Source organism: Clostridia bacterium, from assembly GCA_014360065.1.
Taxonomy (GTDB): domain Bacteria; phylum Bacillota; class DSM-521; order Neomoorellales; family JACIYF01; genus JACIYF01.
On the sequence record JACIYF010000012.1, the window covers coordinates 1 to 41,873 of the forward strand.

At 50.9% G+C, this 41,873-nt stretch carries 38 protein-coding genes and 1 other RNA gene; 11 read left to right on the forward strand and 28 right to left on the reverse strand.

The window, feature by feature from the left end; all coding sequences use genetic code 11:
• Positions 1–180 precede the first annotated feature (180 nt).
• The 3 genes from H5U02_03520 to H5U02_03530 form a co-directional block, all read right to left on the reverse strand.
• Positions 181–1,047: a GerMN domain-containing protein gene (locus H5U02_03520; protein ID MBC7341507.1), complete on the reverse strand. Its 867-nt coding sequence runs from the start codon at positions 1,045–1,047 to the stop codon at positions 181–183.
• Positions 1,048–1,182: 135 nt separating this feature from the next.
• A complete protein-coding gene (locus H5U02_03525; GenBank protein MBC7341508.1) occupies positions 1,183–2,631 on the reverse strand; it encodes a HAMP domain-containing protein in 1,449 nt (482 codons plus the stop codon).
• A gap of 29 nt (positions 2,632–2,660) precedes the next feature.
• Positions 2,661–3,344: a response regulator transcription factor gene (locus H5U02_03530; protein ID MBC7341509.1), complete on the reverse strand. Its 684-nt coding sequence runs from the start codon at positions 3,342–3,344 to the stop codon at positions 2,661–2,663.
• A 196-nt stretch (positions 3,345–3,540) separates the two neighbouring features.
• On the opposite strand from H5U02_03530, the gene H5U02_03535 reads away from it, so the two are divergent.
• Positions 3,541–4,575, forward strand: a complete 1,035-nt coding sequence (locus H5U02_03535) for a rod shape-determining protein (protein ID MBC7341510.1) — start codon at positions 3,541–3,543, stop codon at positions 4,573–4,575.
• Positions 4,576–4,643: 68 nt separating this feature from the next.
• Here the strand turns inward: H5U02_03535 and groL are convergent, their stop codons facing one another.
• The 3 genes from groL to H5U02_03550 form a co-directional block, all read right to left on the reverse strand.
• Entirely contained in the window at positions 4,644–6,263 is a 1,620-nt protein-coding gene (groL, locus tag H5U02_03540) for a chaperonin GroEL (protein ID MBC7341511.1), read from the reverse strand.
• Positions 6,264–6,312: 49 nt separating this feature from the next.
• Positions 6,313–6,606, reverse strand: coding sequence for a co-chaperone GroES (gene groES / locus H5U02_03545; protein MBC7341512.1), 294 nt, complete (start codon positions 6,604–6,606; stop codon positions 6,313–6,315).
• 134 nt (positions 6,607–6,740) lie between these two features.
• A complete protein-coding gene (locus H5U02_03550; GenBank protein MBC7341513.1) occupies positions 6,741–8,654 on the reverse strand; it encodes an MBL fold metallo-hydrolase in 1,914 nt (637 codons plus the stop codon).
• A 187-nt stretch (positions 8,655–8,841) separates the two neighbouring features.
• Between H5U02_03550 and H5U02_03555 the strand changes: the two genes are divergently transcribed.
• Positions 8,842–9,738, forward strand: coding sequence for a LysM peptidoglycan-binding domain-containing protein (locus tag H5U02_03555; protein ID MBC7341514.1), 897 nt, complete (start codon positions 8,842–8,844; stop codon positions 9,736–9,738).
• Between the two features lie 75 nt (positions 9,739–9,813).
• Here the strand turns inward: H5U02_03555 and H5U02_03560 are convergent, their stop codons facing one another.
• The 14 genes from H5U02_03560 to H5U02_03625 all read right to left on the reverse strand — a co-directional run bounded on the left by H5U02_03560 (position 9,814) and on the right by H5U02_03625 (position 27,591).
• Positions 9,814–11,274, reverse strand: coding sequence for a Ni/Fe hydrogenase subunit alpha (locus H5U02_03560; GenBank protein ID MBC7341515.1), 1,461 nt, complete (start codon positions 11,272–11,274; stop codon positions 9,814–9,816).
• On the reverse strand, positions 11,274–12,230 hold the full coding sequence (locus H5U02_03565) for an oxidoreductase (GenBank protein MBC7341516.1): 957 nt from the start codon (positions 12,228–12,230) through the stop codon (positions 11,274–11,276). The genes H5U02_03560 and H5U02_03565 overlap by 1 nt, the downstream gene beginning before the upstream one ends.
• Positions 12,217–12,660: a hydrogenase iron-sulfur subunit gene (locus H5U02_03570; protein ID MBC7341517.1), complete on the reverse strand. Its 444-nt coding sequence runs from the start codon at positions 12,658–12,660 to the stop codon at positions 12,217–12,219. Before H5U02_03570 ends, H5U02_03565 begins: the two co-directional genes overlap by 14 nt.
• A 34-nt stretch (positions 12,661–12,694) precedes the next feature.
• Entirely contained in the window at positions 12,695–17,140 is a 4,446-nt protein-coding gene (locus H5U02_03575) for an FAD-dependent oxidoreductase (GenBank protein MBC7341518.1), read from the reverse strand.
• A 57-nt stretch (positions 17,141–17,197) separates the two neighbouring features.
• The gene (locus tag H5U02_03580; GenBank protein MBC7341519.1) at positions 17,198–17,662 is read right to left on the reverse strand and encodes a 4Fe-4S dicluster domain-containing protein; all 465 of its coding nucleotides are present in this window, start codon (positions 17,660–17,662) and stop codon (positions 17,198–17,200) included.
• A 16-nt stretch (positions 17,663–17,678) separates the two neighbouring features.
• Entirely contained in the window at positions 17,679–18,602 is a 924-nt protein-coding gene (locus H5U02_03585) for a methylenetetrahydrofolate reductase (protein ID MBC7341520.1), read from the reverse strand.
• On the reverse strand, positions 18,599–19,267 hold the full coding sequence (locus H5U02_03590; protein MBC7341521.1) for a methylenetetrahydrofolate reductase C-terminal domain-containing protein: 669 nt from the start codon (positions 19,265–19,267) through the stop codon (positions 18,599–18,601). The genes H5U02_03585 and H5U02_03590 overlap by 4 nt, the downstream gene beginning before the upstream one ends.
• Complete coding sequence (locus H5U02_03595; GenBank protein MBC7341522.1) at positions 19,264–19,680, reverse strand: hydrogenase iron-sulfur subunit; 417 nt, start codon at positions 19,678–19,680, stop codon at positions 19,264–19,266. The genes H5U02_03590 and H5U02_03595 overlap by 4 nt, the downstream gene beginning before the upstream one ends.
• Entirely contained in the window at positions 19,677–21,275 is a 1,599-nt protein-coding gene (locus H5U02_03600) for a CoB--CoM heterodisulfide reductase iron-sulfur subunit A family protein (protein MBC7341523.1), read from the reverse strand. The genes H5U02_03595 and H5U02_03600 overlap by 4 nt, the downstream gene beginning before the upstream one ends.
• A gap of 51 nt (positions 21,276–21,326) precedes the next feature.
• Entirely contained in the window at positions 21,327–22,562 is a 1,236-nt protein-coding gene (locus H5U02_03605; GenBank protein MBC7341524.1) for a CoB--CoM heterodisulfide reductase iron-sulfur subunit A family protein, read from the reverse strand.
• Between the two features lie 258 nt (positions 22,563–22,820).
• The gene (locus tag H5U02_03610; GenBank protein ID MBC7341525.1) at positions 22,821–24,632 is read right to left on the reverse strand and encodes a diguanylate cyclase; all 1,812 of its coding nucleotides are present in this window, start codon (positions 24,630–24,632) and stop codon (positions 22,821–22,823) included.
• A 102-nt stretch (positions 24,633–24,734) separates the two neighbouring features.
• Complete coding sequence (locus H5U02_03615; protein ID MBC7341526.1) at positions 24,735–25,253, reverse strand: phosphatidylglycerophosphatase A; 519 nt, start codon at positions 25,251–25,253, stop codon at positions 24,735–24,737.
• Between the two features lie 79 nt (positions 25,254–25,332).
• A complete protein-coding gene (locus H5U02_03620; GenBank protein MBC7341527.1) occupies positions 25,333–26,874 on the reverse strand; it encodes a HAMP domain-containing protein in 1,542 nt (513 codons plus the stop codon).
• A gap of 21 nt (positions 26,875–26,895) precedes the next feature.
• A complete protein-coding gene (locus tag H5U02_03625; GenBank protein MBC7341528.1) occupies positions 26,896–27,591 on the reverse strand; it encodes a response regulator transcription factor in 696 nt (231 codons plus the stop codon).
• A gap of 261 nt (positions 27,592–27,852) precedes the next feature.
• On the opposite strand from H5U02_03625, the gene H5U02_03630 reads away from it, so the two are divergent.
• The 6 genes from H5U02_03630 to H5U02_03655 all read left to right on the forward strand — a co-directional run bounded on the left by H5U02_03630 (position 27,853) and on the right by H5U02_03655 (position 32,806).
• Positions 27,853–28,275, forward strand: a complete 423-nt coding sequence (locus H5U02_03630) for a DUF2680 domain-containing protein (protein ID MBC7341529.1) — start codon at positions 27,853–27,855, stop codon at positions 28,273–28,275.
• A 99-nt stretch (positions 28,276–28,374) separates the two neighbouring features.
• Positions 28,375–28,527 (forward strand): DUF1540 domain-containing protein, encoded by a 153-nt coding sequence (locus H5U02_03635; GenBank protein MBC7341530.1) that lies wholly within the window; start codon positions 28,375–28,377, stop codon positions 28,525–28,527.
• A gap of 153 nt (positions 28,528–28,680) precedes the next feature.
• Positions 28,681–30,003 (forward strand): M20/M25/M40 family metallo-hydrolase, encoded by a 1,323-nt coding sequence (locus tag H5U02_03640; GenBank protein ID MBC7341531.1) that lies wholly within the window; start codon positions 28,681–28,683, stop codon positions 30,001–30,003.
• A 66-nt stretch (positions 30,004–30,069) separates the two neighbouring features.
• Positions 30,070–30,882: a Ku protein gene (locus H5U02_03645; protein MBC7341532.1), complete on the forward strand. Its 813-nt coding sequence runs from the start codon at positions 30,070–30,072 to the stop codon at positions 30,880–30,882.
• Between the two features lie 6 nt (positions 30,883–30,888).
• Positions 30,889–31,860 carry a hypothetical protein gene (locus tag H5U02_03650; GenBank protein ID MBC7341533.1) on the forward strand — a complete coding sequence of 324 codons (972 nt, stop codon included), beginning with the start codon at positions 30,889–30,891 and terminating at the stop codon, positions 31,858–31,860.
• 16 nt (positions 31,861–31,876) lie between these two features.
• Entirely contained in the window at positions 31,877–32,806 is a 930-nt protein-coding gene (locus H5U02_03655) for a DNA polymerase domain-containing protein (GenBank protein ID MBC7341534.1), read from the forward strand.
• Between the two features lie 2 nt (positions 32,807–32,808).
• Here the strand turns inward: H5U02_03655 and H5U02_03660 are convergent, their stop codons facing one another.
• Complete coding sequence (locus tag H5U02_03660) at positions 32,809–34,044, reverse strand: SufD family Fe-S cluster assembly protein (GenBank protein MBC7341535.1); 1,236 nt, start codon at positions 34,042–34,044, stop codon at positions 32,809–32,811.
• 32 nt (positions 34,045–34,076) lie between these two features.
• Positions 34,077–34,832 carry an ABC transporter ATP-binding protein gene (locus H5U02_03665; protein ID MBC7341536.1) on the reverse strand — a complete coding sequence of 252 codons (756 nt, stop codon included), beginning with the start codon at positions 34,830–34,832 and terminating at the stop codon, positions 34,077–34,079.
• A 169-nt stretch (positions 34,833–35,001) separates the two neighbouring features.
• Between H5U02_03665 and H5U02_03670 the strand changes: the two genes are divergently transcribed.
• Positions 35,002–35,679 carry a DUF554 domain-containing protein gene (locus H5U02_03670; protein MBC7341537.1) on the forward strand — a complete coding sequence of 226 codons (678 nt, stop codon included), beginning with the start codon at positions 35,002–35,004 and terminating at the stop codon, positions 35,677–35,679.
• An 8-nt stretch (positions 35,680–35,687) separates the two neighbouring features.
• Here the strand turns inward: H5U02_03670 and H5U02_03675 are convergent, their stop codons facing one another.
• From H5U02_03675 to H5U02_03700, 6 genes are all read right to left on the reverse strand, one after another.
• Positions 35,688–36,479, reverse strand: a complete 792-nt coding sequence (locus H5U02_03675; GenBank protein ID MBC7341538.1) for a prolipoprotein diacylglyceryl transferase — start codon at positions 36,477–36,479, stop codon at positions 35,688–35,690.
• Between the two features lie 211 nt (positions 36,480–36,690).
• Positions 36,691–37,740, reverse strand: coding sequence for an alpha/beta fold hydrolase (locus H5U02_03680; GenBank protein MBC7341539.1), 1,050 nt, complete (start codon positions 37,738–37,740; stop codon positions 36,691–36,693).
• A 156-nt stretch (positions 37,741–37,896) separates the two neighbouring features.
• An RNA gene (gene rnpB / locus H5U02_03685) (RNase P RNA component class A) lies at positions 37,897–38,283 on the reverse strand.
• Between the two features lie 111 nt (positions 38,284–38,394).
• Positions 38,395–38,814, reverse strand: a complete 420-nt coding sequence (locus H5U02_03690) for a ribonuclease HI family protein (GenBank protein MBC7341540.1) — start codon at positions 38,812–38,814, stop codon at positions 38,395–38,397.
• A 6-nt stretch (positions 38,815–38,820) separates the two neighbouring features.
• Positions 38,821–39,903, reverse strand: coding sequence for a Nif3-like dinuclear metal center hexameric protein (locus H5U02_03695; protein ID MBC7341541.1), 1,083 nt, complete (start codon positions 39,901–39,903; stop codon positions 38,821–38,823).
• A 515-nt stretch (positions 39,904–40,418) separates the two neighbouring features.
• A complete protein-coding gene (locus H5U02_03700; protein MBC7341542.1) occupies positions 40,419–41,138 on the reverse strand; it encodes a hypothetical protein in 720 nt (239 codons plus the stop codon).
• Positions 41,139–41,359: 221 nt separating this feature from the next.
• Here H5U02_03700 and H5U02_03705 point away from each other — a divergent pair, with 221 nt between their 5' ends.
• Both H5U02_03705 and H5U02_03710 read left to right on the forward strand, forming a co-directional pair.
• Positions 41,360–41,554, forward strand: coding sequence for a helix-turn-helix domain-containing protein (locus tag H5U02_03705; protein MBC7341543.1), 195 nt, complete (start codon positions 41,360–41,362; stop codon positions 41,552–41,554).
• Between the two features lie 78 nt (positions 41,555–41,632).
• On the forward strand, positions 41,633–41,873 hold a 241-nt coding region (locus H5U02_03710; protein MBC7341544.1), incomplete at its 3' end, for a bifunctional DNA primase/polymerase.

A 41,873-nucleotide genomic window follows, 5' to 3' on the forward strand; every position in this document is an offset into this window, starting at 1 on the left:
ACATTCACCCAATATGATTATTCGGCATGTATTGCTTAAAGATATAGACCCTCAACATAATTTACTGAAAACTATAAACTATTTTATGTCAGGATTATAAATGGCCGGTTAGCTGAAGGAACCGGCCATTTATATTCTTTCCAGGCAACTTACTGCTGGTTAATGGAAGCAACTCTCCGCCTACGCCTTTTCCACCGCGTCGATAACCCAGATGTGATTGGGATCGGGCCCGCCGAACTGGGTGAGGGTAATCCTATACTCGGCACCCTCGTGGGTAACCTCTACTGCGGCTTGGCCAGTAACCTCTTTGCCGCTGGCACCGGTGGTAATGAGCTTCATTACATCCGTCTTTAGGAAGCCGGCGATCCCACCTTCCCGCTTGGCCACCTGCAAGGGATCTATCCGCCACTTATCGAGCCCCTTGTTTACCCGATCCTCCTGAAGCCACTTCAGTCGTTCCGGACTGTTATATATTGACCCGGTAGTAATATGTCGTTCAATCGGTTCCGAGGTAATTCCATGGCCCCAGATGGACTCCTCTTTCTTGCCTTCCAGGAGGAACTGAACTGCTTTCACATTGGGGAGCTCGGTTAGAGAATTGACCACTGACTGTATGGTCATGGACTCACCAGCTGACCCGCCCCAATGTTTAGTCTGCACCTCTTTGGAGAAATTTACGTAGCAAATTCCATCCCGCGTCTCCACCGATAGCAAACGCGTGCCTTGGGGCAAGGTAGCACGCAAGGTGGGATCCAACTGTGGTCCCCGCAAAAGCTCGGTTACAATCAGCTGTTCCAGGTTTCCATTGCCTTTATCCACTGTCCGCTCTTCCGGCACTACATTCATGGCCTGATCATCAGCAAAATACAGGGTGAGAGTTACTTTATCCTGTTTGGGTTCAGGGCTTATGGGAGGTTGGCTCTCGGCTTTTGAAGCCTCTTGGTTTTCAGCTACCTGTTGACCGCCGGAGGCAGTCGGCTTGCCCTCCTGGCTGCATCCTCCCAGCGTAACCGCCAAAACCAAAACCAATGCCAGCCACCACGTCATTCTTCGGAGCATCAACAATCCTCCTTTCGACATGTTGAGCCCTATTAGCTCTAGATTTAGGATATACCGATAATATTGCTCACCTGTTAACAGTTGTTACAAAAGTATTATGATTGTATTAAGTTTCTCTTACAACTATCCAGTTTGTTCGATCTGCCGATCTGGGAGTCCCAACCTAGCCGACAATTGAACCGTAAAAATGCTCCCCCGCCCCGGCTGGCTATCAACCTCGATGCGACCACCGTGGAGACGGATGATCTCTTGGCTCAACGCCAGCCCTAAGCCGAATCCTCCTCTGCTTCGCGGGAGCTCGCTGGAGCTCCTATCTCGGGTTCGAGCCAAATCACCCCGATAGAACGGCTCAAACAGGTGCGGCAACGCCTCTGGCGCGATGCCTACCCCAGTATCTTGCACCCGGATCTCAATCCATTGCTCACTGGGCCGTACGGATACCTCCACTCGCCCTCCACTAGGCGTGTACTTAATGCCGTTGTCAATAAGATTTAGGATTACTTCTAGCAGCCTCTCGCCGTCTCCCATCGCGTATACAAGTGGCGAGTCAAGTACCTTTAGGCTTACGCCCTTGATCTCGGCTAGAGGACGAAGCAACCGCGCTGCTTCCTCAACTAATTCTTGGACGTTGACTACGCTCAAATCCAACCCCTTTACTTTGCTGAGGCGAGTCATCTCCAATAGATTGTTAACCAGCCGAGCCAGTCGGTCCACCTCCGCCTCGATGTCCCTCAAAAACTCCCGGTACAGCTCGGCATCAGCGTTGGGATCATCTAAGGCCGATTGAGTCAAAGCTTTGATAGATCCGAGCGGGGTTCTGAGCTCATGGGAAGCATTGGCTAGAAAGTTCCGCCTGGCTGTTTCCCAGTCTTCTAAGGCATCAGCCATGGTGTTAAAGGCAGCACCAAGCTCTGCAATTTCGTCTTTCCCCCACCTGGATCCGACTCGGCAGGACAAGTTGCCTCGGCTGAGTTCCCTCGCTGCCGCGGTAAGCTCCTTGATTGGACGGGTGATAAAGTTGGCTACCAGCCAGCTTATACCTGCTATCACCATTCCTGAGAGAGCCAGAATAGTCAAGAGGCCTTGCCTAAATGAAGCAATTTGCTCCATTACCCATTCAACTGAAGCGGAAATGAGCACTGCTCCCACCGTTTTTCGGCCCTGGCTAATCGGGGAAGTAGCGTACATGGCCCACCCTTCCCCCGGTAAGAAATGCATTTCCGCCATACCTTGGCCTCGCAAGGCGCTTCTCAATTCGGCATGGCCAAGGACTTCGCCTATCAGTCCATTGGGACCAGCCGAATCGCTGATTACCTTACCTTGGGAATCAACTACCAGTAAGCGGTGCCCGATCTGCCGGGAGAAGCTGTCTACCACCGTATCAAGCGACTTGCCCTGCTCCAATTCCTGCCCCACCACGGTGGCAGCGATGCTGGCCTGGGTAAGAAGAGACATTTTAGCTCCTTGCACATATTGGTTTGATACCGATCGCTCTAGGAAGAATCCTGCCGTTCCCACCACCAGTATGATAACCAAGCAATAAGTCAAAGCTAGTTTCGTGCGCCAACTCAAACCCGGCTACCTCTTTTCCTAAAATAAGGTTAAAGGCGATCATTAAAGTAGTACCCTACGCCCCATTTGGTCAAAATGTACTTGGGCCGCGAAGGATCAAGCTCTAGTTTTTCCCGGAGCCGGCGGATGTGGACATCGATAGTACGGTCATCACTAGTCTGCTCATATCCCCAAACTAGCTTTAATAGGTCGCTCCGGTGGTAAACGCGACCAGGGTGCCGAACTAGAACCTGCAATATGGAAAATTCTCGAGCAGTAAGTTCCACCTCCCGCCCCCGTACCAGTACCCGCTGGCGAGCCAAATCTACCTGAAGATCGCCGATGGATATTGTCGCCTGGTTACTAAAGGGGACTGCGCGGGAACGGCGCAATAAGGCTCTTATCCTAGCCAGGAGTTCACGCATGTTGAAAGGTTTGGTGACATAATCATCAGCTCCCATTTCCAGGCCGATGATTTTATCGAGGTCTTCGCTGCGGGCAGTAAGCATAATAATGGGAAGATTCGAACGCAAACGTACTTGGCGGCAGACGGCCAACCCATCTACCTCAGGCAACATAAGATCTAAGACCAGGAGGTCAAAATCCTGGTCGTTAATTAACTGCAGAGCTTTTGCCCCAGTTTGGGCGGTGACTACTTGGTATCCTTCTCGCTCCAGTGAATGCTTTAAAGCTTTTAGCAGCGACGGTTCGTCATCTACCACCAGAATCCTCACGGGAGGCTCCACCGGTTGCTCCCACCTTTCTCTATTGCCATTCAGTATAACACGCAAAACCCATCTTGAAAAACTACTGTTACTACCTACATTACTTCGGACCGCCAGTGCAAACTATATAAGGACTTAGCAAAGGGGTGAAATCACCGCCGTGGCCGATGAAAAACCGGGTTCTGCTAGCGAGCCTAGGCAACCTATAGGTATCTTCCGGAAGAGTATACCCGGCCAGGGTCGAGACGTGGCTATCGACATGGGCAGCTCTACTACCCTGGTCTATGTTCGTGGCAAGGGCATAGTCCTTCAGGAACCTTCGGTTATTGCCATCGATAAGGCCAGTGGTGATGTGGTTGCCTTTGGCAAGGAAGCGGCGCAGATGCTGGAAAGGGTGCCTGATACAATTGAGGTTATCCGGCCGCTACGCCGGGGTACCGTAGCTGATTTTGACACCACTGAAAGGATGCTAAAGCATTTCCTTTTTAAAGCCATAGGGAAGCGGCCTTTAGCCAAACCACGAGTAATCACCACTGTCAGTTACGGTTCCAGTCAGGTCGAAAAAAGAGCAGTCCTGCAGGCGGTGCAACAAGCAGGCACCCGCGAAGCCTATCTAATCGAGGAGCCGCTGGCAGCTGCCATGGGAGCTCACCTTCCAGTCGACGAAGCCACAGGCAGCATGGTAATCAATATTGGCGGAGGCCGAGCCGAGATAGCGGTATTGGCTTTAGGTGGGGTGGTGAATGCTACTTCTACCAGCGAAGCTGGGGACGCATGGGACGAGGCTATTAAAGACTACCTGCGCCGGGAGTACTTGTTGGAAGTTGGTGGACCCACTGCCGAAAAACTTAAAAAGCAATGGGGTTTTGCGTGCGACCCACCGCCAGGGGCCAAGACTGAGATTACCGGGATCCATACGGTTACCGGTCTCCCTAAAAAGGTCGAAATTACCGCTCAAGACATCACCAAGGCATTGTCTCACCCGCTTTGGACTCTAATACACATGGCTAGCCGCGTTTTCGAGCGCACTTCTCCCCAGCTAGCTTCAGACATAATTGAAAATGGGATCGTTATGACCGGTGGAGGAGCAATGCTGAAAAATTTAGATAAACTGCTGAGCCAGGAATTGGCACTCCCAGTTAGGGTAGCTGACCGCCCAATCGAATGTGCAGCGCGGGGAGCAGGCAAAGCCCTAACCCAGACAGCTAGCCTGTCGCAATTGGCCCTTTACCGGGCTTAGGCCCGATCGGAGTCCCATAGTTTAGGGCCCCGGAGCGCATGCGCTCCGGGGCCCTAAAGTTCCAAGCCCTAATAATCCATATCTGGGGAAGGAGGATAAGGCGGCGTCTTCTCCTTCTCGGGGATCTCGGTAATCAAAGCTTCCGTGGTCAATAGCATAGAGGCAATGCTGCCGGCATTTTGTAAGGCGCTACGAGTGACCTTAGCTGGATCAACAATACCGGCTTTCACCATATCCACATATTCTTCGCTCACGGCATCAAAGCCAATTCCCTTCTCCAGGGTCTTCACTTTCTCAACCACCACTGAACCTTCTAGACCAGCGTTAACAGCGATCTGGCGTAAAGGCTCCTCCAAGGCGCGGCGGACTATCTGGACCCCTATTGATTCATCACCCTCGGCCTTGACATCATCCAAGACCGGAATAATGTTGATGAGCGTAGTGCCGCCACCCGGCACAATGCCCTCTTCGACTGCGGCTCTAGTAGCTGACAGAGCATCCTCTACCCGGTGCTTCTTTTCCTTGAGCTCGGTCTCGGTAGCAGCTCCTACTTTTATCACAGCCACGCCGCCAGCCAGTTTGGCCAAGCGCTCCTGCAACTTTTCACGATCGTAGTCAGAATCGGTCTCATCGATCTGCTTGCGAATCTGGTTGACCCGGGCGTTAATGGCATCCCGCGATCCGGCACCTTCTACGATGGTAGTCTTTTCTTTGGTCACCTTGACCGTCTTAGCCCGACCAAGCATGTTCAGGTCAACATTTTCAAGCTTAATGCCCAGGTCTTCAGAGATGAACTTGCCATCAGTTAGAATGGCAATATCCTCCATCATGGCTTTGCGTCGGTCACCAAACCCAGGCGCCTTGACCGCGCAGGCATTAAGCGTACCGCGGATCTTGTTGACTACCAGGGTAGCCAGGGCCTCGCCCTCGATATCCTCAGCTATGATGAGCAACGGCTTGCCAGTACGAACTACCTTCTCGAGAACTGGCAAGAGCTCAGTTACTGCCGAGATCTTCTTTTCGTGGATGAGAATGTAGGGCTCCTCCAGGACGGCTTCCATGGTGTCAGCGTTGGTAACAAAATAAGGCGATACATATCCCTTGTCGAACTCCATGCCTTCAACGACTTCTACGCTGGTGGTTATGCCTTTGGATTCCTCGACAGTAATTACCCCGTCCTTGCCTACCTTCTCCATGGCCTCGGCAATAAGCTCACCAATCTCCGGGTCATTGGCAGCTATGGCGGCTACGTGGGCAATGCTGTCACGCGTCTCAACGGTGATGCTGGCCTTCTTAATCGCTTCGACTGCGGCCTCGATCGCCTTATCGATACCTTTCTTCACAAAAATAGGATTGGCTCCAGCTGCAACGTTTTTTAAGCCTTCCAAGACTATCCTTTGGGCTAGCACAGTAGCAGTGGTAGTTCCATCCCCAGCTACGTCATTGGTCTTGGAAGCTACCTCTCGGCACAGCTGAGCCCCTAAGTTCTCATATGGGTCTTTGAGTTCGATTTCTTTGGCTACCGTAACCCCGTCTTTAGTGATAACGGGGGATCCGAACTTACGTTCCAATACAACGTTGCGGCCCTTAGGTCCTAAAGTTACCTTTACCGCGTTGGCTACGGCGTTAACACCCCGCTCCAGAGCGCGGCGGGCCTCAGCGTCGTAAATCAACTGTTTAGCAGCCATTACCTCAACCTCCCTCTTACCGAATCTATATTTCCAAACCTAGTAGCTATTATCCTTCACGAATAGCTAGTATGTCACTGTCCCTGATAATGAGGTACTCTTCGCCCTCGACCTTGACCTCCGTCCCACTGTACTTGGCGAAGATGACCCGGTCACCAACCTTGACCTCCGGGGTGAGGCGCTCTCCATTGTCCAAAACTCGCCCAGGGCCAACCGCTATCACTTCTCCTTCCTGCGGCTTTTCCTTGGCGGTGTCCGGAAGAACAATCCCCCCCTTGGTTACCTCCTCGCTAGTGGAGACTTTTACAATAACCCGGTCAGCCAACGGTTTAAGTTGAGGCACTCAAAAACCCTCCTTTCTATGTATTAACTTAGCAAAGATTGGTTGTTAGCACTTACCTCAGGTGAGTGCTAACAACCAAGTAATATAATAGCCACCCTTTATTGCCTTGTCAACGGCTTAACATCAAAAATTTGCTAGATGTCGTGCCATTCGCCGTTAGTTGGGGCATAGACGTTCCGGTCCTTGCCAAGGGTATGCGCCAGGCGATCAATTTCCTTCTCTTCTCCATGTACCAAAACTATGCTATCAGGGTCGTAATAAGCTGCCAAACGTTTTAGCTCCTCTTCGCTGGGATGGGTAGAAAAGGCATACCTGTAGACCTGGCAGCGAACCGGCTGAGTTATGGCTGACATAGCTAGCTTGCCCTCAGTGCCGGTAAAAATGATAGCAGAATCCTTTCGCCCCACAATCTTGTCCTTGTAGTTAGCCGCAGGACCACCTAGTAAGGTACCCGAGCTAGCCAGAATAATGCAGGGTTGCTGCCAAACCCGCTTTTCCCGGATGATGGAGTTGCGAACTTCCACCACCGGATAATGGAAAAACCCTTTTTCCTTGTTGGATCCTTGCAGATCTTGATGCAGACTTTTCCAGAAAGTTCGATAGATGTTGCATACCTCGCGCACCATTCCATCTACGTAGATTTTCGTTTCAGGTATTCTTCCTTTTCGCATGGCTTCCTTTAGTAAGAGAATTAAATCCTGGGCGCGACCCACTGCAAATGCAGGCAACAACACAAAGCCTCCTTGCGCGAGCACGCCCTTGATTTTATCCAGAAAGTCCGCTTCCTCTTCTGCCCAGCTCCTTACTCCCCGCATCCCGCTCTGAGCGGTGCCTTCCATAATCAATACATCAGGAAAACTTTCCTGGGGCACGGCCCCATCCACCGTAGGTAAAGCCCGCAGGTTAAAATCGCCGGTATACAGTACCTCTCCATCTGTAAATTGAATGGAAATCATGGCCGCCCCCAAAAGGTGACCTGCCGGAAACATAGTAACTCGAACACCCTCGATACCAGTATATGGAAGCCCGTAATCCAGTGCCGTCAACCCCAAATGCTCAATTAGGTTGCGATCGGCTAGGGGCGTGTATTCATTCTCTCCTTCCCAAAAACCGGCTTGATCGGTCAATGCCAAGCGAATTAAAGGCTTGCTTTGACGAGTACATAAGATAGGTACGTCTGGCCATTTAGACCTTACTAGCGGCAGAGCCCCGCAATGATCGAGGTGGGCATGACTTACCAAGACTGCATCCAAGCGATCAATAAAATCCAAGTCTGGCAAATAATTATTGGAAGTCAACCGTAGGCCGGCATCCAAGAGTATGGTGGTAGAGCTATGACGCAGGAATATGCAACTAGCTCCAACCTCTCGTCCTCCTCCCAACACTACCAAACCGATCCGGCTACCGGTTCGCGGCCGCTGCCTTTGCCGAGCCGGCCAACGCGACAGCTCTTCTTCCTCTATGCTTGGTTCACCTGGTTCCTTGAAACCAGGTTCTGATGCCTCGGAGTTAGAAATCTCAAATGGCTCACTTACAGCTTCAGCTACCAGGGCAGCTGCTGCTTGGGCTTCTGCCGTCTCAGCCATAGGAGGTTCAGACGCCGACTCTATGCTGGCCCCACCGGCAGGTACGCCCTCATCTTTAGGCCGAGCCGTGCCCTCTACCCCACTAATGGTGCCCAAGTCATCCGCAGGTATGCCATCGCCCACAGGCTGGCAAGCCTCTTCAGCCAACCATGGGCGTTCCGCCAGGTACTTGCGAAGTCGCTCCTCTAACCTTTCTATCGCCACCTTAACCTGCCCGATCTTCTCGTCAATCGCCATTTGGGCCTTAACTTCCGGGTAGGCCCTCCCGTTCCATTCTATCAATGCCTGCAAGATTGTCCGGTGTTCGTTAAGCTCGCCCACTAGATCAGCATATTTTCTTCGCTGAGCTTCTCGCGCCTGCTCCACTTTGGCCTGGGCCTCCTCGATTTGCTGCACCCATTTCCTAAACTCCACTAAGTCAGGAAGGGTAGCAGAGGACTTGGCACCTTTCTTGTTTGACACTATTATACCTCCTTGCTTGCCAGATATTTCCAAACAGTTCTTTTCGCTAAGAAATATGCTTCTCCTCCTGCCAAAAGCCGACCATCAATTACCAAATCCAGCACAATATACCATAAAGCGTATAAATCCCTGTTTTAACGGCAATAATGGTTAGCGAACCGTGTCTAAAGGAGGTTCAAACTACAGATTGTCAAGAAAAGTGTCTTGTTTAGCCAAAATCTTGTTGGTATTAACCTTGTTGGCAGCGCCAGCGCGGTCAGCGTTAGCTTACGTGGTCTGCCCCATACCTGAGCGCTTAACTGAGGTAAGCCAACAAGCCATATACTTGGTGCAGCCAGGGGATACCTTATGGAGCATTGCTCGTGACTATGGTATACGAGTTGACTCCTTGATGGAAGCCAACCAGCTGCAGTCAAGTCTAATTACCGAAGGACAGGCTTTGACCATCCCGGACAGTGAACAGGAACAGGTAAACCAAAACTGCGCCGACAACAGCAATAACCACCCGGCAGAAGGTTACGTAGTTAAAGCCGGTGATACTTTGTGGGGAATCGCCCAACGGTTTGGGACTAGCGTAGGCCAGCTGAAAGATATAAACGGCCTTCGAGGAGATTTAATTCGCCCCGGAAGGCGCTTGATCCTTCCCCAGGGAGCCTCTCAACCTGTTATGGTTCAGCAAGCTGCCCTGGGATCGCGCTCTCAGGCTCATTCTTACAGCCAAGAAGACTTGATGTGGCTGGCTCGCGCCATTTCGGCTGAAGCCCGGGGCGAGCCGTTCCTGGGTCAAGTGGCGGTAGGAGCCGTTATCCTCAACCGGGTTGAAAGCCCTAGGTTCCCTAATACCATTAAGGGTGTAATCTTTGAAGCCCACGGAGGAGTATACCAGTTTTCTTGTGTGCAAGATGGGAGTATCTACCAGGAACCTAGTGAAAGTGCCATCCGGGCAGCCAAGGAAGCTCTTCGCGGAGTGGATCCAACCAACGGGTCCCTATACTTCTATAATCCTGAGCTGACTTCGGGCTCCAATTGGATACGCACCCGCCCGGTGGTTAAGACCATTGCCAACCACGTGTTTACCATCTAACCATTGCCTCCACACAAAAAAATACCCCGAGCGCCACGCTCGGGGCTCCAACTGGAGGCGGGGGATAGAGATTGTCTAATGGAAAGCTTGGATTAGATTACCCTGGGAATCGTACACCCGGATTTGCCAGGGCAATTCACCCGTAATGGCATGGGTAGCACAGCTGAAACAAGGATCGTAGGCCCGAAAAGCCATCTCCACCATATTAAGGATGCCCTGGGTAATTTGGATGCCAGGTTTGATGAGGCTCTGGGCCGCTTTCTTAATAGCCATGTAAATGGGGGCGTGGTTGTTAGTAGTCCCCACGATCAAGTTGACCTTAGTCACTATGCCCCGGTCATCGGTCTGATAGTGATGAGTAAGCGTACCCCGCGGAGCTTCAACAATGCCTACGCCTTCGGTGGGAGCAGCGCTAGGTATGATCCTGATCTCAGGAGAAGTAATCTCCGGATCTCTGGCCAACTCCAGCATCCGCTCGGCAGCATAGAGCAGCTCCACCAGGCGCGCCCAATGGGTAGCTAGGACTGCGTGGGCAGGCTTGCCTCCCAAAGTATAATACATTTTTTCGTAAGCCTCTTGAGCAAGGGGAGTAGCCATGCCTTCGGCCGCGTTTAAACGCGATAGAGGAGTAGCTTGATACACGCCGGTACCGGGGCCTTCCACAAACCCCTTCCAGCCCAGCTTCTTCAAAAAAGGAAACTTCAAATATGACCATGGCTCCACATGTTCGCTTACGAATTCTAAGTATTGATTGGGTTCGTACTTGAACAACTCCTTGCCCTCACAATCCACTACCCGTACCCGGCCGTCATAAAAGTTGACGCGGTTGTTGTCATCGACCAGACCCATGTAGTTGCTTACCAGCCGATAACCATCGCTTAGAATTAAATCTAAATAAGCCTTATTAGCCAAAACCACATCTTCAAACAGTTTAAGCGAAAACTGAGCAAACTGTACGCAGGATTTGGCCATGGCCTCAATCTCCTGCCGCTCTTCTTCCTTAATGCCTTTGCTGACACCACCGGGCAGGTTCCATACTGGGTGGGTAGAGCGGCCGCTCAGGATAATCTGCGTCTTTTGGGCATAAGCCCGGTGCTTAATGACCTCTCCGCCGATGTCTAGCCCGACTTTGTTAATCACGCCCAAGACGTTCCGGTCACCTGGAGGGGCGTCAGGCCCTAGGACAAAGTCAGCGCTCGCCAACGCATAAAAATGAGCAATGTGGCTGTGTACGAAGTGAGCCGAATAAAATAGCTCGCGCAGCTTCTTGGCTGCTGGAGGTGGATCGGCATGGAAAACAGCATCAACGGCCTTACCCGAGGCCATGTGATGGGCACCGGGTCAGACGCCGCAGATGCGGGTTACAATCCGAGGGAGCTCCTCCACCGGTCTGCCCTCGCAAAACTTTTCAAACCCCCGTAGCTCGGGAATTTGAAAATATACATTTTCCACCCCACCCTCTGAGTCGAGGAAGATTTCTATCTTTCCGTGCCCCTCCAGACGGGTAATGGGGTCAATGGTCACCCGCTTGCTCATCAGACTCGCGCCCTCCTTAATAGCGATGTGGGAAGACCAAAACGGTAGAAAGTTCCAGCTGGGTCGACGATGCCATCGATGATCCTTGCCACTTCCTCGGGATCGTTGCTATCAATGATCGAGCCGAGGGCACTAATGATCTTAGCCCCTTGCTCCACAATATTTGGTGCTGGTCCATAACAGCCCCGGCACGGCATATTGGTGTTAGGACACCTTACCCCGCAACCACCACGCGTGACCGAGCCCAAGCAAATGATCCCTTGTTCCAATAAACAACGGTCGGGATCGGGGATGATCTGGTAGGGCCGGTAGAACTGCTTAATCTTCTTTTCCTCCTTGCGACGCTTACATTCATCGCAAACCGTCTTCTCTGAGGCTCCAACTACCGACCCAGCAGGAGGTAGATTGCCAGAAGCAATAGCTTCAACCACATTCCAAATTTGTTCCGGTGCGGGAGGACAGCCAGGCACATAGTATTCCACTTTTACTACGTCACCCAACGCGCGTACCCTATCGTAGAACTCGGGTAGGGTTAGCACGCCCTCGGGGACAGAAACCTGGGTCTGAGGCAATATGCAGTCAGGGTTATCGGTAGAAGGAGTCTCGATAAAAACTCGCTCCAAAATTGATTCTCGAGTAGTAAAGTTGGCCAGCCCGGGTATGCCCCCCATCATTGCACAAGAACCAAATGCTACCATAATCTTGCTCTTCTGTCTTAGAAGTTTAGCTATATGCTCATTTTCCGAGTTGCGGATGGCGCCATTGAAAAGGCATACATCAATGGATCCATCCTCCACAGCCTCAACGTCACTGTACTTGAAGTCCATAGCTATTGGCCACAATACAATATCGGCTATGGCAGCAATATCAAGTATTTTCTCGTTGACATCCAAAACCGCTACGTCGCACCCGCCACAGGCTGCTGCCCAGTACAGGGCTAGCTTAAGCTTCGCCACCGGCGCTCACCTCCTTGCCGGCAGCGCGAAATGGACCGAGGGCTCTTACCTTCTCGGTCATGTCTGTAACTACCTGAGCAAAGATATTGCCCTCAGCTGCCGACACCCACTCTAACCGTACCCGATCTCTTTCTACACCCAGCTGCTCAAGCACTCTCATCATTAAGGGAAAGCGCCTGAGGGTATTGTAGTTGCCGTGGTTATAATGGCAATCCCCTGGGTGACAGCCAGCAATAAGCACGCCATCGGCTCCTTCGCTCAAAGCTTTAAATACGAACGCAGGCTCGACCCTTCCCGAACACATTACCCGAATTACCCGCAGGTTGGGCGGGTACTGCAGCCGGCTAATGCCTGCCAGGTCAGCACCCGCATAGCTGCACCAGTTGCACAGGAACCCGACAATTCTTGGTTCGAATTGCTGTTCTGTCATGTTTAATCCCACACCTCTCTCCTCGCCGATGCCATTAGGCGCTTAATAAGGCTTCGATTTGGTTCATGATTTGTTCTGTCTTGAAGCCTCTGGCCGTGTTGGCGCCAGAGGGGCAGGCTGCGCTGCAAGTACCACATCCCTTACACAGAGCTTCATTAACTACTGCTACTTCCCTCTCAGGGTCAAAAGTAATGGCATTGTAGGAGCAAATGCCCACGCATACTTTGCAGCCAGCGCACAGGTTTTCATCGATGGAGGCTACGATGCCCTCGGCGGTAATCTGGTCCTTTACCAATACGGTAGTCGCCCGGGAGGCCGCTGCCTTGGCTTGAGCAATGCTTTCGGAAATTGATTTAGGTGAATGAGCCAGCCCCGCCAGGAACACTCCGTCAGTAGCAAAATCTACCGGGCGAAGCTTCACGTGCGCCTCCAGGAAGAAACCATCTTCGTTTAAAGGTACCTTGAAGAATTGAGCCAATTCATGCCTTCCATCGGCGGGGATGATAGCCGTAGCTAACGCTACCATGTCAGCCTCAATAATTAGGGGTTGGCCCAAGATCTGATCCTGCAGGGATACTTTAATTCGACCGCTGCTAGCATCGGCAGTCAGTTGAGGCTTGTGGTCGGGCTCATAGCGGAGAAATACCACTCCTTGGTCACGAGCCTGGCGGTAGTAATCCTCTTTGAACCCGTAGGTTCGAATATCCCGGTACAGGATGTAGATATTGAGATCCGGATTTATTTGTTTTAGGGCGAGGGCGTTCTTAATTGACTGAGTACAACAGATTCGGCTACAGTATGGCCGCTCTTCATCCCTCGAACCTACGCATTGGATCATGACGATATCCTTTAACTTACTTAGGTTGGGGTCAGCGGTAGCAATCCGTCGTTCCAGCTCCCGGCCGGTAAGAACCTGGGGATGCTGTCCGTACAGGTACTCCTGGGGCTGGTACTCCATGCCTCCAGTGGCAATTATAGCCACACCATGCTCAATCTCATGGGTAAGGCCAGTGCAACGATTTTTGAGCACCGTCTTATAATTGCCTACAAACCCGGAAACGTCAGCGATCTCTGTCTCCATAAGTACAGTGATCCGGGGATCCTTCTTAACTGCTTGAATTAAACCTTTTAGATAGGCCTGGACATCGTCCCCCTCAACCGTGTAGTAAATATGGCGCGCCTGGCCGCCCAGTTCGCTGGTCCTTTCGACTAGAACAACTTCGTAACCTTGCTGGGATAGGGTCAAAGCGCTGGTCAGTCCCGCTACTCCTCCCCCTACTACCAGAGCTTTCCTGGTCAAGCCCACAGCCAGCTGCGACAACGGCTCAATTAAGCGCGCTTTAGCTACTGCCGAGCGCACCAAATCTTTGGCTTTGGCGGTAGCAGCTTCTTTTTCGTGCATGTGAACCCAGGAGCATTGGTCGCGGATGTTGGCCATCTCAAACAGATAGCGGTTGAGGCCGGCTTCTTTGATGGTTTCCTGGAACATGGGCTCGTGGGTGCGGGGCGAGCAAGAAGCTACCACGACCCGGTTTAAGTTGTACTCCTTGATCTTTTCCTTGATTTTTTCCTGAGTATCCTGGGAACAGGTATATAGGTTTTCATCGGCAAACACCACATCCGGAAGAGTGGCCGCATATTCCTTCACCGCTGGAACGTCCACGACACCACCAATGTTAATGCCGCAATGGCACACGAAGACTCCAATCCGCGGCTCTTGCCCCCGTACATCGATTTCTGGCGGGTAAGTTTTTTCCTTGGTCAGGGTCTTACGCACTGGAGCCAACATAGCCGAAGCACTGCCAGCCGCAGCGCTGGCTTGCATCACCGTTTCCGGAATATCCTTTGGTCCGCTGAAGGCTCCACAGACAAAGACTCCGGGTCGGGAAGTCTCGACTGGGTTAAAAGTTTCTGTCGCGCAGAAATCATAATGATTGAGCTGGATGCCAAGCAAGTCAGCTAGTTGGTGGGAGCCATGGGAGGGCCTAAGACCCACTGATAGCACCACCAGGTCAAACTGCTCTTGAGCCACCTGGCCATCCTCGGTGGTGTACTTTACCAACAAGCTCTGGTCGGGCAGCTCTTCTACCTCGTAGACTTTAGAGCGAACAAAATTGATCTTATGCTCCTCTTGTGCGCGGGCGTAATACTTATCGAAATCTTTACCGTAAGTACGCATATCCATAAAGAAGATAGTGGCATCCATTGGTTCAGCAGCATGTTCCTTAGCAATTATGGCCTCTTTTATGGCGTAAGTGCAGCATACCGAGGAGCAATAACCGCATCCTATCTTTTCATCTCGTGAACCAATGCATTGGATCCACGCCACCTTATGAGGGTGTTTGCGATCCGAAGGGCGACATAGCTCTCCTTGGTATGGACCAGAAGCGCTCAGTATCCGTTCGAACTCAATGCTGGAAACCACGTTTTTGTACTTGCGGTAGCCATAAGGAACAAGTAGACTAGGGTCAAACTCATCAAAGCCTGGACATAGCACTATGGCCCCCACATTGACCTCCAGCAACTCATCTTGCATCTCATGGTCAATAGCTTTGGCCTTGCAAGCTTCAATGCACTGCAGGCATTCAGAACAGGTACCACAGCTTAGGCACCTTTTCGCCTCTCGGCGAGCTGCTTCTTCGCTAAAACCAAGATTGACTTCATCAAAGCCCGTCTTGGCCTTTTCTACCGGAAGCGCAGGCATGACTTCCCGGGCTTGCTTGGGACGCCATAAAGGCAGCTCATCCAAATCCGGTTCCAGCTTCAAATCTGGCTTGGACAAGGGCCGGTTGGCCAATAGGTCCTCCCCTCGTAGGTAGCGCGCAATAGAAATGGCTGCCTCTCTTCCCGCCGCTACCGCCTCTATAGCTATGGATGGCCCGGTCACAGCATCGCCGCCAGCAAAAACCCCAGGCCGAGAAGTAGCTTTGGTAACTGGATCGACTACTATGGTCCCTTTAGCTATATCGATACCACTATTCTCAAGACAATCCAACTGGGAAGCCTGGCCGATGGCTGGAATTACCATATCTACAACTACTTCAAATTCAGAATCGGGTATAGCAACCGGCCGACGGCGACCAGAGGCATCGAGGGCTCCTAATTGCATGCGAACAAGGCGCAGGCCACACACTTTGCCGTTGTCAGTTAATACCTCCACCGGGGCCACCAAGTATTCAATCTTAATGCCTTCCTCCAAGGCCGCTTCAATTTCTTCCTCAGCGGCTGGCATCTCCTTTTTGGTACGCCGGTAAAGGATGGTTACTTCCTCTGCTCCTAAGCGAACTGCTGATCTAGCCGCATCGATGGCTACGTTGCCGCCACCGATAACAGCAACCTTTTTACCTACAGTAACTGGTCTCCCCAAGTTAAGCTCGCGCAAAAAATCAACCCCGTGGCATACGCCCTCTGCTTCCTCACCGGGAATGTTGAGCTTCTGGCTGCGGTGGGCCCCCAACCCCAGAAAGACAGCTTTATACCCTTGGGCAAATAAATCGTCAATGGTGAGATCGGGCCCGAGCGGGGTATTGGTCCTGATCTCAGCTCCTAATCTGGTAATATACTCTATCTCCCGATTCAGGACTTCCCGGGGCAGTCGGTAGGCAGGTATCCCCACCGCCAGCATACCACCAGCTACCGGCAAAGCCTCAAAGATGGTGGACCGGTAACCTTCTAAGGCCAAGTAATACGCGCAACTGAGGCCTGCCGGACCAGAGCCGATAATAGCTACTTTTTCTTGACGGTACTCGATCTCTGGAACTGGAAGCTGGCCTACCTGGTCAGCCGCAAAGCGCTTAAGGCCAGCAATAGAAATCGGGTTCTCGATATAGGTACGCTTACACTTATCCTCACAAGGGTGAGGGCAAATCCGCCCAATTATGCCCGGAATAGGAATATGGCGCATGATTAGTTCTAGCGCTTCCCTATACTTTCCTTGCCCAATCAAAGCTACGTATCCCTGAACGTGGCATCCGGCCGGACAAGTGAGGCTGCAGGGCCGCTTCTGGTTATATTTTTCAATAGCAAACACATTAGGAAAGGCCTGCGGGAAAGGGCGGTAGATAGCCTTGCGCATAACCTGGCCCTCGTCAAATTCACTAGGTACTTCCACCGGGCAGACTTCCGCACATTGCGCACAACCGGTACACTTGGTAGGGTCAATGTAACGGGAGCGTTTACGGATACTAACGCTGAAGTTTCCTGGTTCGCCTTCTACCTTTACAACATCAGCATAGGTAATGGTTTCAATATTTAGATGACGGCCACATTCAACTAACTTGGGCGCCAGTATGCACATAGCGCAATCGTTGGTGGGAAAGGTTTTATCCAGCTGAGTCATAACTCCACCGATGGAGGGTGACCTCTCTACTAAGTAAACGTAGTATCCTGATTCGGCCAAGTCTAGAGAAGCCTGGATCCCGGCAATGCCACCTCCTATAACCAAGACTGCTCCTACTTGGCCATTGGCTTCTGTAGCCACCAAATGGTTACCTCCTTTCACCTGGCCCCTACCGGTTGCTTGTGAGTAAAAGCTTCTTTACTTGGCCAAGACTTGCTGCACCAATTTATCAGGATCGAGGGCAAAATCATGCTGCCGCTGATCTACTACTGCCATTACCAGCTTCCGGCGAATCTCCTGGGCCAGCTTATCTAGAACTCTGACCTTGGCCTCGAAAGATTTATGAACGTATCCTTGGTCTACCGCCATAGCCCGCAAAGCCCCCATAACATCAGAGAACTTAACGTTTTGGGGGCAATGAGCGGTACAAGTGTTGCAAGAGATACAGAGCCAAATGGTATCGGAACCCAGTACTTCCTCCCGCATTCCTAAAAGTATCTTCCGGATGATCTGACGAGGATTGTAACGGTCGTCAATTTCTGAAACAGGACAACCGGCTGTACATACGCCACAAGCGAAGCAATACTTGATGTTTTCCCCTCCTGGGTGATTGGCTACTTCGTATTTAAATTTTGGGTCCAAAGCGCTCAAAGCAACTTGCATGCTTACACCTCCAGAATTAGAGTTGCGGCCGCGGGTATAAGCCGGCCCGCTGGACAATAGTAGGAACAATTTCTTCCCACTCGATGGCCATCAGGTGAATCCCGTGTACGCCCTCTATCTGTCGCAGTTGTTCGATGGTCTCAACGCAGATATTTATCCCTTCTTCTCTAGCCTTGTCTTTTCCAGCTACACGCATCCGGTTGATGATTTCATCTGGGACATCCATCCCGGCTACACTTTCCTTCATGTACCGAGCCATACCTACCGACTTTAGGGGCGTGACACCGGCCAGGATATGAGTTCTCTCATGTAACCCGCGATCGCGAACCATTTCCATCCACTTAGCGAATTTCTGAACGTTAAAAATACACTGGGTCTGAATGAAGTCCGCCCCGGCTGCCACCTTCTTGGCAAGACGAAGTACGCGAAATTCAAAGGGATCGGCAAAGGGATTGGCAGCTGCCCCAATGAATAGAGCTGGCCTACCCTCAATATCAGTCCCGGCAGCGGTTTTGCCTTCATCCCGCATAGTTTTTACAATCTGGAGAAACTGAATGGAATCTACATCAAATACGTTCTTTGCCGTAGGGTGATTCCCGAACCTTTGGTGGTCCCCGGTAAGGCATAGTAAGTTCTTGATCCCCAATGCACATGCTCCGAAGATATCGCTTTGTAAAGCTATCCGATTCCGGTCTCGGGTAGTCATCTGCATAGTTGGCTCAAGACCCAACTGGCTCAAAAGGACGCAACTGGCCAGGCTCGACATGCGAACAATTGAGGTTTGATTATCGGTTACATTAACCGCATCTACGTAACCCTTTAGGTATCCAGCCTTCCGCTCAATGACCTTTCGGTCTGCACCTTGGGGAGGGCCACATTCAGCAGTCACTGCAAAGTGACCTGCTGCTAATACTTTTTCAAGGTTACTTCCTGCTTTCATAGGCGTAAATCTCCCCTATCTATCCTCCGTGGACCACCATCGCGGTTAGTCGACCAATCCTTAGGAGGCAGGATTTCCTCAAGCTTGTTAAGTTGCCCCAAGGTTTTCAAGCGGTCATAGATTAGTTGCCAGCCACAATCGATAGTAGGATCAATCTCGCATTTACCGTTTTGCGAGCCACCGCAAGGACCATTGAGCAGGCTCTTGGAGCAGCGGGCTATGGGACAGATACCTCCAGTACGATCCAGAATGCAATTTCCGCAAGCGGCGCACCGCTCTGACCAAACCCCTTGTTCTTCAGGGATACCTATAAAGGAAGTGTTTAGTCCTGGATATACTGGAAGACCAGCGAAGATTTCGGCGATGGTCTGAACGCCGGCCCCGCATCCCAATGAGACTATAGCTTCTACTTCTCTAGCCTCGGCTTCTAGCTCTCTCACCATTTCTTTTTCACATTGGCGAATGATGGTTTTCTCAACCACTTTTAGGTTTTGGTTTTGGCGAAGGGCTATAAGCTCAAGGCTAGAAGCCAAGATACCGACCTCTTTTTCGCCTCCAGCAAGGCAAACCGTAACACAGGTACCGCATCCCACCACTAGCAGTCTTTGATGTTGTGAAACCATTTGCCAGATTTCGGCCAGAGGTTTCCGTTCGCCAACGATCACTTTGCTACCCCCTCTGCCTGAGATACTCGGCCTCGGCAAGGACCTAAAGCGCGGACAGTATCCAACATTTCCTTTATCACATCTGCAGCTTGCGGTACCATCATGGAGGCTAAAGCAGCCATTTCCAGGCGCTCCTTCTCTATGCCAATTTCTTCCAAGAGTCTTTGAGCGTATTCTACCCGCTGTCTAGCCCGAACATTGCCGGTAAGATCCTGGCAGCTACCTTCTGGGCAAGCCAACACCAAAACTCCGTCCGCACCATCTCGAAAGGCCCTTAGGAGATCGCGCACTTCCACCCGTCCAGAGCAAGGAACGCGAACAATGTTGACCTCACTCGGGTCGAGCAATCCCGTTATTACCGCCTGATCGGTAGCCAGGTAGGCTGATCGAAAACAGGCAAATGCTGTGATCACTTCCACCCCTCCCCCAGTTGCAGTTGTACTGCCATCTGTGCATCGGTAAAGCCGTTCAGTTGTAATGCTTTCCCGGGGCATTCGGCAGCACAAATGCCACAGCCCTGACAGGATAAATCGTCAACGTAGGGAGCACGGCGTATGGGATCGATGCTAATGGCCCGGTGTGGACAGCTGCGAATGCAGGTCAGACAGAGCGCACACTTCTCAGCCTCTATAGCTACCTTTCCACTTAATACCCAAGTCTTCCCACCACTGAGCAACGAGGCGGCGCTTTCTGCCGCTTGCCGAGCGTCAGCCAAGCTTTCCTCCAATTCTTGCTCCCAACGGCACAGGCCCGCATAGAATATGCCAGGCCGGTTGGACAAAACTGGGTAGAGGTGAACGTTAGCATCCTGGAGCCAGCCCTCAGGGCTAATGGTAAGTCCAGCTTCCCGGGCTATTTCTCGAATTGATGGTCCTACCGCTAGTTCCTGCTCCACCACTAATAAATCGCAGGCAAGGCTAACTGGCTGGCCACCTAAGTAGATATCGTTGACGACGATCTCCACTTGTACCCCACAGAGTTTTACTGACGGGTTATCCCTAAATTTAAAGAAAATAACACCTTGGTCTCGGGCCTGTCGATACAGGCCTTCCCATTCACGGCCATCAACCTTTACATTGCGGCAAAGAATATAGGCTTCGCTAGCCCAATTCTTTTTACAAGCGAGCGCACCCTCAACCGCCATGTGGCTTGCTAACCGCGACTCCTGAGCTAAATCGACAAGAAACCCTACTCGCCTAAACTTTTCCGAGGAAGTAGCTAGGATCCGGGGTAGCTGCCAAAGGCCAATGACCTGGGGAGGGGAAAAGTAGGGCGGAGTCTGAGGCTCGACCCCACTAGCTATAATGATGGCTCCCGCATTAACGATAGAGGTTTGCCCGCCTTTCTTCACCGAGATTGCAAAATGGCCAGCTTGTCCTTTAATTGCAAGTAATTCTGTGCCAGTTGAAACCGTAATCCGGGGCTGTTGTACCAGCTCTTGCAGCTTTTTGGTTAGTACTTCCGGATAGAGCTCTGAACCACGCCTTCCCAACTCCTTTTCCTTTTCTATCAGGGTTACCCTCAACCCCAGCTGGGCCGCGGTTAAGGCTGCTTCAATACCGGTAAGGCCGCCTCCTATTATCGCCACCGCCGGCTCTACTGAGACTGCCTTTTCCGGTAGAGGTACCAGCAATGCAGCCTTCCTGACTGCGGCCAACACCTCGCGAGCAGCCCTCTGGGTGGCTTCTTCTCCGAAGCAACGTTCCCTCAGAGCAGCCATGGCCATAAGTTGAGGATCAAAGCCAAAGTCCCGGAGCGCCTCCATGAAAGTCTCCTCATGGAAACTAGGAGAGCAACCAGCAATTACCACCCGGTTTAAGCCCTGTTCTTTTATAGCCCTGCCTATGCTTACCCGGCCCTCGGCCAAGCATAGAGCGCTGTCCACTTGCGAGTAAGACACCCCGGGAAAAGTGTTGACTTGGGTCAACAGCTTTTGAAAATCTATTCGTTTTGCCAAAGCCCCGCCACATTTACACAAAAATACCCCGATTTTCAAGTTCTCGTTCACAGCCCTCACTCCTAAATTAGCGTATAACCTGACCAGATGCTCAGGCTAGACCTAACTGCAAAGCGCTGCTTTTACCTTCCCTGCTGCTTCCAAGCCTTGAGCTAACGACCCAGCTATATCCTTGGGTCCTTGGCAAGCACCAGCTATGAACACTCCCCGGCGGTTGGTAACACATGCGTCCTGGGATCGGCCGGCAAAGAAACCGTAGCGATCTAAGCTGATGCCTAACATCCTAGCCAGCTCAACATTTCCTTCTCCAGGTAGAATACCAGTAGATAAAATAATGAGATCAAAAGCAGTGTGGGCAAGCTGGCCTTTGGCAATATCTTCATAGCGAACTAGTAGCTTACCGTTGTCACCGCGGAAAATTTCCATTGGTAGCCCGTGAACGAAGGCCATGCTCTCGCGACACTCTTGGTACAGTTCCCAAAATGCCTTGCCAGCCGATTGGATATCCATATGAAAAATAGTAATTTCTACTTCCTGATTCTGGCTTTTAAGTAGCCTGGCAATCCGCAGGGCGTATTTACAGCAAACCTGGGAACAATACCCCCGGTTACTTTGGGCATTTCTGGAACCAACGCATTGAATGAACGCCACCTTTTGAGGGATGCCACCATTGGCTAAGCGGAGGGTACCGGTACGTCGGATAAGCGATTCAGCATCCTTACCAGAAAGGACATTGGTAAACCGCTGGTAACCCCAACCTCCCCCTTGGCGAAGATCGTAATGGGAAAAACCAGTGGCAGCTATTATCGCTCCAACATTTAGGACCATTGTTTCGGGCTGCCGGCTGAAACTTAATGCCCCAACCGGGCAAGAATCAACGCAAAGGCTACAAGGTTCACCGTGGTATAACTGGCAACGGTTCCGAGCTAGCGTATAAGTTGGCTTGCTGCCCGCAGTCACGCTCGTTTCTATTGCCTGGCTAGGACAACCCCTGGCGCATTCGCCGCAGGCTATGCACTTATGGGGGTCAATCGGCGGAAGATGACGGGTTAGATAAACCGTAAAGTTACCTACTTCTCCGATTATTCTTGCCACTGAGGCAGAATTATACACCGTAACTCGAGGCTGGGTTCTGGTTTCGATTGCTTTTTTGGGGACTAAACACACGCCGCAACGGCTGCAATTCTCAGTCGCCTTGCAACAATAATCTAGAGCCTTTCCGCCCAGAGTTTCGGCTTTATCAACCAAGTAAACATAAAAGCCGCTACGGGCTAATTCTACCGCGGAACTCATGCCGGCTATGCCTCCACCTATGACCAGCACCTTGTCTTTAATCAAGCTTTCAACCTCCCGGGCATAGAGTTGGTGTATTTCATCCCCACAAGTTCCCAACTTCACGTTTGGCCACAAAGCTACCTCCCTGGGTTACTCTCAAGAACAATTGGCTAGAGATAGTGAAAGACATTACTATCTTTATGGTACATTGGCTTAACTCAGAATACTAGCACCCAAATAACTATTTTGACAAACGCCTGCCTACTCCTCCGGACTAGAGCCGGTAGCCCTAAATGACTACGCCATCCCCCGCCCATAGGGCTAGCTAATGAGGTCCATATTTACCCGGTTTCTTCCTGATTGTTTAGCGCTATAAAGCGCCCGATCAGCGGCCCTGACCAGGGTGGGTCCATCCGGCTTGCCTCCAACTGTTCGCTTCAAAGGCAAGTAAGTCACGCCACCAATGCTTACCGTAACCTGTTCGAGGCGCCCTGGTCCGACAGTAAAGTTTTCGCGCTCCATTGCCTCCCGAATGCGTTCAGCTGTAGCCGCCGCACCCACCATTCCGGTTTCTGGAAGGATGACTACAAATTCTTCTCCGCCATAGCGAGCCGGAAGGTCAACGCTGCGCAAATTGCGCCGCAGTACCTCACCTACCCTGGTCAGAACTTGGTCCCCTGCCAGGTGTCCGTAAGTATCGTTAAATTTCTTGAAGTAGTCAAGATCAAGCATTAACAAACTTAACGGCCGATTAAAACGGTGAGCTCTCTCAAGCTCATTTTCCAAGGCGGCATCAAAGCGGCGACGGTTTGCCAGGCCGGTAAGCGTATCGGTCAAGGCCATTTCCCTGATTTCTTGGTACACCCGGCTATTATCAACTGCCAGGGCCGCTTGTTGGGCAACCAAGCGTGCAACCTGTAAGCGCTCTGAGGACAACGGTTTAGCCGGTTGCAGAAACCCGGCCAAAGCAACTCCCAAAACCCGATTTTGGACAGTTAAAGGCAATACCACCAGGGATCGCAAAGAGCCAGCCTCAGGAGGTAAGGGCAATTGGTCCCGTAACCGATCGGATTGCAAATCAACAATCTGAAAGGGTTCACCTTCTACAAGCAGTTTCCTGAGTTCAGGTAACAACGCATACTTCTTCTTGCCGCCAGCAAGAACCGGCATTCCCGGCGCCAGCTCTAGCGAAATTCCGTCTTTAGTAACCAAGAAAATAGTAACTATATCCGCTTCCAGGGCTTCGGTCATATAGTTGGTTGATTCCTTGACCACATCACCCATTTGGGTGGAAAGGCCCACATCTTCAAACAGCTTGCCGATTTGGGCAAATGCCTTTTCCATCTCCTCCCCTTGACGTTGGGCTTGCCGAAACAACCAAGCATTGGTTTCTGCGTTTCTTTCTGCCTGCTCAAGCTTCTGTCGCAACTGCTGCTGGGGCTGATACCAGCCTAACTCCAAAGCTCCCTGCAAAAAAAAGTAACCGCCGATAATCTGGTAAAGGTGTCCAAGGAGGGCAAAGGCATCTCCCCCTACAGCCAGCTTGACCATGGCTACCCAAGCAAAGGGAATAACCAACGCTCCCCAGGCCATGGGATAGTAACCACCGGACTTTTTTTTGGAAAGAGCCAGCCATGCCCCAGCGCCAATAACCAGAATTGCCGGAATTATGTACGATGCCTCTATGAAAAGAGAAAGTGAAGAAGGTAGTATGGCAGTTAGAACCAAGACTGCCAGCGTAGCTATTATGGTACCACCCTGCCACATGCGGGAGTCAATCTCTCTAGGCTCCTTAAAACCAACGATCCCGGCCGCCGCTAACCCTAGACCTAAGCACAAATATCCTGCCGAGGAAGTCCAGCCATGAAGCAACAAAATGTGGGCCAGATTTAAAGCGGTTACTATACCCCAGACAACTGCCAGCAAACCGACAATCAAGTGTGGACGCTGCCCAAGACCGTAGTAAAAGGCAACCAAGGTCGCCGCCTCTAATCCAAAAGCACCAATCTCCAGAAGCTGGTGAGTAACTTGCCAAGTATAGCCATCAAAGCGAAAATAAAGCCACCCATTGGCCCACCTGACAATAACCAGCAAAAGCGCCAGCAATAAAGTCAGGGCGAGAGTCGGGCCCACTGAGTACCTCTTGGGAGATGTTGCTGTAGCTGGGACCTGGGTGGCCATATACCCGCTGCCCCCTCATTCACTCGTTCATCCCCAAAATATTCGCCATAAATTTCAAACATCCTGCTGTTGGTCTCGCGCCCGATGGGCCAACCTTGCTGCCGCTGCAGCTGCGATGGAAGCTACGATATCATCTAGAAAAGTATTCACTTGAGCACCCTTTTTCTCATTGATTTTACCCAGGATCCCTAGCTTAACTTTGTCTAGATAGCCAAAGTTGGTAAGACCAATGGAACCGTAAATGTTGACCACACTTAGCGCCAAAATCTCATCGATCCCGTATAACCCATCATCATTACGAAGCATTTCCAGGAGAGGATCAGGAATCAAACCTCTTTCTGCTAGTTCATCCAGAGTGAGGCCGGTGAAAACGGCATTCTGAACCTCACGCTTCTCTAATACCCGCTCCACGCTATCGATACAATCCTCAATCTTTAAATTGGGAATATATCGTTGCTGAATTTCGTAAACCAGCTCCGCGATATCAGCTAGCTTGACCCCTCGGCGATTGAGCCAGCCCAGTGCGCTCTCCTTCAGTGGCTCACATATTCTTTGCGCTGGGACCGCACCCATGTACTCTCCACCTCCCAGGCCTTAGTGGCTTGTCTACATTCATTGTATAGCTATTCGCCCCGTATTGCCACTACCGGGATCAGGAATCGAGCGGGCACTGCTTGCTGCCAGGCAGAATGAAAAAGAAACAAGCCCCTCGGCCCAGCTCACTCGTTACCCCCACGATTCCGCCGTGGATTTCTATGATTCGCTTGGCGATTGCTAATCCCAGCCCTGTACCTCCAGTTCCTGGAGTACGAGCTTTATCCACCTTATAGAAACGCTCCCAAATCCGGTCCTGATCTTCTGGACTTATGCCGGGGCCAGTATCAATGACCGAAACCTTCACCTGATTCTGCTGTCCTGTACCCACCCTCTGTACCGCCAAAGTGACTTGGCCACCAGGGGGAGTAAACTTCAAGGCGTTGCTAAGGAAAATAAGCAAAACTTGCATTATGCGATCGCCGTCAGCCCAGACTATAAGGCCCTCTGCCTCCAACTCCGGTGGAAACGTGGTTATCAACTTGATGTCTTTCTTGTCAAACTCGGGCCGAAGGCGGAAGGCCGCACCCTCAGCCAGCTCGCGAAGGTCCACAGCCTCCCGAGCCAGCGGAATATGGCCGCTTTGCAGCCGACTCAGCTCCAACAGGTCGCCTACCAATCTCTCTAGTCTCTCTACTTCTTCGCGAATGATTTGATGGTACTTTGCCCGGGTAGCTGGGTCTGGGGCTGTGCCATCGGCTATCGCCTCATTGTAACCCCGAATCGCTGTTAGGGGAGTGCGAAGCTCATGGGACACATCAGCCACAAATTGGCGCCTGAGGCTTTCAAGCCTGCCCACTTCACCAGCCAAGTAGTTAAAGGCTTCCCCTAGTTTCTGGATTTCGTCTCCGGTAGTGATGTGGACGCGGGTATCGTACCTGCCATTGGCCACTGCCAGAGCTGCCTCCCGGAGCTCTCGTAACGGTTGAAATAGCACACACCAGAACAGGTAAGAAAGAACTCCAGCAACAACTAAACCAAGCAGAAGGGAGATTAAAAGATATTGCCGCAATTGAGAGAGCACCTCTACTAATCCAACTACCGGCGCATGCAGGAATACTGCCCCTAAAATCGGCGAAGTACCTTGGTCCCCACTGGGATTACTGACTATAACCGGAACCGCAACTGATACCATAGGCTGATCAAAGTATGGGTTGTTACCCACAGTTTTGACTACTTGCCCCTGCAATACTTGAGCAACCATAGCCGGCGGCAATTTGACGCCGCGCTGCATTTGGCCCATGCGGTGACCGTTACCAGGTCCCATCCGCCTTGGCCCAAGCGAGAGTCGGCCGCCGCCTCGGCTAAGGCTAGTTACCAAGCCATCACTGTCTACTATCCACACCTCAGCACCAACAAAAGCATTGGCAACATCAAGGGTGTGCACTAGTTCCTCTGACGTCAGCGCGCCCAGGAAATACGAGGCCGCATACCTGGACAGCTGGTATCCGTGACTAACTAGCTCATTCTCCTTGGCCCCAATTAAGTAGTTTTTGGTAAAGTGGGTGGACAACACCCCTATTCCAGACAGGGCAGCCAGAAGGACTACCATATGTGTAGCCATTAATTTGGTCAGGATGCTCCGGTTAAGCCAACGCATATGCGCTACTGCGCCACCTTATCACTTTTCTTTTTCCACCTCGAACTTATATCCGGTACCCCACACGGTCTTAATCTCCCATGGATGTTTAAGGCCAGTCCCCAGCTTCTTGCGCAGGCGTTTTACATGGGTGTCTACGGTTCTGGTATCGCCAAAGTATTCGTAACCCCATACTTGTTCCAGCAACTGCTCTCGACTATAGACCCGCCCTGGGTTAGAAGCGAGAACCCACAGCATTTCCATTTCCTTGGGAGTAAGAGCCACTAAGCGGCCATCAACCCGGACTTCCCGCTGATCTAGATCAATGCTCAGCCCAGGATACCGAAGAGGCTTTGACTCTGCTCTGGGCAAGGTAGTCCGGCGAAGCACCGCCTTAACCCGGGCTACCACTTCCCGGGGGTTAAAAGGCTTAGCGACATAATCATCGGCACCCAATTCTAATCCTAGGATCTTGTCCATATCCTCATCGCGGGCGCTTAACATGATGACCGGTACCTGGGATTGCTTGCGCAACTCCCTGCACACCTCCCAGCCATCCATGCCTGGCATCATAATGTCTAAGATGATAAGGGCAGGTTTATCAGTTTGCGCCAACTGTAAAGCCTCATCTCCCCTTCTGGCCAATAGCACAGTAAATCCTTCCCGGCCAAGATACAAGCTCAGAAGTTCCAAGACATGTTCGTCATCATCAGCTACCAGGATGGTGAGGTTTTCCATGAATTCTTCTCTCCTCCTACGTCTCTGCACCTATTTTAACGGACCAGACCGCTAAACCCAACTGGGGCATCAAAGAAGTTCACAATTTGTTCATTTGATGGCCTCATTTCTGTCCCATATAATGGTTAAACTGATGGTGTCGGTCGGAGAAATATGGGCTCAAGAGGGAGGGCAAAAAGAAAGGTTCTATAAAAAATATATGCGAGCATCTCCGGCCCATGGGCAACGCCCAGAAAGCCATAATCGAAAGGGAGGTTAAGCATGTCAAAAAGAGCTTTGGCCGTGGTAGTAGCGGTTCTAATTGCAGGTCTACTGGTACCCGCAGCTTTTGCGGCAACCAATAACAGCTCCTCCAATTCGTCGGCAGGCGCTCAGGCATCAGCACCACCACCAACCTGGTTCACTCTAACTCCGGATCAACAACAGCAGATCCAAGATCTGCAACAGCAGATTTTAGATGTCCAAAAAAAGATAATCGATAAATATGTGGAATTCGGGGCTATAACTAAGGCCCAAGGCGATTGGGCCAAACAGCAGGTAGAATACCGCTACAAGAATCGTAGCCAACTCGGCATACCTGGGTTAGGTGGATTTGGGCGCCATGGCTGGGCCAAGCGTGGCTACGGAGGCTACTGCCCATACGCCCAAACGCCTGCGCCCAGTGGCTCCAATTCTGTCAGCTAAGATTCAAAAACTAGTAACTACCCCCTTTCCGGGCATTTGTCTGCCTTAAGAATAAAGAAAAGGCAAGGCGGGAAAATAGAATCGGAAAGGGGGTTGATTATGCCTCAAGGAGTAAGCTGTCAAGTAGAAGAATGTGTCCATAATGATATGAGGGTATGCAAAGCGGCCAGCATAGAAGTTAGAAACGTGGCGAATGTTGTCAAAGCAACCACCTCAGATCATACTGCCTGCGAGACCTTCAAAGTACGATAAGATCACTGGGTACTAGTTCAGCAAATGGTCCAGCCTCTTAGAGCTGGACCTGCTTTTTTAAGGGATAACTATTCTCGGCTATAGCATGTATAATGTTTAATGAAGCGCCAACTGGTACATAGAGTTTGATTGCCCACCCGAGGAGGTATAGATATGAGCGGATCAGCCGTTGGGCTATCCCCGGAATCCATCCTTGCTGAACTCATCCGCATCAATACTACCAACCCTCCTGGTCAAGAAACCAGCGTGGCTTGTTACCTGAAGGATTTGTTTGATTCTCAAGGTATACCCAACCAAATCATCGAGCCCGAACCAGGCCGGGCTAGCTTCGTAGCCACGCTGGGAAGCGGAGAAAAAGCGCTGCTGTTTCTCTCCCACACCGATGTGGTCCCCCCGGGGGATGGATGGGACTTTGACCCTTTTGGGGGAGAAATCAAATCAGGGATGGTTTTAGGCCGGGGTGCCCTAGATTGCAAAAGCCTGGTGGCGGCAGAGGCTTGGGCCCTGATTCAGTTGCATCATCAGAGCAGTCTTAACGGTAGGCTGACCTTCATTGCAGCTGCCGACGAGGAACGGGGAGGAAAACTAGGGGTAGAGTTTCTAATCGCCAATCATCCAGAACTATTTCAAGTTGATTTCGCCATTAACGAAGGGGCAGAAGAACCCGTAATCCTGAATGATTGCCCCCTCTATTTCATTCAAATCGGTGAAAAAGGAATGGCTCAAGCCAAACTTACTGCTAGAGGAATCTCGTGTCATGGCTCGGTGCCCTCTCTGGGAGAAAACGCGGTGGTGAAAATGGCTCGTGCCCTAGCCCGCCTAGCTGACTATCAGCCGCAATCAGTCATTATACCGGAGGTTCTATCCTTACTCAAGGAATTGGCTCATGAACTCGGTTTTGAGAGTCGGCATCCCCAAGAGATGCTTTCTAAGATCCTAGATTCACTTCCAGACCGTAACTTACGGGAAGACATCAGAGCCCTGACTCAAATGACTATTTCCCCAAACGTCATCAATGGTGGACTAAAGGCAAATATTGTTCCCGATCATTGTACGGCCGAGGTAGATATCCGAGTACTACCAGGGCAGAGTCAGGATTATGTTACAGATGTGCTGGATAAGCTCCTAGGAAAAAGCGTGGAATTCAATATCCCCAATTTCCAAGCCCCGACCATCTCTCCTTCCGATTCACCATATTTTCGGTTGCTGGCTCAAACCATAACCGATGTAGTCGAGCAATCCGCTCGTCGGTGGACTTCGAGAGTCCGTTGCGTTCCCTGGATATCGGCTGGGGGGACCGATTCCCGGTTTCTGAGGAGGGCAAACATACCCGCCTACGGCATTGCCGTCATGACTCCCGACTTCCCTCCGGAACTCCGCTCCACTGTTCACGGAAAAAATGAGCGCATTGATATATCTAGCGTAAGGTTGATGGCTAGGTGGCTGGTAACACTGGCACATAATTACCTTAAGTAGACTACATGCGTTCCCGCTCCCGAGCAAACACTAAAAGCAACAATCGTGCGAGCGGGGGACTCAAACTTGCGCAGTTTATGGAAGGGTTCTATCAGCTTTGGGCTGGTGAACATACCGGTAAAACTATACCCAGCCACCGAAAATAAAGATGTCAAGTTCCACTTAATCCACCGGGAATGCGGTTCGCCAATCCGTTATTCTCGGGTATGCCCCATATGTAATCGAGAAGTAGAACCCCAAGAAATCAGCCGGGGCTATGAATACCAAAAGGAGAGATACGTGCTTGTAAGCGATGAGGAATGGGAGCAAGCCCAACCAGCACCTACCGGAAATATCGATCTAATCCAGTTCGTTGCTTTGAATCAGATCGATCCCATCTATTTTTCTTGGCCTTATTACTTAACCCCTAATGAAGGCGGTCAAAAGGGCTATGCCCTCTTACTCCACGTAATGCGTCGCACCGGTAAAATCGCTCTAGCCAAAGTCGCCTTGCGCAACCGGGAATCGCTAGCAGCCTTACGCGTATATCAGTCTTGCCTGTTGATGGAGAGCTTACTCTACGCTGACGAAATAAGGTCGATAGATCTCCTACCGGAGCTGAACTTTGAGGTTCAGCTGGACGACCGAGAAATTAAGATGGCAGAAACACTAGTAGCAGCGTTGTCTGGCGATTTTAAGCCTGAGGAATATCACGATACCTATCGGGAAAACCTTCTCAACTTGATCCGGCAAAAAATAGCTGGGCAAGAAATAAGCATGCCCCCTCCGGCCCGGCAAGCTAAAGTTGTTGATCTCATGGAGGCCCTGAAGGCAAGCATTGAAGAGGCTGAAAAGCGAAAGCAAAAACCTAAAAGACAACGGCGCCAAAGGGAGGCCTAATCTTTTGTGCTGACAGCCCCAATCATACCCATGGAGCCGCTTTCCCATTCTCATATATTTGAGAGCAAAGATCATTTCTTCCAGGTTAAGTGGGATGGAGTTCGGATTATCGCTTGGGTAGAAGGAAAAGAAATCTGGCTTCAGAACCGCAAAGGCCATGATCGTACCCAGCACTACCCCGAGCTACGATCCTTGCCAGCAAGATTGCGCGGAACCGAGGCTGTTTTGGACGGAGAGATAGTGGTCCTAGACTCAAACGGTCACCCCAGTTTTCCCAGAGTTCTTGAACGAGATTTAGTCAGCAGGCCCCACATTACCACTGGAGTATTCCCGCGATGGCCAATCACTTACATCGTCTTTGACATCTTGTCTTGGAAGGGAAAGCTCCTCACCCCACAACCATTAGAAAGCCGACAGGAAATACTGCAAAAAGCACTGCGAGTTGACAAAACATCGAAATGGGCAGATAAAAACGAGACCCCAGATAATATCATCATCATTGAAAACTTCGCCAACGGGCCAAGCTTGTTTGCCGCAGTGCGCGAACACCACCTGGAAGGAGTAGTGGCGAAAAACAAGTCCAGCCCTTACTTGCCAGGCAAGAAGACTAGGCATTGGTTGAAGATAAAAAACCGCCGCCGGCAGCTTTGCCTAGTCGTAGGTTATTTAACCCGCAACCAGTTATTGAGCTCACTAGTTCTGGCCGCTTATCATGGGAAACAATTGCTATATTTAGGGCGAGCCGGAACTGGTCTTACCGAGAAACAGCGCCAGGAACTGGGACAGCTACTCCCTCATTTGCAGACAAAAACCAGCCCTTGGACACGACCGCCTCGTTTTCCTGGCTTGCAAGCCCATTGGATTGACCCGCCTATAGTTGTATTAATTGAGTTCCTGGAATGGACGAGCGACCTCAAACTCAGGTCGCCGGTCATTATTGGCTTTCCCAACCAGGATCCCGGCAAATGTCAAGTCTGAGGGAGGGAAAGTATTAATGCTAGTTCAAATTGGCAACCGAACTTTAGAATTGACTAATCTAGATAAAGTGTACTGGCCCAACGAAGGTTACACCAAAGCTCACTTGATTCAGTACTATTTGGAGGTAGCTCCCCACTTACTCCCTCACCTTCGCGACCGCCCTTTAGTTCTCAAACGGCACCCCGAGGGAATCGAAGGTAAGTACTTTTACCAAAAAGAATGCCCTGATTATGCCCCCGAGTGGTTGCCACGACTAGGAATAGCAACTACGGGACCATCGGGCGCAAAAAAACTCGTCCACTTTTGCTTAGCTCCAGACCTGCCAAGCCTCATCTGGATCGTTAATCAGGGTTGTATGGAAATGCACCCCTGGCTATCTACCTGCCAGCGCCCCGACCACCCCTCTTTTGCCGTGATTGACCTTGACCCATCAGCAACGGTTGGTTTTGGAGAAGTCCTGGTGGTTGCCCGCACCCTCAAGGCTACCCTCGACGAACTAGGCATCGTTGGATACCCCAAGACCTCTGGTGCTACCGGATTGCATGTCTACATCCCGCTTGCAGAGCGGTATACCTATACCCAAGTTCGACAAGCCTTACGGCGCTTGGGCGAGCTAGTAGTAGCTAAAAATAGCCAATATTGCACGCTAGAGAGAGCAGTTAAAAAGCGAGGCGCCAAGGTTTATTTCGACTATCTCCAAAACGTACGAGGTAAGACCATTGCCAGCGTCTATAGCGTCCGACCCTTACCGGGGGCGCCTATCTCCGTTCCTGTAGAATGGAGAGAAATTGTGGAGGGCCAATTTGTCCCAAGTGATTTTAACCTAGGCAACTTTCGTCACCAAGTACCACGGCGGTGGCAGCTTTTTAACCACTTATTGGAAAAGGGAGCCGAGCAAAACCTCGCCCCCCTTTTGCAACTGCCCAAACAAACCGCGCTTGGGTAAACCTAAAGCCCCTTTTCCTGGCTGGAAGCGATAGCCCGATCAATTTGAGCCTGCAAATGTGAAGGCAAACCAGTTATCTGAACATTCAGGAAGCCACGGACTATTACGGCTGTAGCTTGCTCCTCGCTTAGGCCCCGGGCCATAAGGTACTCGATCTCTTCCGGAGCAATTTTGCCGACGGCAGCCTCATGGGACAGATCTAAGTTCGGCGCCTTAGCTAAGAGCTCGGGAATAGCCTGAATAATCCCCTTGTCCCCTAGCATCAACCCCCGGCATTCAAGGTGGGCTTTCACTCCTGGAGTCTCGCCTACCAAACAACCCCGGTTGATTATGGTGCCACCAGTAGTTAGAGTACGGGCAATGATCTCAGCCCGAGTATCTGGCGCTTGCAATACTACCCTCGAACCTACATCTAGATTGGACCCTTCAGGTGCCACTACAATGGTATGGTACCTGGCTATAGCTCCCGGACCCTTAAGATAGGTGGTGGGATACATTTGCAGGTCTCGAACTGGATTCATGGACACGTAGTTAGAAAGGAATATCCCGCCTTCTTCAACGATGGTTCCAGTTCGAGGGCGGACAGCTACCTGTTCACCCCAGTTGTGGATCATGGTGAAAGTGACTCTGGCTCCCTTTTTAACGTAGAACTCCGATACCCCAATATGCAAACCCGAGGTTACATGGGCGCCAGTGGCACAACCGCTAATAATGTGGAGTTCCGAACCTTCCTCAGCAATGACTATGTTATGAACATCCTGTTCCAGACCTTCCTGCCCAATGTAAAGGCAAGCCTGCAAAGGAAAGATAGCCTTTACTCCTGGTAAAGCTCGAATGAAGTAACCATGTTCCTGATGTAGTTCAGCTCGAGCCGTGTATTTATCGGCATCAACAGCCAAGGCTTTCCACCAATAATCGGACAGCCAGGGATAGCGTTCCCGCGCCTCGCTGGTACTCAGCAATTCTATTCCCTCTTGGGTTGCCCCACAATGGATTACCGAGTGGTCCATTTGCACAAAGGTGCCAGCACGTTCGTTCTCTTCAACATCTACCCCCACCCGAAGCATTTGCTCCTTGTCCTCGGGGCTAAGATCGGCTAGACTCTTTGGATAATCGTGGTCCTTGGCCTTTTCTCGGTACTGGCTAAAATCAATGTCTTTCCCAAATGCTGCTTTTTTGCTCAAAGCGTTTCGCGCTTTGATGTCCTCAATTCTATCTAGCCTACTTGGCTCGCCCATAGATTCACTCTCCCCTGTAAGTTGCAGGATCCTTATACTATGCATCTAACGCACTCTTCGTAGCCGACACTTTGAATGCAATTTAACAGCTCTCTAGGATTGCCGCTACAAGATAAGTGGCCGTCATACATCACGTGACCCACATCCGCGGTTATATAATCGAGAATGTATCCCGTATGGGTGATAACTAGGCCGGATTTGCGCCGCTGGCGCCGAGCTTCGCGGGGAGTTTTGCCACTCGACAACTCCGGACGGCGCTCCAGGAGCCCCGCAATGGCATTACCAATGAGAGCAATGTTCTCAATATCCACACCTGATTCAGGTTCGTCAAGTAAAACTAAGGAAGGATCTTGTGCCAACAGTTGCAGTAGCTCAGATCGTTTAATTTCCCCTCCAGAAAAACCATGGTTGACGTCACGGTCCAGAAAATCTTCAAGTTTTAAGCTATGGGCAAGACCTTCTACATCCGCCTGGCCCTTACCGGCGATCTGCACAATTTGGCGGGTGGTTACGCCTCGGACCGTAGGAGGACGCTGAAAGAGAAGGCCAATCCCCAGTTGGGATCGCTGATCCACTGGCAAGAAAGTAATATCCTGTCCATTAAAGATAATCTGACCTTGTACCACCTCGTACCCGGAAAAGCCCATGATAGTGGACAGTAATGTGGACTTGCCCGAACCATTGGGCCCAAAGAGCACATGGACCTCCCCTGGGGCTATTTCTAGGTTGACATCGTGGAGAATAGTGCGCCCTCCTACTCGCACAGAAAGGTTTTTAACCTCAAGCATAGGCTTCCCTCGCATTTCTAGCGGTAAATGACCTAGTCCTTATATATTATAACATTGCCTCTTTTCGCTACTAGTTCTCTTTCTCCTTCAGAGAATAGTTCTTTCCAAGGGCTGTGATATAATCATGCTTGTCATTCGCATCTCGCCCAGGAAAGGAAATAGCCTAATCATGACCGGTACTATAGTAAACGCCGCTGCTATCATAGCTGGAGGGTTAATCGGAGTAACCTTTAAAAAAGGAATCTCTGAAAACATGCGCAGCACCTTAACCCACGGATTGGCCCTGGCTATTGCTCTAGTAGGGCTACAAATGGCGCTGGAAACTAGGAATCCGCTGATTGTAGTAGTCAGCATCGCTTTGGGGGCTGTAGTCGGCGAGCTAATGAACATAGAGGGCTGGCTCAACCGAATGGCCCAACAAGTTGAAACCAAGATCGCTGCATCTGACGGGAACTTGGCCCGAGCATTTGTAAGCGCTAGCTTAGTTTTTTGTGTAGGCGCCATGGCTATTATGGGCTCAATAGAGGACGGTTTAACTGGATATCCTAAGATCCTCTATGCGAAATCACTGATGGATGCCATCGTCGCTGTAGTTTTCGCTTCCACTATGGGAGTCGGTGTGGTGTTTTCTGCGGCTCCAGTCTTTGTCTATCAAGGCAGCATCACCTTGGCCGCCAAGTTAATCGGAAACTTTCTAAGCCCAGCTGCTATAACCGAATTGACCGCCACCGGGGGATTGTTAATTGTAGGCATTGCTCTTAATCTGTTGGGCATTACCAAAGTGCGATTGGGGAACCTCCTTCCAGCAGTAATATTTGCTGCTTTACTGGCAAGCTTATGGAAATAGCCGAGCTATCAATAGTGCTGCCAGGAATTGAAAGAACCGAGCTGGCCGTGTCTCAGGCTGTAGCGCATTAATACGTAGGCCAAAATCATTACTAAGGGAGTTGCTATCTGCGCCAAAGTGAAGAATCCCACTCCCCATTTAACGTTTACATAGCCCCAAATCACCAAAGGGTTTTCGCGTATAGTCTCTTCTACTAGCCCTCGTAACAATTGATGGTAAAAAATAAATGACCAAAACTGATATCCGGGCGGTGGGTTCTTAGCCCTAAGGTAAAAGTAACGGACCAGCAAGATAAGGCCAATTGCCGAACCAACCACCTGGGCTGGCCACCGATCGAAGCCCCATCCTAAAGCCATCGGTCGCCCCAAGACTTCTTGGTTAAAGATGTTGCCCACCCGCACCAGGGCATAACCAATGGTCAGGCCCGGTACGCTGAAATCAGCCAACCGGTTTATTCCTTGCCCTCGGTAAAGTACATAACCCCCTCCTAAAGCGAGGCCACCAAGCAATGCTCCATGCCAGGCTAGCCCACCTTCCCAAACCATTAGAATCTGGGCCGGGTCTTGCCAAAACCACTGTGGGTCGTTGGCCACCACAAACATCAGCCTTGCCCCCACCACGCCACCGAGTACGGCCAGGATAATAGTATTTAGGACAAAGTCCTCATCGAGCCCCCGCCGCTGCGCTTCGGTATAAAAGTAATAAGCGCCAATCAGAATTGAGATCCCCATAAAGAGTCCGTACCATCGCACTGCTATAGGCCCAATGTGAAATGCAATTGGATTGAGATCAAGGACCATGCGCTTCCTCCTCGTCCAGGACTTAGGTTGGTTACTATTATATCACCCATAGCCCGGAAATTTAAAACTCGAGATAAGCTAAACCCCCTCGAGCAGCCTCTTCCCATAACCTCTGGGTCTCGGGTTTTGGAACAAGAGCTAGAACTGAGCCTGCGCCCTTGGGAAATCAAGACTACCTGAGTTACTTTTTCCTGTCCTTAAGCTAAGTAGGTTACGACTGAGCTTTTGTTCGGTATCCGGTAACAAATAAGAGAAAGCGCTGGTAAACAGACCATGTCCAACTTGGCTCTACAATATCGAAAGCACAGTGACCACCTTTAGGCATAATCATGGTTTTTACCCAAGGGTTATTTACAGCGTTTCGCGCCAGTTCTTCAGCTTCCACAACCGGTATAATGGGGTCATCCTTGCCGTGAATTATCAACGTTGGCACTTGAATTCTTTTAACAACTTGCCCAGGACTTCCTAGCTGATAGAGCTCATGGCTAGTCATATGGTAATAGAGAGCGCTTACTTGCTCTAAAAGGGCCGCAAAAGTATCGATTCCCTTCGGTAACCCCATATCCTTTCGTTTCCGCCTCAAAAGCAAACTGAACACAGGATAGACCGAAGAGTACCCCTCCCATGGCTTGGGACGCCTCGATATATAGGCTACCTGTCGCCGCAAGTCGGAATAAGGGCTTACTGCCAAGGTTCCAGCGATTTGGCCAGCCCGAGCCTGGGCAGCAGCCTGCAGAACTGAGGCTGCCCCCATGCTAAAACCCATTACAGCCGGAGGGGCGTTAATGACATCGGCAAGGATTTCGGCGGCAGCTAATACGTCTTGGCCTTCCCTCCAGCTCCCTGTGCTTTGGGCACCAGAAAGGTACCGACTTTCCCCAAACACACGTAGGTCAGGAACAATAACATTAAAACCCCATTCTCGATAAGCTTTTAAAGCTGGCTTTTTCACATAAAGAGCATTCTTACTGGCAAATAGGCCGTGGACTATGACTACCCCTGGTCGAGGTTGGTCAGGTTGCAGAGCCATTAAGCCCGCCAAGGGAGTGCCATCATCAGAGGTAAACTTTACTGGGACAAATGGCGGCGGATACCGGTAGAGCTTACCTACAGTCCTAGGGGAAGTATCAAAAAACATGGATGGGACATCGGGTAACCCCCAGATGGAAGTAGCAACGGCTCCTGGCAGGAACCGAGGACGAAAAGGTATCGCCTCAAGTTGGTTATAAAATTCAGTTATCTCCGTTATTGTCGTCCCCATGGACGATGATACCTCCTAAAACATCAGGTTGACATTGCTTCGGATTCTCCTATTCCAGTCACTTTCCATTCTACTATTCTCTGTACAAAGCAATTATCCTCTAAATGCAGAACAAACGTTAAAAGGCGGTAGACCAAAGCGTCTACCGCCTTTCGCAGAGCGAGCAAACCTGTAAGCCGAGTTCTGTCGTGAGTGATCATCTATCTAGGGTGCCAGTTGCCTGACACCTCAAGCGACCAACCCGGGAACAGAGCGGGCCACTCTATGGTTCCCCTATTTGGTCTTGCTCCAGGTGGGGTTTGCCTAGCCGGCGGATTACTCGCGCCGCTGGTGAGCTCTTACCTCACCTTTTCACCCTTGCCTATGACTCGGATCCGGCGCCACTACGCCAACGTCGACCGAATCAGGCGGTATGTTTCTGTGGCACTCTCCTTGGGGTCACCCCCACTGGGCGTTACCCAGCACCTTGCCCTATGGAGCTCGGACTTTCCTCAGGCGCACCGATGATCAAATCGGTACCCCCGCGACCACTCGGTTTGCTCATCATATCCTTACCAGTTTCCCTACTAGTTTAACACGTCCCCTACTAAGTTGCAAATGACGTTAACCAGCCAATAATACCTGCCCGACCTCCCCAATTCCTATTCACTCTATTCATTGGTGGCTACCCTTGAGGGCAACTTCAATGGCTAAATTGGCTAGTTCATCTGCCCTCTTGTTTTTGCCTCGAGGCACGTGCTGTATTCGGAATTCGCTAAACCGTTTGCTGAGGGAAAGGATACGATTATGTAGAGGCTGTAAAACCGGACTTCTTACCTGGTATTGGCCTAAAACCTGGCGCACCAACAGCTCGCTATCGGAGAAAATTTCAACTTTCCTGGCCCCCAGGTCCAATGCTGTTTCCAAAGCCCGAATTAGCGCTGTGTATTCAGCCGAGTTGTTGGTACTAATTCCTAGGTACTGTTTTACCTCGGCCAGAGTCTCTCCTTCGGGGCTAACAATCACAAAACCGATACCGGTAGGACCCGGGTTGCCACGTGAGGCACCATCGCTAAAGATCCTAACTTGCTCCATTGCTGCTTAGACAGTCCGTACGGGATCGGCGTTGGTGTGGCCGACAAAGGTGAAAACCGGAACATCCATGTTAATGTCTCGGAAGTAGCGACGTAAATAGTCAGCCACCGCTGGGACTACAGGTTCTTCCGTAGCCTGATGTCCAGCATCTATAACCGCCAACCCTTGAGCGTCAGCATCCAAGGCCTCATGATACTTGATGTCTCCCGTAATTAGCACATCGGCACCCTTAGCCACCGCGCTGTCAACTACAGTACCTCCCGAACCCCCACAGACGGCAACTCGCTTCACCCTGAGATCTAGATCCCCCACTACCCTTACTGTGGGTACTAGGTAGCGCTCCTTAACTTGATCAACCAAATCACTCAGAGAAATGGGTTCGGGAAGGTTGCCAATCATACCCAACCCCCATGGCATCCCCTCATTGGCAAGGGGATACAAGTCATAAGCTACTTCTTCGTAAGGGTGAGCCTTAAGCATGGCTTCAACGACAGTCTGTGATTTTCTTTTGGGAACTATAGTCTCCAGCCGTAATTCGTCCGTCTTTTCCAACTGACCGATTTCCCCTTGAAAAGGATTAGAACCTTCCAGCGGCATGAAAGTCCCCGTCCCTGCGCTCTGAAAGGTACAGAAGGAATAGTTCCCTATCCAGCCCGCTCCCACCTTACCCATGGCTTCCCTAACTACATCCTCGTAGCCCCGGGGCACAAAGACTACCAGTTTGTAATATTCATCACGCCCACGTACATCCAAGACCTGCATCCCTTGTAAACCTAGGAGCTGGCCTAACTGATAATTTACACCTTGAGGGGCAAAATCGAGATTGGTATGGGCTACTATAACGTTCATCCTATGGCTGACTAGCTCACGAATCACTTTACCTATCGGACGATCATACTGAAGTCTGCGCAGCGGGCGGAAGATCACCGGGTGATGAGCTACAATAAGGTTGGCGCCTCTTTTGCGAGCCTCATTTATGGAAGCAAAATCGACATTAAGCGTTACAAGTATTGCATCCACACTGGACTCGGCATTGCCAATCTGAAGACCAACGTTGTCCCACTCTTCTGCCCAGGCAAAGGGAGCCATTTCCTCCAACAAACTGAGCACTACATTACAAGTGATTTCCCTGGCCAACCCTATACCCCTTTCGTCAGGTTGAATTAATCATCAACCTTTACTATCTCCCGGCCCTCACCATTTATCCCTTGCCAAGCCTAACGTTTTCCAACAGGTTTTGGAATTTGTAGCAGTATCATATTTCTAGTTCCCTCAAGCAAATCCTTTAAAGCTAATTAATCAAGACTGTTTTGATAATTTGGCAGTGAGAACAACCTGCGAAGGGTAAGTGGCACGTTATTACAGAAAGAAAATTCCTCCCCGCAGGGAGGAAAAGACCAGCACAAACGCTCCCAGGAAGCCTTTTCAATCCATGGTGGGCGATAGTAGATTCGAACTACTGACCCCCTGCTTGTAAGGCTCATGGCAGCTTTTTCATTGCTTTCCGCTCCATGCCAAATGGCTTGATTCTATTAGCTTCTAGCGATTCCAACTTTCAACTGAATACCCGTCAATTTGGCCTATTTTGGGTGCTACTGCATCCGCTATTGCATCATACTCGGAACCTGGAGAGCCTGATTTTTCTTGTTTCGGCGGTGCCAAGCCAACTTGCAGGCGGTGCTACAGAATATCCTTCTGCCGAATCTCTCAAAGGGAACCCCACAAAAGCGGCATTGGATAACCGGACGGGAGTCGGCTATTATCTGCCACAAATCGTAAAGGACAGCCGCAAGCAGGTAGGGCGTTGCCCTGGTCTCCACAAGCCCAGGTGGTTTATCGGTGGCAACGAAGTCCAACCTGATGCCGTCCTGAAGCCCGCGCTTGAGATAGGTTGCCAGCATCATGGCCTGCCTGTCGCTGTCGGGGGGCGCTATCCTGCCTTCCGCAAGCTGGCAGTAAAGCACCATCTGGCGGCGAACGGCATCTATGAAATACTGCCACAAATCCAGCGGTTCAAAGAGGGTATCCCTGTCATAGCGCCAATTACCCATATCCTGGCCCGGAGGGACCGAGACCCCCAAAAGCCCGTTGGCCCTGGCGAATGCGTCAATCTGCCTTTCTTTCTTGAGCCCGGCAAAGCGGGAGGCCAAGCCCCTTACTTCCGGCTGGACCGGAGGCCGGGAAATGTCAAGCAGGATGACTGCATCATACCGAAGCATGGCCTGGATTGTTGCAGAACCGAAGTAGCCCTTTTCTTCACTGGTGAACTCATAGGCACGCGGGCAGATTATCTTTGCCGGAAGCCGTTGGTCAACAACCAGCATCAAAAACCCTCTTCCGTGATACTAAATTTTTGCCAAGTGCTCCATGCAAAGTATCCCTCTTATTACGGGCATTGTCAAGCACAGATTGCTAAAAATTTATATGCAACAAATTACAGGTAGCGTATCTGGAAACGAAAAAGAGCCATCTAGGTGTTGTCTTGCGTAGCACGAACGAATATCATTGATTTAGAGAACAAAACAAAAGGGGGAGGTAAAAGAAAATGGCCGTGCCTGTAGAAAAAGTGAGGGCGTTTGATTGGGGAGAAGTACCACTCGTTCTTACGATTGAGGATTTGCAAAGAGCCTTGGGTATTCCAAGGCATCAGGCTTATGCCCTCGCACATCGGGTTGGAAAAAAATTGGGGAAACGTTTGTTGGTTGCGCGCGAGAGCCTGCGGCGTTTCCTCGAAAGCTGAAATCCGGCAGAAAAAAACCACCTAGGCGGAAGGAGGAAGAGGCCCAAAAACAATTTACACCCGAGGTGGTAATAAACTATGAAGATAAGTTCTGAAGCAAGTGTACCACAAGTAGCCTTCGAGTACCAGAGACAAGGCTTTGCAGTAATTCCTGTCAGTCGCGATAAGAAACCCCTTATTCCCTGGCAGGAATTTCAACATCGCAAGCCGGCACCCCAGGAGATAGCCGCATGGTGGAAGCGGTGGCCCAAGGCCAATGTAGCCATTGTGACCGGCGCTATTTCCGGCATAATAGTCCTAGATGTTGATGGTGCGGAGG

Excerpts from the sequence above, each read along its gene's own strand:
- H5U02_03585 (MBC7341520.1), bottom strand. The coding sequence starts at position 18,602 with ATGAAAGCAGGAAGTAACCTTGAAAAAGTATTAGCAGCAGGTCACTTT.
- H5U02_03620 (MBC7341527.1), bottom strand. The coding sequence starts at position 26,874 with ATGCGTTGGCTTAACCGGAGCATCCTGACCAAATTAATGGCTACACAT.
- H5U02_03670 (MBC7341537.1), top strand. The coding sequence starts at position 35,002 with ATGACCGGTACTATAGTAAACGCCGCTGCTATCATAGCTGGAGGGTTA.
- H5U02_03630 (MBC7341529.1), top strand. The coding sequence starts at position 27,853 with ATGTCAAAAAGAGCTTTGGCCGTGGTAGTAGCGGTTCTAATTGCAGGT.
- H5U02_03660 (MBC7341535.1), bottom strand. The coding sequence starts at position 34,044 with ATGGGCGAGCCAAGTAGGCTAGATAGAATTGAGGACATCAAAGCGCGA.
- H5U02_03675 (MBC7341538.1), bottom strand. The coding sequence starts at position 36,479 with ATGGTCCTTGATCTCAATCCAATTGCATTTCACATTGGGCCTATAGCA.
- H5U02_03635 (MBC7341530.1), top strand. The coding sequence starts at position 28,375 with ATGCCTCAAGGAGTAAGCTGTCAAGTAGAAGAATGTGTCCATAATGAT.
- groL (MBC7341511.1), bottom strand. The coding sequence starts at position 6,263 with ATGGCTGCTAAACAGTTGATTTACGACGCTGAGGCCCGCCGCGCTCTG.
- H5U02_03705 (MBC7341543.1), top strand. The coding sequence starts at position 41,360 with ATGGCCGTGCCTGTAGAAAAAGTGAGGGCGTTTGATTGGGGAGAAGTA.
- H5U02_03700 (MBC7341542.1), bottom strand. The coding sequence starts at position 41,138 with ATGCTGGTTGTTGACCAACGGCTTCCGGCAAAGATAATCTGCCCGCGT.
- H5U02_03680 (MBC7341539.1), bottom strand. The coding sequence starts at position 37,740 with ATGGGGACGACAATAACGGAGATAACTGAATTTTATAACCAACTTGAG.
- H5U02_03695 (MBC7341541.1), bottom strand. The coding sequence starts at position 39,903 with ATGGCTCCCTTTGCCTGGGCAGAAGAGTGGGACAACGTTGGTCTTCAG.
- H5U02_03520 (MBC7341507.1), bottom strand. The coding sequence starts at position 1,047 with ATGACGTGGTGGCTGGCATTGGTTTTGGTTTTGGCGGTTACGCTGGGA.
- H5U02_03580 (MBC7341519.1), bottom strand. The coding sequence starts at position 17,662 with ATGCAAGTTGCTTTGAGCGCTTTGGACCCAAAATTTAAATACGAAGTA.
- H5U02_03570 (MBC7341517.1), bottom strand. The coding sequence starts at position 12,660 with ATGACAGAACAGCAATTCGAACCAAGAATTGTCGGGTTCCTGTGCAAC.
- H5U02_03615 (MBC7341526.1), bottom strand. The coding sequence starts at position 25,253 with ATGGGTGCGGTCCCAGCGCAAAGAATATGTGAGCCACTGAAGGAGAGC.
- H5U02_03690 (MBC7341540.1), bottom strand. The coding sequence starts at position 38,814 with ATGGAGCAAGTTAGGATCTTTAGCGATGGTGCCTCACGTGGCAACCCG.
- H5U02_03625 (MBC7341528.1), bottom strand. The coding sequence starts at position 27,591 with ATGGAAAACCTCACCATCCTGGTAGCTGATGATGACGAACATGTCTTG.
- H5U02_03665 (MBC7341536.1), bottom strand. The coding sequence starts at position 34,832 with ATGCTTGAGGTTAAAAACCTTTCTGTGCGAGTAGGAGGGCGCACTATT.
- H5U02_03655 (MBC7341534.1), top strand. The coding sequence starts at position 31,877 with ATGCTAGTTCAAATTGGCAACCGAACTTTAGAATTGACTAATCTAGAT.
- H5U02_03640 (MBC7341531.1), top strand. The coding sequence starts at position 28,681 with ATGAGCGGATCAGCCGTTGGGCTATCCCCGGAATCCATCCTTGCTGAA.